Raw genomic sequence first — 57671 nt, 5'->3', positions numbered from 1 at the left:
AAAAAATCCTGAAAGTGAGAACTCTCAGGATATTGTTTTTTATCGTTTTTTTAGATGCGCACTAAAATGCGTCACAAAAAAGCCGTGCACAATCAGGGAATTTCAGGTGACTGCACCAGCGTAGTGCATGACGCTTAACGTTGCAGTCGACGCGCCAGGCAGGCCAGGATCGGCGCGAACTTTTCCGCCATCTGCTGCTCGTCGACGCAGGCATAGCCCAGCAGCAGTCCGCGCCGCGCCGTACCCAACAGGTAGTAAGCCGACAGCGGGCGCGTCAGAACGCCGTTCTGTTCCAGCTCGGCGCTGAGCGCCACGTCATCAATGTTATCCGGCAGCGCCAGGATCAAATGCAGCCCGGCGTTGGTCTGGCGGGCAATAAAACTTTCCCCCAGATTTTCCCGAATAGTCTGCACCAGCGCGGCGCGGCGGCGGCTGTACAGCTGGCGCATCCGCCTGACGTGCGCGGCGTAATGTCCTTCACGAATAAACTCGGCCAGGGTCAGCTGTTCCAGACCGTTACCGCCCCGATACAGCTCCGAATGGGCCATTTTCATGCGCGCCGCCAGCGGCTTAGGTACGACCATGTAGCTCAGACGCAGGCCGGGATAAAGGGTTTTGCTGAACGTACCGAGATAAATGACCGGAGCATCAGGCGCCAGCCCCTGCAACGCCGGGATCGGCGTTTCGGTAAAGCGAAACTCGCCGTCGTAGTCATCCTCCACCACCCAACTGCCAGCGCTTTTTGCCAGCGCCAGCAGCTGATGGCGGCGTTGCAGGCTCATCACCGAACCCAGCGGGTACTGATGCGAAGGCGTGACGCAAATCAGCCGCGGCGGCCGTGCTTCGCCACTCAAATCGGGTAACGTCAGGCCCTGTTCGTCTACCTCCGTTGGCAGCAACTCAACGCCGTTAACCGCCAGCACGTTACGAATGCCCCAGTAGCCAGGCTCCTCAACCCATGCCCGGTCGCCCGGATCGCAAAGCATTTTCGCCAGCAGATCCAGCGACTGATGGGTTCCGGCGGTGATAAGGATCTGTTCCGGCGTGCAGTTGACCGATCGGATCACGCGCAGGTAGCTCGCCAGCGCCTGCTGTAGCTGCTGGCATCCACCGTGACCGGAGTAGCTCAGCGCCTCCACCGGCATGCGGCGGCTCAGACGCAGATGAATTTTGCGCCAGATATCATGCGGCATATGGCTGACGTCCGGCACGCCCGGCATAAACGCGCCCCACTGATGCGCCCCCGCTCCGCTGCGCGTCAACAGACGCGATCCACGGCCGGAGAGCCGGACAAAGTCAAACGCCCGGCCGTCCGTCTGCGGCCGGCTGCCGATGTCAGGAACGCTCTCCGGCAGCGAGTCACTGACGAAAGTCCCGCTGCCGGTACGGGTTTGCAGATAACCCTCGGCCTGGAGCTGCTCGTAGGCGGTCAGCACCGTATTGCGTGATACCGACAGGTCCTTTGCCAGGTCACGGGACGCGGGCAGGCGGCTGCCGGTGGCGATAGAGCCATCCTGAATGGCGCACTGCAAGGCGTCATACAAACGTTTGCCCAGCGTACCGTTGAGGGTCTGAGCCAGGCGATGTGCGAGCAGGTCACCGAGTAGGGTTAGCAAAATTGGTTCCTTGAAATTTTAAAAACTGGCTCTGGATTATCAAACCCCGGAAAGGCTAAAAAGCAAGGAGAGCCGAGAATACGCGGCGTGGATATTCCTGGTTATTCAGGCGACATCGGGACGCACAATAATGCAGTCTGAAGCATCCGGAGTACAGCACGCGTCGAATTTTGATAAGGGATAAGCCATGAACAACCGTGAAACAGAAAGACGCCGTCTGGATGCCACCCCGCGTGGCGTGGGCGTAATGTGCGATTTCTATGCCGTCAAAGCGGAAAACGCCACGCTGTGGGATGAGCAGGGGCGCGAGTACACCGACTTTACCGCCGGTATTGCCGTGCTCAACACCGGTCACCGTCATCCGAAAGTGATGGCGGCGGTCCATGCCCAGCTGGAGTGCTTCACCCATACCGCCTATCAGGTGATCCCCTACGAGAATTACATTCGTCTCGCCGAACGGCTCAACCATCAAGTTCCCATCGACGGGCCCTGCAAAACTACGTTCTTCTCCAGCGGAGCCGAAGCGGTGGAAAACGCGGTGAAAATCGCCCGCGCCGCCACCGGTCGCCCTGGGGTGATCGCCTTCAGCGGGGCCTTCCACGGCCGCACGCTGCTGACGATGGGCCTGACCGGCAAGGTCACCCCTTATAAAACCGGTTTTGGCCCCTTCCCGGCATCGGTTTTCCACGCCCGCTACCCGAATGCACTGCATGGTTACAGCGTGGAGGATGCGCTGGAAAGCCTGGAAACCCTGTTTAAATGCGATATCAGCCCGCAGCAGGTGGCCGCCATTATCTATGAGCCGATTCAGGGCGAAGGCGGCTTTAATATTGCGCCTGAAGCGTTCGTCAGCGCGCTGCGCAAACTCTGTGACCAGCACGGCATCCTGTTGATTGCCGACGAGATCCAGACCGGCTTCGCGCGCAGCGGAAAGCTATTTGCCAGCGAATACTACCCGGATGCCCGACCCGACCTGATGACGATGGCGAAAAGCCTCGGCGGCGGCCTGCCGATTTCCGCCGTCAGCGGCCGCGCCGAACTGATGGATGCGCCTGAGCCCGGCGGGCTGGGGGGGACCTATGCCGGTAACCCGCTGGCGATCGCCGCCGCGCTGGCGGTACTGGAGGTGATTGAAGAGGAACAGCTGTGCACCCGTGCCTTACGCCTCGGCGCAGAGCTGGTAGAAGCCCTGAATTCCAGCGGCTGCGCGGCGCTGGCCGAAGTACGCGCTCGCGGTTCAATGGTAGCGGCAGAGTTTAACGACCCGATCGACGGCAGGCCCTCTTCCGCCATAGCGCGCCGCATTCAGCAGCGCGCGCTGGAACAGGGGTTAATTCTGCTGACCTGCGGCGTACACGGCAACGTCATCCGCTTTCTCTATCCACTGACCATCCCCGATGCGCAGTTTAAGACGGCCCTCAAGCTGATCGCTTCACTGCTGCGCGACTGATTGCGTGAGAATGGCACGGATACTGCATCGATAAATATAAAATAATCAGGAGGTTAGTATGATTAAAAAACTGGCAGCCATCACGATCGCCATGTTTGGTCTACCGATACAGGCCGAGAGCCTGACGGTCATCTCCTTTGGCGGGACCAATAAAGACGCCCAGCAGAAAGCGTTCTACCAGCCGTTTATGGCGGCGGGCAATGGCGCTATTGAAGCGGGTGAATACAACGGTGAAATGGCACGTTTACGCGCAATGGTGGAAACCGGTCAGGTCGGCTGGGATCTGGTGGAGATGGAAACCCCCGAGCTGCAACGCGGCTGCGAGGAGGGGCTGCTGGAACCGCTGGACTGGAGCAGGCTGGGTAATAAGGCCGATTTTATTCCCGCGGCGGTCAGCGAGTGCGGTGCCGGGATCTTCGTCTGGTCCACCGCCCTGACCTATGACGCCAGCAGGCTGAAAACGGGCCCGAAAAGCTGGGCCGATTTCTGGGATGTCAACACGTTTCCCGGCAAACGCGCGCTGCGCAAAAGCGCAAAATATACGCTGGAAATCGCGCTGCTGGCCGATGGCGTAAAACGCGAGGATGTTTACCGCGTGCTGGCTACCCCTGCCGGCGTCGAGCGCGCATTTAAAAAGCTCGATAGTTTGAAGCCCAATATTCAGTGGTGGGAATCGGGCGCGCAGCCGCTACAGTGGCTGGTTTCTGGCGATGTGGTGATGAGTTCGGCCTACAACGGGCGCATTGGCGCAGCACAGGATGAGGGCCATAACTTCAACATTGTCTGGGACGGTGCGCTGTATGACCTCGACAACTGGGCGATCGTCAAAGGCTCAAAACATAAGGCGCTGGCGGAACGGTTTATCGCCTTCAGCAACCGGGCGGAGAACCAGAAGGTGTACGCCGAAAATATCCCCTATGGCCCGACCAATATCAACACCAGCACACTGCTCACCCCGCAGCGCCTGAGCAAGCTGCCCACCGCGCCGGAAAACCTCGCCGTCTCATTGCAGGTCAACAGCAGCTTCTGGCTGGAACATGGCGAAGATCTGGAGCAGCGCTTCAATGCCTGGGCTGCCAGATAACAGCCATCAGGGTAGCCCCGGCCGGGTGATAGCGGCCATCAAACCGATAAGGAAGCAGCTATGAGTCAAAACCTCGTGATGGAATCCCCTATGCCCCCGGCTGACGGGGCGGCCCTGCCCGACCTTCACCAGCGGCTGCGCCAGGCGGATGGGGTGAAAACCCGACGTTCCCTGCTGCTGATTGCGCCGCTGCTGGTTTTCGTGGTGATTTGTTTTCTGTTTCCCATCGCCTCTATTTTAAGTAAAAGCGTTGCCAACCCGGAATTTCATGACAATCTGCCGCAGACCAGCGCCGCGCTGCAACAGTGGTCGGGCAAAACCCTGCCGGACGAGGCGCTGTTCGCCGTTATGGGGGAAGAGCTGGTTGCCGCCCGTAAAGACGGTCGCCTGGCCATTGTCGCCAAACGCCTGAGCTATGAAGATGCCCGCTACCGCCGTCTGATTGTCACCGCACCACGGCTGGTTCCTGCCTCCGGTAGCGGGGTGAAAACGGCATTTATCGCCGGGCAACCGTTATGGGGTGAACTGAGCACCTGGCAAACTCTGAAACGCGTGGCCAGCCCGCTGACCAGTTACTATCTGCTGTCGGTGTTTGACCGTAAGGTCGATGCGGAAACCGGCGTCGAACGGGCGCTGCCAGCGGACCAAGCGCTGTATGTCAACGTGCTGCTTCGCACATTGTGGATGGCGACGGTGGTCACGCTGCTCTGTGTCGGCATCGGCTACCCGCTGGCCTGGTGGCTGGCGAAGCAGCCCTCTAACCGCGCCAATCTGCTGATGATCCTGGTGCTGCTGCCCTTCTGGACCTCGCTGATCGTGCGTACCGCCAGTTGGATCGTTCTGTTGCAGTCCGGCGGCCTGATCAATCGCGCCCTGATGGCGACCGGCATCATCGACCATCCCCTGACGCTGGTGTTTAACCGCATCGGCGTGTTTATCTCCATGACCCATATTCTGCTGCCGTTTATCGTGCTGCCGCTTTATGCGGTGATGAAGGGTATTCCGCCAGGGTATGTGCGCGCCGCCGTCTCGCTGGGAGCACATCCTTTCGTCGCTTTCTGGCGCGTCTACGTGCCGCAAACTTATGCCGGTATCGCCGCCGGAGCGTTACTGGTGTTTATGATGGCGATAGGCTACTACGTCACCCCTGCCCTGCTGGGCGGGCCGGACGATCAGATGGTGAGCTATTTCGTCGCCTTCTTCACTAACAGTACGATGAACTGGGGAATGGCCGCCGCGCTGGGAAGCCAGCTGCTGGTTATCGTGCTGCTGCTGTATATCGTTTACGTGCGCGTGACCCGCACCTCTGCCGAAGCGGCAGCCCACTAAGGAGATAGCAATGCGACAACAAGGCACTCTGATCCTGCGCCTGTGGAAAGGCCTGTTTAACTTCTATGCGGCGGCGGTGTTACTGTTTCTGATTGTACCGGTGCTGACCATCGTGCCGCTGTCGTTTAACGCCAGCTCGTTTCTCAGCTACCCGCTCAGCGGCTTCTCGCTGCGCTGGTATCGCACCTTCTTTCATTCGCAGGAGTGGCTGGGCGCGCTGGGTAACAGCCTGCTGATTGCGCCGCTGGCAACCCTGCTGGCAACGGTGCTTGGGGTGCTGGCGGCGACGGGGCTGGTGCGCGGTGAGTTCCGGGGTAAAGGGGTGGTCATGGCGATTATCATCTCGCCGATGGTCGCCCCGGTGGTGATTATTGCCGTTGGCATGTTCTTCTTTTTCGCCAGGCTCTCACTGCTTAACAGCTACCTCGGCCTGGTGCTGGCACACGCGCTGCTCGGCGTGCCGTTTGTGGTGATCACCGTGGTAGCGGTGTTAAAAAGCTATGATACCAGCCTGTCTCGCGCCGCTGCCAGCCTCGGGGCGTCACCGCTGCGGGTCTTTTGCAAGGTCACGCTGCCGCTGATCGCTCCGGGGGTGTTTTCCGGCGCGCTCTTTGCCTTCGCGGCCTCTTTCGACGAGGTGGTTGTGACGCTGTTTCTCGCCAGCCCAAGCCAGCGCACGCTGCCAATCCAGATGTTTGCCGGTATTCGAGAAAATCTTGATCCCACCATTGCTGCCGCTGCCAGCCTGATGATTGGGGCCTCGCTTGCCCTGCTGATCGTGATGGAGATATTGCGCCGCCGGGGTGAGAAGATGCGCCCGTCCAGCCCGGCAAATTAGCGGGTCACGGGGTGATGCGGGGAAACGGCGATGGTGCACCTTGGTGGCACCATCGCCAGCGGTTACTCCTGCGCAGACCGCCCGGAGTCATTGTTACGCGTCAGCCACAGCGACAGCGCTTTCAGCGAGTCAGCGGTAAACTCGTCGCAGCGGGCGGTGATCTCTTCCGGCGTCATCCAGAAAATTTCATCGACCTCTTCTTCCTGCATGGAAAACGGGCCGTGGGAAACACAGCTGAATAACCCACCCCAGGCGCGGCAGTGTTCATCTTCGAAATAGAACTGGCCGTGCTCTGCAAACGGCACCGAGGCGATCCCCAGCTCTTCTTCCGCTTCGCGCCGCGCCGAAGCCAGCATCTCTTCGCCGCTCTGTACCACGCCACCTGCCGTAGCATCCAGCATGCCCGGCATAAAGTCTTTGTTTTCGGTTCGACGCTGTACCAGAATTTTACCCATGCCATCGTGAACCACGATGTAGGTTGCGCGATGGCGCAAACACTGCGCACGCATCTGTACACGGCTGGATTGTGCGATCACCTCGTTGTCTTCGTTAACGATATCCACCCATTCCGTGCCCTGATCTTGCTCCACCATCCGTAACCCTTTTTTTGTTCTGGCGCCTGGCGCTTAGTTGATCGCTTGTCTCCGCGCCTGATGGCGCGAGCCGCACTAAATTAATGTGTAACCGCGTCTGAAGCAATCTCCAATTTGTGCGCTATTCACGGTCAGCTCGCAACGATTCGGCCAGCCAGCGCTGTACCGAGGCGCGCTGCCACTGGAAATGCGCGTAGTCGGCAAGGCGCGGCGGCAAGGGGTCATGATGCAGTGCCAGACGATTGAGCATCACCGCAAGGTCGGTATCGGCTATTGACCATTCGCCAAACAGATTCTGCTGGTTTTCAGGCAGCAGGCGTTCGACCGCGTCAATCAACCTGGCGGCGTCGTACCTTGCCGCTTCGTCCAGAGGCGTAAAGCGCTTACCGGCAAACAGCACCTCCGTTGGGCGCTGTTGGCGAATGGGTATAAAATCGCTGCGCAGCCACGCCTGTATCTCACGCGCCCTGGCGCGTTTTTCAACATCACGGGGATAGAGACGTTCATAGTCCGGTGCCGGAAAGCGGTCCTCCAGATATTCCACGATCGCAGAGGATTCCGACAGCAGAAAGTTGTCCACCGCCAGCGTCGGCACGCGGCGCGTCAGCGACACCTGGGCGTAGGTCGGCTGCCTGTGCTCCGCGTTCGTCAGGTCCACGCTCTTGATGGTGAAAGGCAGCCCCTTTTCGCTTAGCGCAACATAGACCGACATCGCATAAGGGCTAAAAAAATGGGCATCTGACCACAAAACTATTGGGGGATAACGCATCGGTACACCCTCTGACGTTGTTGCATTAGGAGCTTCCTGTTTACCGATTTTTTCCCTCGAAGGCAATCTCCGTCGCGCCCGTGGCGTGCAATTCACAACATCAATCTGTGCGCATGGCATCACACGCAATTTCGCCATCTTCACCTATGATAAAAGCAGATGTTGTACTGACTCTTCTGAAAGGATAACCACATGCATATTCTGATTACCGGCGGATCGGGGCTGATTGGCCGCCCGTTAACTGCCCGCCTGCTACAGCTGGGCCACCGGGTCAGCGTGGTCACCCGCGACGTCGCCGCTGCCCGCAGCAAACTAGGGGAGCGGGTCGGGCTGTGGTCCGGGCTGGATCAGCAGCAGGATCTGAATGACGTTGATGCGGTGATTAATCTGGCCGGGGAACCGATTGCCGGCAAGCGCTGGAGCGACTCGCAAAAACGTCTGCTGTGTGACAGCCGCTGGCAGATAACCGAACGTCTGGTTGAATTGATTAAGGCCAGCAGTCGCCCTCCGGCGCTGATGATATCCGGCTCTGCCACCGGGTACTACGGTGATTGCGGCGATCAGGTGCTGACCGAGGACGATGCTGGCCATGACGAATTTACCCATCGGCTCTGCGCGCGCTGGGAACAGCTGGCGCAGCTGGCGCAAAGTGACCAGACCCGCGTCTGCCTGATACGTACCGGCGTGGTGCTGAGTAAAAAAGGGGGGGCGCTGGCACAAATGAAGCTGCCGTTTAAGCTGGGCATCGGCGGGCCGCTGGGTAGCGGCAGGCAGTATATGCCGTGGATCCATTTGGAAGATGCCATCAGCGGTATTCTGTGGCTGCTGGATAAGCCAGAACTGCACGGGCCCTTTAACCTGGTGGCACCCTACGCGGTGCGTAATGAACGGTTTGCCGCCGCACTCGGCCATGCCATGCATCGTCCAGCGTTTATGCGCGCCCCGGCTTCGGCCATTAAACTGATGATGGGCGAGTCGGCGGTGCTGGTTTTAGGTGGGCAGCATGTCATCCCCCAGCGGCTGGAGGCGTCAGGTTTCGCTTTCCGCTGGTACGATTTGGAAAAGGCGCTGCGGGATGTGGTTTAGGCCCTGCCAGCGGCCGATCCGCGAAATCGGCAATCATTAAATGGTAAAGGGGGGCGATACCCGCCCCCCCTTTTTTGATACCGCCCTCTGGCTGGCTTTACTTCAATGCTCCCGAAAGAAACTGTTGCAGGCGCGCACTCTTGGGCTGGCTGAACAGCGCTTCCGGCGGCCCTTCCTCTTCAATTTTGCCCTGATGCAGGAAAATCACGTGGTTGGAAACATGACGCGCAAACTCCATTTCATGCGTGACTACCACCATGGTTTTCCCCTCCTCCGCCAGCTTTTGCATAATTCGCAACACCTCGCCGACCAGCTCCGGGTCGAGCGCCGACGTCGGCTCATCAAACAGCAGCACCTCCGGCTCCATCGCCAGCGCACGGGCAATGGAAACACGCTGCTGCTGACCGCCTGACAAATGCACCGGGTATTTGCCGCGCGCGCGCTCATCAATGCCCACCTTATCCAGATAGCGGATGGCCCGCTCGCGAGCCTCGGCTTTCGTCAGGCCCAGCACCTGCACCGGCGCTTCCATCACGTTTTCCAGCACCGTCATATGGCTCCACAAATTAAAATGCTGGAAAACCATCGTCAGGCGGGTACGAAGGCTGCGCAACTGCTCTTTATCAGAGACCTTCAGCTGCCCGTCGGTGTCACGCACCAGTTTAATGTACTCATTGTTAACCGAAATGGTGCCTTCGCTCGGCTTTTCAAGAAAGTTGATACAGCGCAGGAAAGTGCTTTTCCCAGAGCCGGACGATCCGATAATACTGATAACATCCCCGGCGTTTGCCTGTAGCGAAACCCCTTTCAGCACCTCGTGCTCACCATAACGTTTATGCAGTTCGGTCACGCTTAGTTTTTTTTCAGCCATAGTGTACTCAATGGGATGATGAAGGTTTAACGTGTGCCAGCCAGCGTTTTTCCGCTTTGCGGAACAGACTAATCAGCGCGTAAGAAATAATCAGATACAGCACGGCGGCGATGCCAAAGGCGATAAACGGCTGATAGGTAGCGGAGTTGATATCACGCGCGACCTTCAGCAGGTCCGGCACCGTGGCGGTAAATGCCAGCGCCGTGGAGTGCAACATCAGGATCACTTCGTTACTGTAGGCCGGCAGAGCGGTGCGTAACGCTGAAGGCATGATAATGCAGCGATAAAGCTTAAACGTCGAAAAGCCGTAGGCGCGCGCCGCTTCAATCTCACCGTGCGGGACTGCACGAATGGCACCGGCAAACACTTCCGTGGTGTAGGCACAGGTATTCAGCGTTAGCGCCAGCAGCGTACAGTTCAGGCCGCTGCGGAAAAACGCGTTGAGCAGCTCAGTGCCCTTAACCACTTCCAGCGTATACATACCGGAATAGAACACCAGCAGCTGTACGTAAAGCGGCGTACCGCGAAATATGTAGGTAAATAACCACACCGGAAAACGCACCGTTTTGTAAGGCGATACGCGCGCTATCGATAGCAGCAGCGCCATACCGCCGCCCAGCACCACGGAAACCACCAGCAGCCACAGGGTGATCGCCACGCCAGAGAAGCGGTAGCCGTCAGTCCACAGCAGGGCCTTCCAATATTCCTGAATAATCTCAATCATAAGTCTGCCCTTTTTACGCCCACCGTGTAACGGCGTTCCAGCCACCACAGCACGCCGTTAGAGAGCGTGGTAAATATCAGGTAGATAATGCCCGCGACGATGGCGAACCAGAACGGTTGCCAGGTGGATTTTCCAGCCAGCTGGGTGGCTTTTACCACATCCTCCAGGCCCAGCAGTGACACCAGCGCCGTGGCTTTCAGGATAACCTGCCAGTTATTGCCGATCCCCGGTAGCGCAAAGCGCATCATGGCCGGAAACAGAATACGACGGAAGGTTTGAGAATGGGTGAAGCCGAAGGCGGTAGCCGCCTCAACCTGCCCTTTCGGTACGCTCATCCACGCACCACGAAAGGTTTCAGTAAAATAGGCCCCATAGATGAAACCGAGGGTGATAATCCCGGCTACCATGGGATCGATATCAAACTGGGCAAAACCTAAGAAGTCAGTGACCTGATTTAGCGCAATCTGCAAACCGTAAAAGATCAGCAGCATCAGCACCAGGTCCGGTACGCCGCGTATCAGGGTGGTGTAGCCTTCAAAAATCGCCGCCAGCGGGCGACTGTTGGAAAGCTTGGCCCCAGCGCCGATCAGTCCGAGCAGCACGGCAAACACGACCGAGCTAAGCGCCAGTTCCAGCGTCACCAGCGCGCCTTTAAAAATAACTTCAGAGTAGCCATAAAGCATGGGCAATATCCTGTCGTGATACCCGTCATCCCTCACGTTACCCGGCAATGGCTGCCCGGAGCTTGCGCCGTCAAAGCCGCGACCATGCGTTTGCATCGCATGATATTTCGCCACTCGAAAGCCGCACGGCGGCGAGATGAGTGATGATGGGTACAGAAATCGTTACTACCGGGCATCAGCCTCACCCATATACGCGGTGAGGCCCGCAGACAGGGTTAATTAACCGCCGTACACATCAAAGTCGAAGTACTTTTTCGCTAACTTCGCGTAGGTGCCGTCTTTACGCATTTCTTCAAAGGCTTTATCGATGGCCGCCTTCAGGTCAGGGTTGTCCTTGCTTAAGCCCATACCGGTGCCCACACCAAAGATTTTCTCATCTTTTACCGCCGGGCCGGCAAACGCATAATCTTTACCGGCTGGCTGTTTGAGGAAACCTTCGCTGGCAGCGACCTCATCCTGGAATGCCGCATCGATGCGCCCTGCGGTCAGATCCTGATACACCAAATCCTGGTTAGCATAGGGCGTAACGGTGATACCTTTTGGCCGCCAGTTTTCGTTAGCGTAGGTTTCCTGAGTGGTGCCCTGCAACAGACCAATCGTTTTCCCTTTCAGCGAATCCAGCGTTGGCTCAATTTTAGAGCCCTTAGGCGCGATCAGGCGGGAGTTTGCGGCATATAGTTTTTCAGAGAAGGCGATCTCCTGCTGGCGTTTAGCGGTAATCGACAGGGAGGAGATGATGGCATCAACTTTCTTTGCTTTCAGTGAAGGGATCAACGCGTCAAAGTCGCTTTCAACGAAAGTACATTTCGTTTCCATGCGTCGACAAATTTCGTTGGCAAGATCGATATCAAAGCCCGTTAGCTGCCCCTGAGCATTTTTCATTTCAAACGGGGCATAGGTCGGATCGGTGCCGATGCGCAACGTTTTTGGGCCAGCGGCAAAAGCGCTACCTGCCGCCGTCATTGCCATTAACAGGGAAAGAGCCAGAACCTGCTTTTTCATAGATACCCCTCAGATTGGATTTTATTATGTTGTGCGTGATGTCTTTGCGCTGTGGCTAACACTGTTTTGATTTGCAGGTTCCGTGCCACTTTATGCAGCGTCCATCTGTTTTTAAAATGCGTTTCACCAGGCCCTGCAAACGCCCGGTTTGCAGGGAAATTTATAGCAGTTTTGTGTCAGCAGAAAAGCGGCGATGATTCGTCGTGGTGCACATTCTGTTCAGAAAGCGATTCAGCACGAATTTTCGCACCAGATCAGTGCGGTTCACCGAGGCACTGCACCCTGCCAGCGCATAAACAGGTCCTCGCCCAGTTCGATTTCGAACTGGTCGATCACGCGGTTTACCGTCTGGTCGACAATATCCATTACGCTTTGCGGGCGGTGGTAAAATGCCGGCACTGGCGGCATCACGATCGCACCCAGCTCCGCCGCCGTGGTCATCATGCGCAGGTGCCCAAGATGAAGCGGAGTTTCCCGCACGCACAGCACCAGCCGACGGCGCTCTTTCAGGATAACGTCCGCTGCGCGCGTTAAAAGCCCATCGCTGTAGCTGTGAACAATGCCGGACAGCGTTTTCATTGAACAAGGCAAAATGACCATGCCGTCCGTTTTAAACGAGCCGGACGAAATGCTGGCGGCGATGTCGCGCGCATCGTGTACCACATCCGCCATTGCCTGAACATCACGCACCGAGTAGTCGCTCTCCAGTGCCAGCGTCTGACGCGCCGCCTGGCTCATTATCAGATGCGTTTCAACGTCTGCCACCTGTTGCAGGATTTGCAGCATGCGTATGCCGTAAATCACCCCGCTGGCGCCAGAGATACCAATAATGAGTCGTTTCATACCCTGTCCTTAAAAAAAAATGAGCCGGAATCGCTTCCGGCTCATGTTACCTGCTTACAACACAACGCGCTTAGCCTTCGTTATGCATTTCCAGGTTTTCCACTTCATTCTGACGCTGCATCGCTTTAGCATCATCGTTGCGCAAGGATTGCAGGTACTCAAGATACTGCTGATCGACATCTTTAGTGACGTAGATCCCGTCGAATACCGAACACTCAAACTGCGTAATATCTGGGTTTTCTTCGCGCACCGCATCAATCAGGTCACTCAGATCCTGGAAGATCAGCGCATCAGCACCGATCAGCTGGCGGATCTCCTCAACTTCGCGCCCGTGAGCAATCAGCTCCGTTGCGCTAGGCATATCAATGCCGTAAACGTTCGGGAAGCGGATTTCCGGTGCCGCTGAAGCCAGGTAAACCTTCTTTGCTCCCGCTTCGCGCGCCATCTCAATAATCTGTTCAGAGGTGGTGCCGCGCACGATAGAGTCATCCACCAGCAGCACGTTTTTACCACGGAACTCGGCGCGGTTAGCGTTCAGCTTGCGGCGAACCGCGCTGCGGCGCAGGTGCTGACCGGGCATAATAAAGGTGCGGCCCACGTAGCGATTTTTCACGAAGCCCTGACGGTATGGCTTGTCCAGAATACGCGCCATCTCCAGCGCAATATCACAGGAGGTTTCAGGGATTGGGATCACTACATCGATATCAAGATCTTCCCATTGCCGGGCGATCTTGGCACCGAGCTTGGTGCCCATCCGCACGCGGGCGCTGTAGACGGAAATCTTGTCAAGGAACGAGTCCGGACGAGCGAAGTAGACATATTCGAACAGACACGGATTGCATTTAGGATTTTCAGCACACTGACGGGTAAACAGCTGGCCTTTTTCCGTCACGTATACCGCTTCACCCGGCGCCACATCACGCAGGAACTCAAAGCCCAACGTATCCAGCGCCACGCTTTCCGAGGCCACCATATATTCGATCCGGCCGTCGGCCATCGGGCGCTTGCCGATCACCAGCGGACGAATGCCGTTAGGATCGCGGAACGCAACCAGCCCGTGGCCAATAATCATCGCCACGCAGGCGTAAGCTCCGCGCACCTTCTGATGCACCGCCGCAATAGCGGCGAAGATGTTGTCAGCCTCCAGCGGGTAGTGCTGGAAGCGATCCACTTCCTGCGCAAAAATATTGAGCAGAATTTCAGAATCTGACGTGGTATTCACATGACGGCGGCCGCTTTCGAACAGCGCTTTGCGCAGCTCGTGGGCGTTAGTCAGGTTGCCATTGTGCGCAAGGGTAATACCGTACGGGGAGTTCACATAAAAGGGCTGAGCTTCAGAAGCGCTGGAGCTGCCAGCCGTCGGGTAGCGCACATGGCCAATGCCCATATTGCCCTGCATACGCTGCATGTGGCGGGCTTCAAATACATCGCTGACCAGGCCATTTGCTTTACGCAGACGGAAGCAATTTAATGCATCAATGGTCACGATGCCTGCGGCATCCTGCCCGCGATGCTGAAGCACCGTTAACGCGTCATAAATAGACTGGTTGACCGGCATGAAACCGGCGATCCCGACAATACCGCACATATTGATATTTCCTCATAAGCCGCGACCCCGGTGCAATTACCGGGGCAAAAAACTCGACGTGCTTTTCAGGTAATCAAAAAACCACCTGATGATATAACTGAACTGGGGGATCAGCTGGGACTGTTGCCAGTCCGCACTTTTGGAAAAACCGGTGAACGTATCAAGGAAAAACAGCATGGCGGACACGATCAGCACGCCACGTAATGCCCCGAAACAGACGCCCAGAACCCTGTCGGTGCCCGACAGACCGGTTTTTTCAACCAGAGAGCCAATCACGTAGTTGACGATCGCCCCGACAATTAACGTGGCGACAAACAGCAGCGCAATGGCTATCCCATTCCGAACCAGTTCATCTTCAAATCCAGTGAACCAGACGGCAAGGAAGGCGTAATAATGACTGGCGACAAAAAATGCGCATCCCCAGGTCACCAGGGAAAGTGCTTCCCGAACAAACCCACGGATCAGGCTGACAAGAGCCGAAAAACCGATAACCGCAATAATGACGTAATCTATCCAGACCATAAACACTTCCAGTGACCCTGCCCCGGACTGCCTCTTGAGAGACTCAGCCGCAGTTCGGGGCGAATTCTAACAGAAAAAGAAAACGTTTGCGTAGGGGTTTTACCGTGCGAATTTAAATTAAACCCTGGGTTTAAAAAAACCGCTGGCGGCAGTCTTTCTGACTTACCCGCATCCCCTGACGCAATACCTTGATTTGCCTCTGTCATCATGCACAACGCCCGAAGTTGCCGTGTAGCAACTTCGGGCGCATATGACGTTCGCTATCGCAATAATAGCCCTGGCCTGTGGAGCGGAACGAGCAAAACCATTAATGCGTTCCGTAAGGTTTCACCACGCCACCCAGCCCGGAAATACCCTGTAGCGCGCCAATGGCGGCCTGCATTTTTGCTTTGGACGCGTCAGGCCCAACGTAAATACGGGTAATCTGCCCCTGCACCGGCGTTGCCGGGACGGTAAAGGCGCGATAGCCGGACAGACGCAGTTGAGCCACGATTTCATTGACTTTGGCAGCATTTTTTAATGCGCCAAGCTGTACGACATATGCCTGGCCCACGGGTGCCGTTTCAGCAGGTGGGGGAGAATTATCCACCGTGGCTTCTGGCTTCGCTTCCGGTTTGTTCACCGGTTTCGGTTTTTCAACCGGCTCGGCTTTTTCCACCGGTTTCTCAAGCGGTTTTTCGACCGGCCTGGACTGAGGCTTAGGCTGCGGTTTTGGCTGCGGTTTTGGCTTCTCCACCACTCCAGGTGGCTGAACCTGCTGTTGCACCGGAGGCGGCGTCACCACCGTTGGCTGATTGTTCGAAGCCGGTACGGTCGAGCCGCTTTCCGCCTGCGAGGGATTATCATTTCCCGCTGCGGTAACTTGCCCGTCATGCGGTGCCTGGGCTGGCAGCGGCTGGGTCACCGACGGCACCATCTCGGTTTCAGGCTGTTCATCCGCTTTCGGCACCAGGGGAATGGCGGCGAACTCTTCTTTATAATGTTTCTTTTGACCATCAAGCACGCCGGGCAGCACGATCACCCCCAGCGCAACGATAATAACGGTGCCGACTAAACGGTTTTGAAACTTACTTGCCACTGCCATTCTCCGCTGCCATCGTTTCCATTACCTGCGCAACGGTGTGGAAAGAGCCGCACACCAGCACAATATCCTGTTGATCCGCCTGCGTTAACGCACCGTGCCAAGCGGCGGTGACCGAGGTAAATGAGCGCGCGGCGGTGAGATGCGCCGTAAGCTGCTCTGCGCTGGCGCCACGCGGGCCTTCCAGCGGTGCGCAGTACCAGTAATCAACCTGCGGGGCAAGGCACGCCAGCGTACCGGCGATGTCTTTATCGTGCAGCATACCCACTACCGCATGCACTTTGCCCGCTTTTTTGATCTCGGCCAGACGCCCGGCCAGATAGCTCGCAGCATGAGGATTGTGTGCCACATCCAGGATGACCCTGGGTGATTCGCTCACTGTCTGAAAACGTCCTGGCAGGATCGCCTGGTGCAGACTGTTGCGGATGATGGCCTCATCAACCTTCAGGGTTGAAGCGCGCAGCGCCGCGAGCGCGGTAGCCGCGTTAGGCACGGGAACCTGCGGCAGCGGCAAATGCTCAATGCTTCCATTAGCATCGTGGAAAGACCAGCCGTCACCGTTAACCTGATATGACCAGTCGCGATCGCGCTGATACAGCCGTGCGCCCTTCTCTGTCGCTACGTCGGCAATGGTGTGTGGCATATCCGGTTCGCCAATCACCGCCGGCTTACCTTTGCGGAAAATACCCGCCTTTTCACGGCCAATGCTTGCCCTGTCCGGGCCCAGCCAGTCGGTATGATCAAGCGCAATGCTGGTCACCACCGCCACGTCCGCATCCACAATGTTGGTCGCATCCAGCCGCCCGCCCAGGCCGACTTCGAGGATCACCACATCCAGCTGCGCCTGCTTGAACAACCACAGCGCCGACAGCGTGCCGAATTCGAAGTAGGTAAGCGAGGTGGCGGCACGTCCGGCTTCAATCGCCGCGAAAGAGGCGGTATGCGCGGTTTCTGCCAGCTCCTCTCCCTGAACGCGCACCCGTTCAGTGTAGCGTACCAGGTGAGGAGAACTGTAAACCCCAACACGATAGCCTGCAGCAAGCAGAAGCGTTTCAAGGGTGCGGCAGGTGGTGCCTTTGCCGTTAGTACCGGCAACGGTGATCACGACAGGGGCTGGGATAAGCAGGTCGAGCGCAGCAGCAACGCGATGAATACGTTCCAGCCCAAGTTCAATAGCCTGGGAATGCAGATGCTCAAGATAATGAAGCCACGCGGCAAGAGACGACGTGGCTTGAGGAAGATTATCCATGTGTCCCGTTCACAAAGTTACGGTTCATTGATGAAAGGGGCGCGAGCCCCCTTCTCATCATCGGTCAGGCCTCAGGGTTCTGAGGCTCAACGGCCGCTTCGGTGACAATATCTTCCTGGGGAGCAGGTAGATTCATCATTTTAGCCAGCACGCTGGCCAGCTTGAAGCGCATTACCGGACGGCGCACGATCATATCAATCGCCCCTTTTTCAATCAGGAATTCGCTGCGCTGGAAGCCTGGCGGCAGCTTTTCCCGAACGGTCTGCTCGATCACACGAGGACCCGCGAAGCCTATGAGTGCTTTAGGTTCCGCAATATTTAAATCGCCAAGCATGGCGAAGCTGGCAGATACCCCGCCCATCGTGGGATCGGTCAGCACAGAGATGTAAGGCAGACCACGCTCCTGCATTTTTGCCAGCGCGGCGCTGGTTTTTGCCATTTGCATCAGCGACATCAGCGCTTCCTGCATGCGCGCCCCGCCTGATGCGGAAAAGCACATCATCGGGCAGTTATCTGCCAGCGCCTGCTCTACCGCACGCACAAAGCGTGCACCGACCACAGAACCCATTGAGCCGCCCATAAAGGAAAACTCAAACGCTGCCGCAACGACAGGCATACCGTGCAGAGTGCCTTTCATTACGATCAGCGCGTCCGTTTCGCTGGTGTCTTTTTGAGCAGCCGACAGACGATCTTTGTATTTTTTAGAATCCCGGAACTTGAGCACATCTTTTGGTTCCAGTTCGCTACCCAGCTCAATCAGTGAACCTTCGTCCAGCACGCTGTGCAGACGAGCACGGCCATGCATACGCATGTGATGGTCACATTTGGGGCAGACTTCCAGATTGCGTTCCAGCTCGGCGCGGTAGAGAACCTGGCCGCAGCTATCACATTTTGTCCAGACCCCTTCAGGAATACTTGCCTTACGCGATGGGGTTGTTGTGCTCTTATTTAGAATTCGTTCAATCCAGCTCATTGATGACCTGTTATGTTGTTTTTTGTGCTAAATCAGATACTTAACACAGATTATCGCCTGAGAATTAGGCGTTATTACACCACAAAACACGGCACTTCGCTACACATTCGTCAATGAGGAAAACGGCCGCGTATAAGGGGAAATTTAACGATGATGCCCCGGCTCTGCTGCATACGCAGTCTTTGAGCATAAATGAAATACCTATTCATCAATACATCCCGGTTAGGGCCGTGTACTGCGGGAATATGCTGGGGTAAGGAAGGGTAAGCGTTGTGTAGAGAAAAGAGCGCCAGCACTGGCGCCGTTAGGCATCTTTTACCAATCTGTTCTGATAGATATCTCGCGTCAGGAGCGCGATACCGTCTGCGGTATTCAGTAACAGGTGCCCTAAGTAGCCCGGATCGTGTGACGCAAGGTAGGCGAGATTTTCAGGCTTCATGAAATGATCCATGTGCCCACGGTACAAAGAAATCCGGCTGAGATACTGCTTATTCAATTCTTTAAAATCGCTCTTTTCTACAACTTTACCCGTCCGGATCTTTTCAATCATATCATCTTTAGCATCGAGCACCGGGATAAAATCCCCATCTTCAAGGGGAAAATAGACGATATCACTGGTCATCATGCCAACGTGCGAAGCCTCATGTAACAGGGTGCTGCTCAGGCTTAGAACGGGAACTTGCCTCATGGTTTGATCAGGATGAGTGGGATCAACAAAATAGAGCTTATCGGCATTGATAAAGATCTTGCCACTTCGGTCAAGAAGGGCAAAAGCCAGCGTCCCGAAATTTCTTTCTTCTTCAGTAAGAATCGGGCGATGATGAACAATTTCGTCACCCGGTAACATATGATCGGTTAGCGGCTCTTTAACCAAACTCGCTAAGTGGATTTTGTTTAGCTTCAGCGCAGACTGCGTCCTGATAAGATAATTTTTAAGGGTAAGGGCAAAACTTCGCAGAAACTCAACGTTATCGGTATTCATCACTATACGGAGATAATTTTCGCAATTCTGACTGAAGCTGCTCAACTCTTTAATAACGCTAGGAATGACCTCTCTGTTGAGATGATTAACAGCATTTTCAACGTTGAGTTTCGCACCACGTAAATAGAGAGGATGAGAATCGGTCAACTTTGTAAGTTCTGACAACTCTACGGTATTTTTACTATACATAATCCTGGATGAGTAAAAATGTCTACCAATCAGATCTTTGACGTCTTCACTATCTATAAAAGGACTATACTTCTCCCTCGGGTTAGCAATAATAAATCGTTTCGACATTAATACCTGATCGACAATATTCCTTATGGTATCCAGCCCCGTAATGCTGTTATATATCCTGTTACTCAAATAATTGCTAATTGCTCCTTTTCTCATACCTAGTCTTTCAGCCAAAAAATCGATCTGATTTTTTAATTCTATCCTGCCATTTTTTTCATCAAAAATAATAGTAGTAATATCATTCTTCTTCCTGAAGACATCCCCTTTTGTGAATATACGCAGCATGGCCCTATTGACAGCATTACTCTTGCTGTCAGACGAGATGATTTCAGCCCTGAAGAAATGTCCATTATAAAGATAGTAATACTTGTTTTTTTCAGGATTAACAAATAAGCCAGGGAATTCTGGCATTTTGTATTGAACCAACCTGGTATTTAAAATCGTTTTTTTACTGACATGGCCCAATTCAATGTTGTGCTTTAGCAATGCGTCCAGACTATCGGTAATAACAAGTGGCGTACAGCTTGTGGATATTTCTGGTGAACGTTTTAAATCGCAGTGTTCTAACTCAATATAGTTGAGTGGATTCTCTTTAACCGCCCCACGTTCTCTCAGGTAGATATCCCTGCTTAAAAAAAGACCTATGTTATTTTCACTGGACGGATCGATGGCATTACGAATGAAAATATTACCTCTTGAATAACTGGACACGGAAAAATACTTATTGTTTACGGTGAAAAGCATTTTACCTTTTTTATCAACGTAGACGCCTGGACCAATTTTTCGCACGGGGGGAGCATTGGCCCTTTCACCGTGAGTACAGAGAAAATCATAAGCTTCCTCTTCAATGCTCAATGGCCTTTCTGAAACGGGATCGAGAGTGGGAAAACCGACGCTCAGGTTCCTATAGCCAAAGATAACATCCGGTGAATTCCTTAGCTTAAAAATACCGTTCTCTTTGACGAATAAACTCTCGGGTCTGTTAACAAGATTGTAAATATCACTAAAGGGCTGATGGACTTCGTAATATTTTTGTTTGTATTTAAGATAAAAATTCCCCTCATGATCATAACTAAAGCCATCAGTCATGATATTGCTAAACAGACGATCGTGAGTGATGGTTTTTCCATTGCCATTGCTGCCAAGCAAAACATCCAGATTCTCATCGACCTGGGTAGACTCCTCTTCGAACACCCAACCATATTCCGTTGATAGCAGAATACTCCTCTCTTTTTTCTTAGGTGAAATAGCAACGCTTATGGTGCTATCGAAAATATCATACTGCTCTACCGGCACCAAATACCCTCTGATGAGGACATATTCTGACAGCTTACCCGCCCTCCTGTTAAAGCTGATGATATCCGTATTCTCGTTATCCGCCTGCAGCAAGACATCTCTGTTTTTTATGAATTTATTTATCGGAATACCAAAATCCTTACTGTAATTAGTATTGTAGGATGAATAAATTAGCTCTTTTTCCTTACTGATAAATTCCCATTGAAAACTTGACTTATTATAGGCAATAACCCGCGTAGTATCTCCATCATTTATATAAGACTCCCCCGTTTTCCGCCTGTGATAAGAGTAGGCTTTACCCTTTATCTCAACGGCTAATTTTTTATCCTTTAGTATAAACCTTCTTACGGGTTCTCCGATCGCTATGCCATTCTTTCCTTTCTGCTTTCCGGAATTTTCGTAGAGAGACACCATCTCTGATCCAGAGAGCGTCGGGATGGTTTGTCTTATCATAAACATCAATTGCTGATTGACGCCTGCGATATTTTGTAGATTTATAGGCTTCCCCGATAAATCGTCTGCAAGTACCTGCAATGCAGGAGCAACGATAAGTTGGGCAACGGCAATGACCTGCGATCCTGGTAATAATGTCAGTATTTGTGTGGTCAGAGAATCGATTTTCCCGTTGATTTTGTCGACTCGCTCAGTTGTCTGGTTTGTTGGACAGCCCTTTCCTAGAGCATTGTGATAGTAAATAATAAGAGACTCATCTCCCAACGTTCTCACTGGAGAGGCCAGAGTTTTTCCTACCTGTCTGACAATGTCAGCCCATGATATATTTTCACGCTCATCAATACATGAAAAATCGAATAGCTTTTCTATTTTCACCTCGTCATAAAAGGTACTCATTGTCGTGCTATAAATTTCAGAAGCTGAATGAGCACTTCTTTTGTTTTGAACTGCGACGGTGGTATTTAAATAAAACAGTGATGTATTCTTCTCATCTGGTGATTTTGTTTTAACCTTGACATTGCTTATTATTTCATTGAGCGTGAGAGGTCGAATTAATTCAATTTTCTCACCTGCAGGGGGGGGGGCATAAGCATCTTGTTTTTCCCACGTTCAGTACGACATTCTTAAATATTTTATTTTTTTTCTTTTGCGCGTGATGAAACTTATGACACTTTTCTTCAAATTTCATCGACCTGCATATATCAGGTTGGTTTTTTGTATAATAATACTTTCTCGGTGGCTTGGTCCTGGGTTTGTGTTGCCAAAAAACAGGAGAAACTTTCTTACATGGCACTATTATTCTGTGTGCCATGCGTCCTGCGCCCACGGTTTCATAACAAATCAGATCGGAGATAGCGATTTTTTTGACATCATCATGGTCAGGCGGCCTACTGGTCGTTAGCCTCCGTGGCGAGGCTCGGGCTGCGGGTTGTGGTAAAGGTTCGTACTGACTGACATGCCGATCGGCATTATAGTCCGCCGGGCGGTTGGCCATTTGTGCATCATGTTGATGAAAGAAAGGTAGCCCCCCCGCGTGGTAAATTCCCGTGCTGTTATTGCTGTTGTCTGCGGCCCGAACGCGCCGGAAGGACAAACTACCGACGGCATCTGCCAGCAGGCCAGCTCCTATCAGCAGCCCAGCCTTTCCTGTCAGCCTGAGCGCTGGCGCAGTGGATGTGTTCTGGCGAATTTCTCTCTGAAAAGCACAATTTTCAGCCAGCTGGTACAGCTCTTTTCCTGTCCTCCGTATTTCTGCCATCTCATCCTCGCCCTCATTTCGGGGGTTAATCTGCTTACCCGCTGATGAGAGCCATCCGCTCAAATGGCTCAATAATCCTGCCTTCGGTCGTGAGATGGGCGGCACGTAACGTAAAAGCTGAGTATTAGTACTTTCTGATACCGAAATCATATGTTCAGCCATCAATGCTTTTTCTGTAATCCACTTCTTTTCTTTTTCATTGAGAGAGGCATTAATAGCGGGGTGGTGATGTGCGGGCAGGGCTGACGTTTCAGGCATGATAAGGGCTCCTCTGATATTATTTCAGTCAGAATCAAGGCGGTTTACGTTCGGCGTAGCTCTACAATTAAGACCATCCTTAGAATAAATAATATCTAAAAACACTTTTAGCCGGAGATACGGCATGAAATGCCGCCTGTCTCACGACAGGCGATAAGAGAGAACAGCAGAGTTGGCTCAGTGAAGACGGCTCTGTTAAGAGATGATATATCGCGCGGAGAATTCGTATGAGGAGAGTCATTTGGCCTGACGCGGCCGAATTATCTTATCCAGACAGGCCGCCCTGGCGGAACGGCCTGCCTGTGCTTCAGGACTGTTTATCGGCAATACAAACGGTCGTGCCGATTAGCGTACCCTGTTCTGACGGGTCGCACGGCGATGACGCCATACTTCAATCACCCCCGGTAGAATTGACAGCAGGATAATGGCGACGATCAGTAGCTTAAGGTTTTCCTGCACCGCCGGGATATTGCCAAAGAAATAGCCAGCATAGGTAAACAGCAGCACCCACAATAGCCCGCCCGATACGTTATACATGGAAAAATGACGATAGGACATTTTCCCCATACCCGCGACGAAAGGCGCGAAGGTACGCACGATCGGCACAAAGCGCGCAAGGATAATGGTTTTACCGCCGTGTTTGTCATAGAACGCATGGGTTTTATCCAGATAGCTGCGGCGGAAGATTTTCGAGTTGGGATTACTGAACAGCCTGGCCCCGAACTGTTTGCCAATCATATAATTCACCGCATCGCCGAGGATCGCGGCCACCACCATCAGCGCCACCATCGTATGTACGTTGAGGTCGTTGCCCGGCAGCGCTGCCAGCGCTCCGGCAACAAACAGCAGGGAATCTCCCGGCAGAAACGGGGTCACCACCAGACCGGTTTCGCAAAACAAGATCAAAAACAAAATGGCATAGATCCAGATACCATACTGTGACACCAGCTCCGCGAGGTGAACATCAATATGCAGAATAAAGTCGACAACAAAACGAACTAAATCCATACGGGATTCCTTGAATACTTCAAACTAATATTAGTCACCGAGGAACAGCGGCCCCATCGGTGGGCTGGGTAATTCATAGCAGGCAGGGTAATCCACCGCGACCAGGTACAGCCCCTCTGCTCGCGCCGTTGCCGCTGCCAGCTTGCGATCCCTGGCTATCATCAGCTCACGCATCCAGCCCTCGGGCTGATTACCGCAGCCAATTTCCATCAGACTACCGACGATATTACGCACCATATGATGTACAAACGCGTTGGCCTTGATATCAACGACCACATACGCCCCATGGCGGCTGACGTTAAGGTGGATCACATTGCGCATCGGCGTACGCGACTGGCACTGCACGGCGCGAAATGAGGTAAAATCATTTTCCCCCAGCAGGCACTGTCCGGCGCGCTGCATTTTTTCCACGTCTAGCGGATGGTAAAAATGCGTGACGCCGCCGGCGAGAATGGCCGGGCGCAGGCGCTGATTATAGATAATATAGCGATAGCGCCGGGCGGTCGCGCTGAAGCGGGCATGAAATTCATCCGGCACCGCTTTGACCCAGCGCACGGCAATGTCCGCTGGCAGATTCGCATTCACGCCCAGCGTCCAGGCCGCGTCTTTACGCTGCGCGGTTGTCTCAAAATGGACCACCTGGCCCGTTCCATGAACCCCGGCATCCGTGCGCCCGGCACAGAAAACGTTAACCGGGCAATCGGCGACTTTCGCCAACGCTTTTTCCAGTTTTTCCTGCACGCTGCGCACTTCATTTTGCCGCTGCCAGCCGTAGTAACGGCTGCCATCATATTCAATGCCCAGCGCCAGTTTTACCGTCGGCCGTGGCACTTCGCTGTCGGACATCAGTAAAAATACTCCTGCACCAGCTTCTCGGCGGTTTTCACCGCCATCAACGCCCCGCCGAAGCGCACGTTATCCGCCACTGACCAGAACTGCAGCAGTTCAGGGATGCCGTAGTCATTACGTACGCAGCCGATGCTTAAATGGTCGCTGCCAGAGGCATCACCCACCTGGGTCGGGAAGTCATCTTCTTCCGTCAGATTGATATCTTCCGCCTGGGCAAGTGCGTCACGCGCTTCTTCCGCTGAAAGCGGGCGCAGGTTTTCAATATGTACAATCTGCCCGTTGCCGTAAAACACCGGAGCCTGCACGCTGCTGACCGCAATCGGCAAACCTTCATCCTGCAACACCTTACGCACCTGCTCAACCAGCTGGCGCTCTTGCGCTACGCTGCCCTCGCCGTCCGCCAGCAGCGGCAGCAGGTTAAACGCCAGCTGCCGGCCGAAATAGCCCTCGTCCACCGGCAGGCCGTTTAATAAGCGCGCACTTTCTCCGGCCAGTGAATCTACCGCCGCTTTACCGTGCGATGAGGCGGCCAGCAGATTGGTCACCTGGAGACGCCCCAGCCCGGCCTGCTCGACCAGCGGTTTAATGGCGCACAGCAGCTGACTGGTGAGCGCCGCGGCCACGCTGACGATATTGCGATTGCGATAGTCCGCCAGCACCTGCGGATTAACGTCTGGCACCACCAGCGGCACGTCCGGCTCCAGAGCGAAAAGATCGCTGCTGTCGATAACCAGACAACCGGCATTGGCCGCTTCCTCGGCGTAGCGCGCGGAGGCATCACGCCCGGCGACGAAGAACGCCAGCTGGACCTGTGACCAGTCAAATTCCGCCACATTGCTCACGCGCAGTGATTTACCCTGATAGCGCAGAACTTCACCCGCGCTGCGTTCGCTTGCCAGCGCATACAGCTCGCCAACCGGGAACTGGCGTTCCGCCAGCAGTTCCAGTAAAGCGCCCCCTACTGCGCCTGTCGCTCCCAGGATAGCGATATTCCAGCCGTCAGACATGTTGGTTTACTCCAGACAATGACATAAAAATGAAGGGCGGTGAGTTCACCGCCCGAAGATTCAGATTTTTCCCGTGGTATACGGGGTGATGCAAAGGCAACCCGGTCAATCAGCGCACCATATGAACGGCGTGAAAACCCAGCCGGTTCAGCAGCGCGGCCGTTGCCGCATTGTCGCATTCAACCCGCAAAGAGGACCACTCCCGGCGCTCCTGATAATTCTTGCGCAAACGGTCAAATTCACCGGCGATGGCCGCGCCGCGCCGCAGCGGCGCATCGTCGCTGCGCACATCATACACCAGATGCACCAGACGTTTCAGCGTTGCCTGATCAAGTTCGCCACTCAGGGTAATACGGCCAAACTCCGGCGCGGGGAGTAGCGTTTCCAGCGCGACCTGCTGAGGCCGTCCGATAAATTGCGTCCAGGCTTCAAAAACCTGGGTAGTCCCGCGCGCTTTGCCTTCGAGGGTATAGCCGGCAATATGCGCGGTGGCGATATCCACCTTCGCCAATAGCGGCAGCGAGAGTTCCGGTTCTGGCTCCCAGACGTCCAGCACCACGCTGAGATCGTCACGCTGCTCCAGCACCTTCAGCAGCGCGGTATTATCCACTACCGGGCCGCGGCAGGCGTTAATCAGAATGCTTCCCGGCTTGAGGTTTTGCAGCAGCGCTTCATCAACAATATGCCGGGTCTGATATGGCCCATCCTTGAATAGCGGAGTATGAAAGGTGAGTACGTCCGCTTCTGCCACCAGCTGCGACAACGGTAAAAATGTCCCCTCATCCCCGCGTTCAGCACGCGGAGGATCGCATAGCAAGGTGCGGATGCCTAAAGCCTCCAGCCGGGCCTGTAGACGACCGCCGACGTTACCCACGCCGACAATACCCACGGTACGATCGGCTAGCTGAAATCCGTCACGCTCGGCCAGCAGCAGCAGGGCTGAAAAAACATATTCCACCACCGCGATGGCATTGCAGCCCGGCGCCGCAGAGAAAGCAATCCCCTGCTGTTGCAGGAATGACTCGTCAATATGGTCGGTTCCTGCGGTCGCCGTACCGACAAACTTCACCGGTTTACCGTGCAACAGCCCGGCGTCTACCTGAGTCACCGAACGCACCATCAGGCCATCGGCATCATCCAGCTGTTCATGCGGGATGGGGCGACCGGGCACGGCCACCACGTCGCCAGTGCGGCCGAACAGCTCACGGGCATAAGGCATATTTTCATCAACGAGGATTTTCACAATAGGATTCCAGCTCATTCAGGAGGAGGTATTCTGCCATAAAGCAACACGGATGGGGCATCTTCCTCTTTTCCCACCGCCGGCTCGCAACTGAGGCAATCAGCGCATGTTATTTAGCGCCATGACGTATAAACTACCCCATTGTTTCTGCCTATCCGAGCACACCCTGATGAACTTCCTTTTTCCGCTACTGGCGGTGCTAATCTGGTCAGTCAACGCCATCGTCAGCAAGCTGTCCGCGGCGGCCATCGATCCCGCGGCCATCTCCTTTTATCGCTGGCTGGTGGCGCTGCTGGTATTAGCCCCTTTTGCCCTACCCGGCGTCTGGCGTCATCGCCAGCAGATCAAGCAATCATGGTGGAAACTGTTGGTGCTGGGACTGTTAGGCATGGTGATGTATCAGAGCCTGGCTTACTACGCTGCGCATAGCGTCAGCGCGCTGTTTATGGGGATTGTCGCCGCGCTGATCCCGCTGCTCACCGTACTGCTGAGCGTGGTGGTAATGCGCCTGGCGCCTACGCTGGGGATACTGCTCGGCAGCCTGCTGTCATTTTTCGGGCTGGTATGGCTGGTGAGCCAGGGAGAACCGGCAAAAATACTGACGCAGGGGCTGGGTAAAGGAGAAATCATGATGTTCGTGGCTTCCCTCTCCTATGCTCTGTATGGGGTGCTGACCCGGCGCTGGGCCATTCCGCTGCCCAACTGGCAGAGTCTGTGGATGCAGATCTTATTTGGCGTGCTGTTATTAACCCCGAATTTCCTGCTGGCAACGGATGTCTCGCTCAATGCTCATAACCTTCCGCTGGTGCTCTTTGCCGCTATTCCGGCGTCGATCGTTGCGCCCTTCCTGTGGATCCAGGGCGTGATGCGCCTCGGAGCAAGCAGCACCAGCATTTATATGAATCTGGTGCCCATTTTTACCGCCGTGATTGCGGTAAGCTTTCTGCATGAGACGCTGCACAGCTATCATTTTATCGGTGGGGGTATCGCCCTGGCGGGGGTCATTCTGGCGCAGCGACTGCGCACGCCATTGACTGGACGCAAGTCATCTTGTACGCCCGGCAATAAATCATCCGAATGAAGAAATAAATCGCGTCAAATGGGGTGAATACGCCCCCTTCCTCTACCTATCGCCGGGCGGGATTGTTATCATAGCCGATGACCTTTTACTCCGGCGCCCCCCGGACGTTGACTCTGACTGAAGGACTTCGCCATGCAACCTATAAGTGGCCCTGGTGCGCCCCTACCCGGCGATCGCCCGGCGATCGATGCTCATTCCGGCGCTGTGCAGCCGTTAACGCCTGCACAGCGCACCACGCTGGAAAGGTTGATAGTAAAAATCATGTCGCTCAGCTCGCTGAAATCTGCCGAACTGTGGGCTGGTCTGCGCCATGAGGTCGGAGTAAAAAATGATGCCGGACTTCAGGCTCGTCACTTTCCTCAGGCAGAGCAGTTTCTTAACCTGCGCCTGACGCAGGTGCAGGACAGTCACGCCACGCGCCAGCTGCAGCAGCAGCTCAGCGACCTGCTGCCTACCGGTAATAATCGCCAGGCCGTCAGTGATTTCATCCGTCAACAATTCGGTCATACGGTGCTGAGTTCGCTTAACCCGGATCAGCTACGTCAGGTGCTGACCATGTTGCAAAATGGCCAGATGGCCATTCCACAGCCGCAGCAGGGACACGCAACCGATCGCACCCTGCTGCCGGCGGAGCATCACGCCCTTAACCAGCAAATATCACGTCTGGCGGCGGCCACCGGAGAACAGCCGGTCAAACTGTGGGCCTCACTGCTGAAGGTGGTGAATCTGCACAGCGGCGATCCGATCCCGGCGCGCTTATTCCCGCTGCTGAACCAGTATCTGCAGGCCAGCCAGACGATGACGCAGCACGCTTCGACAACGCTGTCACAGCTGACCGCCACGCTGAAGCAGCCGCTGGATAGCGCCGAACAGCGGCTGTTAGAGGATCACAGCCAGCAGCGTTTTAACGCCGCACCGCAGACGCCGCTAAGCGCGGCGCAGGTACAGGATCTGTTAAACCTGTTGTTCAGCAAGCGCGCCGAGCGCCTGCTGGAGCAGCCCGTTGCCGACAGCGGACTCAACCCGAAACCCATTGTTATGCCGGCCTGGGGTGCGCTGCCTGCCGCAGTGCAGCCGCTGGCTAAACGCCCGGTGTTAGCCGCCTTTGTTACGCTGGTCCTGCTTGGCCTGGTGCTGTGGATGCTGCTGTAATTTAGCAGCCGCAGTCGGGCCCTGTGGTCGTCTCTGGCCAGCTGCCCGGCTCATCCCCTGTCGTTACCGGATGCCGATCGCGCCGCCAGAAATCCAGCCCGCCGATCAGTTCCTTCACCTTAAATCCTGCCGCCGCCAGCTTCCACGCTCCCCGGGTTGAGCCGTTGCAGCCGATACCGTCACAGTAGGTGACATACACTTTGTCACGATCCAGCGCCGCCAGGCTGTCGGCATTCATGGTGCGGTGAGGGAAACTGATAGCAGCGCAGATATGCCCGGCGTGATAATGCTGCGGTGAGCGCGTATCAATCACCACAATCTCCGCCACGCCGTTTGCCAGGTCCTGCGCCACATCCCAGGCGTCGGCATAGTAAGCCAGCTTTTCCGCCAGCCATGCCTCACTCTGCCGTGGAGAAGGAGGGGGAAATTGTAAAACCGCCGAAAAGTGACTCATAGGGAACTCCTGATTAACATCATGTCTTGCTATCATAAGCTGAACAGGTCTTAATCTTAAGACCCATTTAAGCTACCCAACAAGACCCATATGGCGCTCACTACCGTTCCCTTTCTGGCCTTATTCAACAGCCAACCCGCCGCCACGCTGCGTGACCGGGTCTGCGCTATGCTGCGTCAGGCCATTGCCAACGGTATCCTGCCGGCGGAAACGCGCCTGCCCTCATCGCGCCTGCTGGCCTGCGATCTCTCCCTGTCACGCGTTACCATTGAGGCGGCCTATAGTCAGCTTGAAAGCGAAGGATATTTGTCGCGCTATAGCGGTAAGGGAACATTTGTCGCCCTTTTTCCCGAGCGTGCGGTACGCCGCAGCCTGCCCACACCAGTACCGGTGTTATCAGCGCGCGGACAGAATATTATCGCGGCAGGTGGCTGTGACGACCCGCCGTTTCCCCGGGCGTTCGCCGCCGGTTCCCCCGACCTGCGCGCTTTCCCACAACGGCTGTGGCGGCGTCTGACGCAACAGCGTTTAAGCGCGGGCGGTGAGTCTCTGATGGGCTACGGCGATCCGTTGGGACTGCCGTCGCTGCGCCAGGCGGTGGCGCACTATCTCGGCCAGTCACGCGGGGTACGCTGTACCGCAGACCAGGTGGTGATCGTCACCAGTTCGCAGCAGGCGTTGCAGATGATTGCCCTGCTGCTCTGCGATCGGGGTGACAGGGTTTGGCTGGAAGATCCGGGCTATCGGGGGGCTTATCACGCCTTTCACAGCAATGGTGCTGACGTCTGCACCCTTGCCACCGACGAACAGGGGGCAATCATTGGCGACGATGCCCCGCCGCGCCTGGTTTATCTTACTCCTTCTCATCAGTACCCCACCGGCAGCACGCTCAGTGGCCAACGGCGGCTGGCATGGCTGGACTTCGCCCGTCGCTCAGAATGCTGGCTTATCGAGGATGATTACGATAGCGAATTCCACTATGACGGGCGGCCTCTGCCCGCTTTGCAGGGGCTGGAGGAGCGGGCCCGCGTACTGTACGTCGGAACGTTTTCCAAAGTCCTGTTCCCGTCTCTGCGGCTGGCTTATCTGGTAGTGCCTGATGCGCTGATCGAACCGTTACGCCGCCTGCGCAGCCTGATGGATGGCCACAGCGCCCAGCTGATGCAGGCCGTGACCGCCGACTTTATCCAGCATGGTCACTTTGCTGCCCATCTTCGTCTGATGCGCCAGCTGTATGCCAGCCGCCGCAACCTTTTGATTGACGAACTCAATAACAAACTGGCGCATCGTCTGAGTCTGTTTCCGCATCAGGGGGGATTACAGCTGACGGTAGCTCTGCGCGCGGGCGGCGAACGGAGACTGACTCAGCAGGCGTTGCAGCATGAACTGCTGCTGCCCCGCCTGTCGCCACTCTACCGGCAGCAGCCCGCGCAAGAAGGCTGGATGCTCGGTTTCTCGGCGCTGCAACCCGCGGAGCTGATCGCTGCGGTCAATAAGCTCGCCCGGTTAAGCTATTAGCGCTGCCGCAGACGAAACCCACGCCCGTTAATCCTCAATCGGCCCCGTGCGCAATGCCTGCCACTTATCCAACCGTTGCAGCGCGTCATCCAGCACCTCGTCGGATTGCACCAGGGCGATACGCACCCGTCCACTTCCACCGGGGCCGAAACCGCTGCCCGGCGTGACCAGCACGCCGGTCGCATCCAGCAGCTGCTCAACGAAATCCACATCGTCCCCGGCGAAACCGGGCGGTAACGGAGCCCAAAGAAAGAAAGTGCCGTCTGAAGGGGGGATATGCCAACCTGATAAAGCCGCTTTAGCGATAAAACGCTGCATGCGCGCGGCATAGACGTCTCTGTGCCGTTCGGCGATCTCTTCAAGTTCATCAAGCACCTCAGCCGCGACGCACTGCAACGGCAAAAATGTGCCGAAGTCGGCGTTAAACTTGGCGGCCCGGATCCTGGCTATCAGCTCCGGTGCACCGGCCGCAAAACCAATGCGCCAGCCGGCAAGGCCGCAGGACTTACTCAGGCTGTGTAGCTCCAGCACGCGTGACAGCGCGCCCGGCTCCACCAGCGCGGCACCGTCGAGTCGACCATTACGCGCTGGCGTAAACGCAATCTCTGCATAAGCCCGGTCGATCACCAGCCAGAGATCGTTTTCCAGCGCAAAATCAAGCACCTGTTTCAACCTGTCTGCGGAGAGCTGCACTCCGGTGGGATTACCCGGCGAGCAGATAACCAGCACGCGCGCACCCTGCAACTGTTCAGGACGGACAGAGCTCACGTCCGGCTGGCCAAATTCGTCGCAGGTAAATCGCTCCACGCGCGCGCCGATTAATCGCGCGCAGCTCTGGTAAACCGTATAGCAGGGGTCGGGCATCAGCACCGCCTCATCCGGCTTCAGACAGCTTAGCAGGCTGTAAAATATGCCTTCTTTAGAGCCGAGCAGATCGACGATATGGCGATCCGGATCGAGCAAAAACGGCGCATCAGGCGGCAGAAAACGGCGCTGATAGTAGGCGGCAAAGCGCTCACGTAAAAGCCGGTTGATATCGGGGTGGAACTCGCCGTAGCCATGCAGATCGTCACGGTTAATGAAGTGCTGCAGGCGCTGACGCCAGCGTGATGCCGGGGCAATGTCAGGATTGCCGATCGACAGGTCCAGCAGCGGTGCACCGGTGAAATCTGGCGCGTTTTGACGTGAACGGAAGCGATCGACCAGCATTTTTACCAGAGTAAATGCATCGCGTGCCGGGCAAAGATGTGTTTGAGTCATAGTAATTACTCTCGGCTCAGCGGATGGGCTTTTCAAACTCAACGGCGACTGACTCACCGGGCTGCGCATGCAGGCGGGCCTGGAAGCCGTCAAATTGAGCGGCGATCAGCGCCACCGTATCATCCCACTCGCTCTCCTCGCGCTGGCGCATGGGATAGAGAAGAAAAGCCGTGGTGATCGATTTAGGATCATTATCAATCTGATAGCCAGGTATGATACTGAACAGCGGAAGATCGTAGCCCGCATTAACCCGGTCCCAACACGCCTGCATAAAGCCCGCCGCGAGATCATGGTGAGTTCCTGCGCGATCGATGAGCGCAGGATCAAACGGCGCTTCAAAGACCACTTCCCAACCCAGACTGGCCGGGTTAAGCACGCGGAACAGGCCGTGGCGCTCCAGCGCATCAACCAGAGAATTACGCGCCTGATGCAGACTAACGAGATAATCGGCGTAGCCCGCGCGGCCCAGGCGGCGCAGGTTGATCCAGGCGGCGAGGGTCCCCTGGCCCGATCGTGAGTTTTCAAAGGTATAACGGTAGGCACGAAATTTGCCCGGCTGAAAATCGGTTTCGTCATAGTGATAATGGCCGTCACCGAGCAGATCCATAAAATGTCGGTCACGACCGACAAAAAAGCTGCTGGCATAGGGGCACAGGCCATCTTTATGAAAGTCGACGCCGAGTGAATCAAATCCATCTAAACCCTGCAGGCGTCGCCCCACTTCGGCAATACGCTTTCTGCTGCGCGGGTCGTTCACAGCCTGAAGCAGCTGCTCTTGACCCACCTGGTTCAGGCTCAGATACAGCCAGCCGATGACGCTGTCCAAATGTAGCCAGGGGCGTTGCTTTACATTGTTCTCACGCATAAACACATCGACAATGTCACCTATCTGCCGGGTGTCCTCACAGTTGAAATTAATGGTGGTTCCGCCGCAGCAGACGATAGCGGCAACCCGCCGTCCCCGCTCGTGCTGTTGCTTGAGGATGCGCAGCAGTGCCTTGCCGCACATGCGTCCACTACCGTTACCGGGCACACGCAAACAGTTGTCTGAACCCAGCCCCAGCAGGCTGGCGGCATGCTCTACGCAGTAATGTGAGCCTTCACTGCACAAAATCACCGTGTCGCCCGGCAGGCCCGTGCGTAACGATCCGGGTTCGAGGCGGCTCAGCGCTGATTTAATGGCATACATTATAGTGAGTTTGCCGCCGCTACAGGATATGCCCATCGCCTGCGGCCAGCCGGCCCAGCGCCCAATGCAGCGGGCCACCTTTTGTTCAATAAGCAGCGACTCGCCGCCGAATACGTCCATCAGGCTATTGATGTTGTAGGCGGTGGCCAGCCATGCGGCCGCCGTCGCTTCCCTGCCTGGGGCCGGCACCATGTTAAACAGGGAATGGCGCGATTGAGGGCGGATAGCGCCCTCAAAATAGCGAGCGACCTCGTCGAACAGCTCGGCGTCTTCGGCCGGGATATCGTCCGACTCGCCTGCAAGCTCCTCCAGCCAGGAGAAGGTTCGTGCCGGGTACTTGGGGCCAAGTCTGGCGAGCCCTGCGGGGGCAAAATCCAGTTCAGGTAGCCCGGACTGGGCGGCGCGTGCGCGATCCTGTATATGACGGTCTAAATCCTGCGCGTAGTCGATGACTGCCTGCAGGCTTTCTGATGCAGCTGATAAAGGCTGTTTTACAAAGTGCTGTAGCATGCTGGGGGTATAATTCCGTTTATAGGGTAAAAAAGGTCGCTGGTGCCTCGCTGCGAAGAGCAAGATGACACTACTCTTTTATCGAGTCCTTTGAGGGGGCTGATACTTTGCTGGCGGTGAGATGTAACCGGCTTGCGTGGCCTGCTGCATGGCGCAAAAACGGTATGCGGCAGCGGGGAAATAGTGAACGAAAAAAGTCAAAATGTATTACCTCGGCTAAACAATAACGCCAGAGTACCATAAACCCTTCAATGTATAAGGTTAAAGGTTGCTTATGTTTAGCTTTCGGTTAGCTTTCATGTCGTTGAGGCCGTCGGATGACGATCGCAAAGGGATGGCGTAGAGAGGGGAAGATTATCAGATTAACGTGCAGGGATCGGGCCGTGGGGCGAAAATAAAACAGGGGGCGATGGGCTCACCCCCTGAAGCGGTTATGCCAGCTTGCGCATCACCAGTGTGGCATTGGTGCCACCGAAGCCGAAGCTGTTAGACATAACGGTCGTCAGCTGGCGCTCGGTAGGCTGAGTCACGATATCCAGACCTTCCGCAGCCGGGTCAAGTTCATCAATGTTAATGCTCGGTGCCACGAAGCCGTGTTCCAACATCAGCAGTGAGTAGATCGCTTCCTGTACGCCAGCCGCGCCCAGCGAGTGCCCGGTCATTGCTTTGGTGGCTGACATCGCCGGCGTTTTTTCCGGGAAGACGGCACGAATGGCGCCCAGCTCTTTGACATCACCCACCGGCGTTGAGGTGCCGTGAGTGTTCAGGTAGTCGATTGGCGTGTCCACGCCTTCCATCGCCATACGCATACAGCGCATTGCGCCTTCACCCGATGGCGCCACCATATCTGCACCGTCAGAGGTCGCGCCATAGCCAACGATCTCTGCGTAAATATGTGCACCACGCGCCAGCGCGTGCTCCAGCTCTTCAACCACCACCATGCCGCCGCCGCCGGCAATAACGAAACCGTCGCGCGCCGTGTCGTAGGTGCGGGACGCTTTTTCCGGGGTTTCATTGTATTTGGTCGACAGTGCGCCCATCGCATCGAACTCACAGGACATTTCCCAGCACAGCTCTTCGCCGCCACCGGCAAAAACGATGTCCTGCTTGCCCAGCTGGATCTGTTCAACGGCATTGCCGATACAGTGTGCGGATGTCGCGCAGGCAGAGCTGATGGAGTAGTTCACGCCGTGGATTTTGAACGGCGTTGCCAGGCAGGCTGAAACGCCGGACGCCATCGCTTTAGTCACCATATACGGGCCAACGCCACGCAGACCTTTGGCGCGCATACCATCAACGCTTGCCGCCTGGTAGAACGGCGAACCGCCGCCGGAACCGGCTACCAGCCCCACGCGCGGGTTGTTCTGATACTGCTCGTCAGTCAGACCGGAGTCTAGCACCGCCTGCTGCATGGAAAGGAAAGCATAAACGGACGCATCGCTCATAAAACGCAGCATTTTGCGGTCAATACGCGCTGAGATGTCTTCTTTAGATAACTTAACGTTACCCCAGACGTGACTACGCATGCCGGAATCTTTCAGTTCCTGCGAGAAGGTAATACCGGAGCGCCCTGCACGCAAGGATGCCAGAACCTCTTCCTGGTTATTACCAATACTGGAAACGATCCCTAAGCCAGTAATCACAGCACGTTTCATTCAATACCTCTTCCACTTCATCTATTAGGATTCGAGGAGCACTTTAGCTTACAGTTGTAAGCCGAACAAGTCCGATCAGCTTATTACTGTGTAAATTTGCGTAGGACCAATCTCACCGTTAAAATCTTGCCACTGCCTGATCTGTGAGCCTTTGCCGTGAAAACCGCCCCAATAGAGTACGCTGAGCTAAGCTGGAATGAACGTGGTACACCTGTATCCCGAGCATTTGATGACGTCTATTTTTCTAACCAAAATGGTCTTAAAGAGACGCAGTACGTGTTTCTCGGCGGCAATGATTTGCCCGATCGCTTTTCCACCCACCCGCGTAGCCTGTTTGTTGCTGCCGAAACCGGATTTGGCACCGGGCTGAATTTTCTCGCACTCTGGCAGGCATTTAACGATTTTCATCAACAGCAGCCGGATGCCCCGCTTCAACGTTTGCACTTTATTAGCTGTGAGAAGTTTCCGCTTAGTGCCAGCGATCTGGCAGCCGCCCACGCCAGCTGGCCCGAGTTGGCATCCCTGGCTGGCCAGCTGCACCAACAGTGGCCTGTCGCGCTGCCGGGCTGTCATCGTCTGCTGCTGGATGGCGGGCGCGTGACGCTCGATCTGTGGTTTGGTGATGTTAACCAACTTATCCACACTTTTGATGACACGATGGATCGGCAGGTCGATGCCTGGCTGCTGGATGGTTTCGCGCCCGCGAAAAATCCGGAGATGTGGACGGCGGAACTGTTTGACTGCATGGCACGGCTGGCGCGCCCCGGCGCCACGCTCGCGACCTTTACCGCCGCCGGATTTGTGCGGCGCGGTCTGCAACAGGCCGGGTTTGAGATGAGTAAACGTAAAGGTTTTGGTGAGAAGCGCGAGATGCTGACCGGGCGTTTGTCACAGCCAGTCAACATGCAGCCCCGCGCGCCGTGGTATGCCCGCCCCGCTGCCACAGGCGATGATATCGCCATCGCCGGGGGCGGTATCGCCAGTGCGCTGCTGGCGCTGGCGCTGCTGCGACGTGGAAAAAAAGTGACGCTCTACTGCGCCGATGCCGGTCCGGCACAGGGGGCGTCGGGTAATCGCCAGGGCGCATTATATCCCCTGCTCAACCAACATGACCCGGCGCTGGCACAGTTTTTCCCCGGCGCGTATACCTTTGCCCGCCGCTTGTACGATGGGGTAAATCTGCCCTTCGAACACCAGTGGTGCGGCGTCACCCAGCTGGCGTGGGATGAAAAAAGCGCAGAAAAAATCAGTAAAATGCTGCAAATGGGACTGCCGACGACTCTGGCAACGGGCGTTACCACGGAGGAAGCCGAAGCGCTATGCGGCGTGGAAACCGGATGCGGCGGTATAACCTATCCTCAGGGCGGCTGGCTCTCCCCCGCTGAACTCACCACCGCCCTGTGGCAACGGGCTGAACAGCAGGGAGCAACATTGAACTGGCAGCATGAAATCGTGCAGCTTGTCCCCCTGGCGGACGGTTGGCAGCTGAACTTTGCTGCGCAGCCTGGCATCATTCAGCGCAATCTGGTGCTGGCCACCGGTCATCTTCTGACGGCATTTGCACAGAGTGAGAAACTGCCTGTTAGTGCGGTAGGCGGGCAGGTGAGCCACGTGCCGACCAATGATTCGCTGGCCCCCCTGAAACAGGTGCTGTGCTATGACGGCTATCTCACCCCGGTCAGCGCGCAGTTTCAGCAGCACTGCCTGGGTGCCAGCTATCACCGCGGCGACGCCAGCACCGATTATCGTGCCGGCGACCAGCAGGAGAACCGCGAGCGGCTGATGCGCTGCCTGCCAACGGCAGAGTGGCCGGGGCAGATCGACGTCAGCGGCGCTGAGGCGCGCTGCGCCGTGCGTGCCGCCACCCGCGACCATCTGCCCATGATCGGCGCACTGCCGGACTACGCCGCCACGCTTGAACAGTATGCTGACCTGGCACAGCAGCCACGGCAGGCGCAGCCTGCACCCGTGCATAAGGGGCTGTTCGTGCTGGGCGCGCTGGGTTCACGCGGCCTGTGCAGCGCCCCGCTGGCGGCAGAGGTGCTGGCCGCACAGCTGTGCGCGGAACCCATCCCGCTGGATCGCGCCACGCTGGCGGCCACCAGCCCTAACCGCTTTTGGATACGCAAGCTGCTAAAAGGCAGGGCTCTGAACTGACGCCGTTTGTGCTTATACGCGACATACCGCACATTCGCCTGGCTGAGCGCCAGAAGGGACTCAGACCCTGGTTTATGTCGGGGCATGGGGAGTCAAACCCAGGAAGACATTGCGCTGGCGATAAGGGCCGATATTGTGCGGATGCAAAATGGAACCTGGGGCGGCAATAAAACCGCCCCGAATAAGGTGAGGATTAAGACGCCTGACGCGCCTGCAGGAACAGGTTGTCCCACATGCCGATCACCAGCGCCTGGTCACGCGGTGACAGTTCTCCGGCCTGGATGGCGTTTTGCAGGCTTCTTTGTACCTGGATCTGCAACGCCTCCGGGGTATGTTCGCCGGTCAGCTCCAGCTCGGCGACCGCAAGCGTCAGATGACCGCGCAGATAGCCGCCCGCAAAAAGCTCGTCATCACTGGCGTGATCCACCATGTCATCAATCAGGCCCAGAATACGCGCCTCGAATTCATCGATCATAAATTTCCTCTGTAAACGATTCGCTCCGCGCTTAACACAGATCGTCCGGCCAGGAAAACTGGGCCGCCGTCAGCGGTGGAGTTGAGTAAAACGTGCGAAGTTCAGCAATCAGCCGCGCCGGGCGAGCAGGAATACCCTGTTGCAGATACGCCATTACCTGGGCATAAACCTTGCGCTGAAACGCGATGCGATCCGGCTCGCAGTCACCTTCAAGGTTGTCACAACTGACGTTGAAGGCAAAGCCGGCGGCAACGCTAAACAGCCATTCCAGCGCCTGCGGTTTAATCTCGACTGATTCAAACTGCCCCTGGGTCGCCGCATCGCGTCCGTCCGGGCAGTACCAGTAGCCAAAGTCAACCAGCTTACGGCGCGACTCACCGGCAATGCACCAGTGGGAGATTTCATGCAGACCGCTGGCGTAATAGCCGTGGGCAAACACCACCCGATGCCACGGAGAAACGTCATCCGCCGGAAGATAGATCGGCTCGTCGTCGCCTTTAATCAGGCGGGTCTGGAATTCATCCATAAAGCAGCGATCGAAGATGTCGATCAGATCCTGATAGTGATGTTGCGTACTCATAGCCATCTGTCGTAAAAGTAAAAAAACGCGCAATTGTCGCATTTTGCCCGCCGCGTTTCGAGCACTATTCTTTGGCGCAGCCCGGCGGTCACAGGGCATGCAGCCATGCGGCCAGCTCCGCGCCGTGGCTGTCATACAGCAGCTTGGCGCTCATTACCGCGGAAACGATAACGATCATCGGACGGATCAGCTTTTGGCCTTGACTCAATACCATCCTGGCACCAAGACGCGCGCCGCACACCTGGCCTGCCAGCATCACCAGCCCCACCAGCCACACCACCTTGCCGCCCAGCATAAACAGCAGCAGGCCACCAAGGTTAGAGGTAAAGTTCAGCACTTTGGCATGCGCCGTCGATTTCGCCAGGTTATAGCCGCACAGCGTCACAAAGGCCAGCGCATAGAATGACCCCGCGCCGGGGCCAAAAAACCCGTCATAAAAGCCCACGCAGCCGCCGGCCACCAGGGCAAACGGCAGGCCGTGCAGACGGCGCTGGCGATCGTCTTCTCCAATGCGCGGCATCAGCAGGAAGTACAGGCCGATAGCGATCACCAGCAGCGGCAGCAGCTGGCGCAAAATATCGCCCTGCACGTGCTGAACCAGCAATGCCCCCGCCAGAGAACCCAAAAAGGTCAGGACAATATTCAGCCACTGCTCGCGTAAATTTACCGCCTTACGACGGATAAAGTAGAGGCTGGCGGAAAACGATCCGCCAACCGATTGCAGCTTATTGGTTGCCAACGCCTGGGCAGGTGACAGCCCCGCGGCCAGCAGGGCGGGCACCGTCAATAATCCTCCGCCTCCGGCAATCGAATCAATAAAACCTGCGAGCAAAGCCACCAAAAACAGTACGCACAGTAAACCGGGCGCAACGCTAAGCCATTCCATGTAAACGCCTTTATAGTTGATGATTATCCAGCAATGCCTGGCAGGCAGACGGAAGCGGCGGCGGCTCACGTTTCACCGGCGGCGTGCTGCCCGGTGCTGGCGGCGCAAACCAGCTTTGCAGTTCGGCTCCACAGCCATCGCCCGGCGGCGGTGCAGGCTGATCTGCACACTGCAAACTGCCCGCCGGACAGCGCAGGCGCACGTGCATATGCGCACGATGCTGGAACCACGGCCGCACCTTGCGCAGCCACGCGCGATCGCTTCCGGCATCGGTACACAGCTGCTGCTTGATCGCCGGATTAACGAAAATACGCGTGACGTCGTTATCCTGTGCCGCCAGTTTAATCAGGCTGCCGATTTCCGGCTGCCAGTGCCGCGCCACCACCTTTTTTCCGTCGGCGGCCACCAGATCCAGCGGCTGGGGTTTAAGCAGCATCTGCTGGCTCCAGCGCTGTTTTGGCAACTGCAACCAGATATCCACATCAAGGCCGGACTGATGGCTGGCATGGCCGCTGCTAAAGCGCCCTCCTGCCGCCATGCCCATATCCCCAACCAGCACTTCTCCCAGCCCCTGCTGACGGGTATGGCCGCTGAGCCGCTGGATAAAGGCGATCAGATCGGGGTGACCGAAAAATCGACGCTGGTCGGTACGCATCACCTGATAACCGGACGCGTCCAGCGGCAGCGGCCGCGCGCCGATAATACAGCCATTGGCAAATTCCCCTATCGACTGCGGCGTCCCCGCAATCGGCTGGGGGATGGTCTGCCACGGCGTGGCGGCCTGTGCCACCGAGGCAGTTATCAACAGTGCGCATAGCGCCGTCAGCGTCTTTTTCATGCGTTACCCGTGCGGCATGTCGACGTGAACGTCGGCATTTTGCGCACGATGGCGCAGAAGATGATCCATCAACACGATGGCCATCATCGCTTCAGCAATGGGCACCGCGCGAATGCCAACGCAGGGATCGTGACGCCCTTTGGTAATCATCTCGACTTCTTCACCGCTGCGGGTAATGGTTTTACCCGGTACGGTAATGCTGGAGGTCGGCTTCATTGCCAGGTTAGCGGTTATCGTCTGGCCGCTGCTGATCCCGCCGAGAATGCCGCCCGCATGATTGCTCTGGAAGCCGTTAGCGCGGATCTCATCGCGGTGCTCGCTGCCACGCTGGTTAACCACGGCGAAGCCATCACCGATTTCAACGCCCTTAACGGCGTTAATGCTCATCAGCGCATGGGCCAGATCGGCATCAAGCCGGTCAAATACCGGTTCACCGAGGCCAACCGGCACGTTTTCCGCCATCACCGCCACTTTGGCACCTATGGAGTCGCCCTCTTTCTTTAAGGCGCGCATCAGCTCGTCCAGCGCATCCAGCTTGTCGACATCCGGGCTGAAAAAGGGGTTCTGCTCGACCTGCTGCCAGTCTTTCAACTCGCAGACCACGTCGCCCATCTGTGCCAGATAGCCACGGACTTTGATACCGTGTTTCATATCCAGGTATTTCTTAGCAATCGCTCCGGCCGCTACGCGCATCGCGGTTTCGCGTGCTGAAGAGCGGCCACCGCCACGATAATCACGGAAGCCGTACTTGCCATCGTAGGTAAAATCAGCATGACCGGGACGGTAAAGTTCTTTAATGGCACCGTAATCCTGTGAACGCTGATCGGTATTTTCAATCAGCAGTCCGATACTGGTTCCGGTGGTCCGTCCTTCGAACACCCCGGAGAGAATTTTGACCCGGTCCGGCTCCCGACGCGGCGTGGTGTAGCGTGAAGTGCCGGGGCGGCGGCGATCGAGATCGTGCTGTAAGTCTTCCTCGGTCAGCGGAATGCCTGGGGGAACGCCATCAACGATGCAGCCGAGAGCGATGCCGTGGGATTCACCAAACGTCGTGACCCGAAATAATTGTCCAATGGTATTACCCGCCATGCTGGCTCCTCGCGAAATTAGTCTCAGTCTTTATAGATGTTAAAATGATGCCGGGCGTCGATAATCTGCTGTCGGGTCAGCATAAATACGCCGTCGCCGCCATTTTCAAATTCCAGCCAGGTGAACGGGACATCCGGGTACTGGTCGATAAGATGCACCATGCTGTTGCCCACTTCGCAGACAAGCACACCCTGCTCGCTCAGATAATCCGCCGCACAGCCCAGAATGCGACGCGCCAGGGTCAGCCCGTCATTACCCGCCGCCAGACCGAGTTCCGGCTCATGGCGGTACTCGTTCGGCAGGTCATCCATATCTTCGGCATCAACATACGGCGGATTGGTGACAATCAGGTCATACTGCGTTTTCGGCAGTTCGCGGAACAGGTCGGAGCGGATAGGCGTGACGTGCTGCTCCAGACCGTGTGCGCTGATATTCTGCTCGGTCACCGCCAGCGCATCGTCGGAGATATCCACCGCGTCGACCTCTGCCTGCGGGAAAGCCCAGGCACAGGCAATCGCGATACAGCCGCTTCCGGTACACATATCCAGAATATGCTGCGGCTGATGATTAATGATGCCGGCGAAGTGCCGGTCGATCAGTTCGCCTATGGGTGAACGCGGCACCAGCACGCGCTCGTCGACGTAGAACTCATGGCCGCAGAACCAGGCCTTATTGGTGAGATAAGCCACGGGAGTACGGTCGCTAACCCGGCGGATCACGCGTTCAACGATGCGCTGCCGCTCGCTCAGGGTAAGGCGTGCGGTGCGCATATCCTCCGGGATATCCAGCGGCAAATAGAGCGTGGGGAGCACCAGCTGGACGGCTTCGTCCCAGGGATTATCGGTGCCGTGGCCGTACCAGATATCAGCGGCAGCAAAGCGACTGACCGACCAGCGCAACATATCCTGAATAGTGTGCAGTTCATTGACCGCTTCATCGACGAGAATTTTGTCCAAGGTGCCCTCCGCAGGCCGTTCTGTTAAACCCGGGCGCTAGTTTGCCACGAAGCCGACAATAATTCAGCGCGGGGGGGTGAAAAAGCTGAGATTTGTTTTAGCCTGAAAGGAGGAAAAGGTAGACTAACCGTATCAAATTAAGGGAATGGCCATTTATGCCGTCCGATAATCCGCCCCCAGAGAGTAGCGAACGCCAGAAATGAGTAAAAATGAGAAGCTTAGCGCGGAAGAGAAGGCGCTGTTTCGCGGGCTGATGAGCGGTACGCGCCAGCTGTCACAGGACACGATTGTCCACAAGCCGCCGCGCAAAAAATTCAATCAGGTGCCGGTAAAACGCCTGCTGTCCGAGCAGATGGATGCCAGCCACTATTTTTCCGACGAGTTCCAGCCGCTGCTGGCCAGTGAAGGCGCCGTGCGTTATGTACGCAGCGACGTCAGCCACTATGAGCTGAAAAAACTGCGCCGTGGGGATTTTACGCCGGAGATTTTTCTCGACCTGCATGGTCTGACGCAGAAGCAGGCGAAACAGGAGCTGGGGGCGCTGATTGCCGCCTGCCGCCGCGAACATATTTTTTGCGCCAGCGTGATGCACGGCCACGGAAAGCACATTCTCAAGCAGCAGACGCCGCTTTGGCTGGCGCAGCATCCGTGGGTTATGGCCTTTCATCAGGCACCGAAACTGTTCGGCGGCGATGCCGCGCTGCTGGTGCTGATTGAAGTCGAGGAGTGGTTACCGCCGGAGCTGCCGTAACGGGCGGTTTTTAACGGAAAAGGTACAGCGAGCGCGGGTCGACCACAGGCGGGGTCGATCCTCACGCTGGCACTACATGGCTTTTGCTAATTTTGCCGGGGATACCTGCCATTCCAACTCGCCCACCGCGTTAGCGGCATCAAAATCGATGCAGGCAATAGCCGAAGTGGCGAACATCGGCGGCGTTTCCTGCGGGCAAAGTTCCGTCACCAGATAGCCCACCAGCGGCAGGTGAGAGATCACCAGCGCCGATTTCACGCCTTCGTTCGCCAGCACCTGTAAATAGCTGGCCACCAGCTTCGGATCGCCACCGGGCGTCAGTTCCGGCAGGACGTCTTCTCCGTCAGGAAGGAGCAGCGCTTCACGAGCCGTACTTAGCGTCTGCTGCGCGCGCAGATAGGGGCTGACTAACACCCGCTCGATGTCAACCGCCCGATCGTTGAGCCATATCGCCATCTGACGAGTTTCATCACAGCCGCAGTGAGTCAAAGGTCTGACCGAATCGCTTGCCGCTTCTAAAGCTGCATCGCCGTGACGCATTATGAAAACTTGCATATAGCACCGCTGTTGTTAAACAAAAACGCCGGAGAAAACGCCATCCGACTCTTCATTCCGGGAATGAACGCTGTGTTGTACCCCAATGCCTCGACAGGAGTCAACCGATTGTTTACTTAATGAACGCCAGAGGTCGTTGCCCGGGTGACCCGGTCTACAGACTCTCCTGGTAAACCCGCGCCATCCACGGGTTTGTTTCATTTCACTTCACGTGTATAAAAAGTCTGGTGCTCTGCTGCCATTTTCAGCAGCAGGGAACAGGGAGTAAAACGAGGCCCGTGCTGTTGCATAAGTAAAGTTAATCTATTGACCACTTCATCTATACCTAACCGATCCATATAGTGGAACGGGCCACCGAGAAACGGCGGAAAGCCGATGCCAAATACCGCGCCAATATCACCATCGCGCACGCTGGCGATCCCCCTTTCATCCAGCGTGCGTGCCGCCTCATTGAGGAGCATCATCACACAGCGCTGGGAGACATTCTGTGAGCTAAGATGATGTTTTACGTTAACCGGCAGCAGGCGGTACACAGTGCTGTCGACGCGTTTTTTTCCCCCTTTTTGCCGATACAGATAGAATCCGCGCCCGTTTTTGCGCCCTTTTCGGCCATCCTGCCACAGCGCGTCAGCCCCGGCCGGGAGCGCAAAGCGGTCGCCCCAGGCCTGCCGAAGGATTGGCATAATATGCGTCCCCACATCCAGGCCGATCTCATCCAGTAGTTGTAGCGGCCCAAGCGGAAACCCAAACTGCACCAGCGCCCGGTCGATATATTCAATCGGCTCACCCTCGCAGAGGCAGTGCAGCGCCTCAATTAGATAGGGTGCCAGAATGCGGTTAACGTAGAAGCCGGCCCGGTCGGCGACGACGATCGGCGTTTTGCCCTGTTTTCGCGCCAGCATCACCGCGCTGGCGATGGTCCGCGCAGAGGTGCCCGCATGTGGGATCACCTCCACCAGCGGCATTTTGTCCGGTGGGCTGAAGTAATGCAGGCCGATCACGTTCTCCGGCCGCTGTGCGGCGGCGGCAATGTCAGCTATCGGCAGAGAAGAAGTGTTGGAGGCAAATATCGTGTGCGCACTACAGTTCGCTTCGATCTCCGCCACCATTTGCTGCTTCAGCGCAAGGTCTTCAAATACCGCCTCGATCACCATATCGCACTGACGAAAGCCCTGATAGCGGGTGCTGCCGGTGATCAGCGCCATCTGCTGCTGACGCTGTGCCGCACTCAGGCGACGGCGCTTCACCGCCTGACTCAGAACCTGCCAGCTGGTTTTCAGCGCATGGTTAACGCCGCAGGCATTAACGTCTTTAATGCGTACCGGCAATCCGGCGCGGGTGGCCGTCACGCACGCAATACCGCCGCCCATCAGACCCCCGCCCAGTACGCCAATGCGTTTCAGTGGATAAGGTTCAGCGCCGAAGCCCTCCTTTTTCAACGCGGTGGTGGCAAAAAACAGGCCGCGCAGCGCGGCAGATTGCGGGGTCATCGCCAGTTCACCAAACGCGCGCGCTTCGGCCAAATAGCCGTTCTCCCCTGGCGTCAGCCCACTGCGCACCACGCTAAGAATTTTTGTCGTCGCCGGGTAATTACCCTGGGTTTTTGCCTGGATCTGGCGCTGCGTCAGCATAAACAGCAGTGCGCGCCCGGGTCCGCGGGTTAACAGCCGTTCACCGAGGGGGGCGCGCTGCGCTGCCGCACGCGGTTTTAGCGCCAGCTGCACGGCAACGTCCAGCAAGATAGCCGACGGCACCGCGTCATCCACCAGCCCGCAGCGTAAGGCGGCGCGGGCGTTTAGCGTTTTACCCGTCAATATCATATCCAAAGCTACCCGGATGCCCGTCAGTGGCGGCAGGCGCTGCGTTCCGCCAGAGCCTGGCAGCAGCCCGAGCTTCACTTCCGGCAGGCCAAGTCGGGTTTTATCATCCAGCGTACAGACGCGGCGATGACAGGCCAGCGCCAGTTCAAGCCCGCCGCCCAGGCAGGCACCATGAATGGCGGCAACGACCGGGAACGGCAGTGCGGCTATCTCCGCCATCGCCTTTTGCCCGGTGAGGGCCAGCTCTGTCGCCTGCTGAACGCTCTGGCAGGCGGCGATCATGCTGATATCCGCCCCGGCGATAAAACTGTCGGGCTTACCCGAGATCAGTACCAGCCCGGCCAGATGCGGATTGACACGCGCCTGCTGAATAAGCGCCAGAATATCGGCGGCAAATTCAGCTTTCAGGGTGTTGACCTTCTCATGCGGCACATCAATGACGATCACGCCAACCCCATCGGGACGCAGGGTAAGAGTCAATGCGGATGGCAAGTTCATGAGTCCACCTCCAGAACCATAGCGGCACCTAACCCGCCCGCCGCGCAGGCCGTCACCAGCCCTAGTCCGCCGCCGCGCCGACGGAGTTCGTTCAGCGTCTGGGTGATCATCCGCGCCCCGGTGGCGGCAAACGGATGGCCGTAGGCAATGGAACCGCCCAGCACATTAAACCGCTCCATATCGACCTCTCCCAGCGCACGGGGACGATCCAACACCTCGCGGGCGAAGCGTTCATCGGCAAACATTTTCAGATTCGCCAGGGTCTGCGCCGCAAAGGCTTCGTGCATATCAATCAGGCTTAAATCGGCAAGCGTGATCCCGGCGCGGTCCAGCGCCAGCGGTGAGGCATAGGACGGCCCCAGCAGCATGTCCTGACGCACATCAATGGCGCTAAACGCATAGCTGCGCAGAAAGCCAAGTGGCGCAATGCCCAGCTCCCTGGCGCGCGACGCCGTCATCAGGATCACCGCCGCCGCGCCGTCGGTAAGCGGCGTGCTGTTAGCGGCGGTCACCGTGCCATGACGGCGGTCAAACGCCGGGCGCAGACGCGCGTAATCCTGCATTTTTGACTCGGCACGCACGTTGTTATCCTGCTCGAACGGCTGTTCCCACGGCGGTACGCAGGCTGTCATCACCTCGTCATTCAGCAGGCCCTGCTGCCAGGCGTGTGCGGCACGCTGGTGGGAACGCAGAGCCAGCGCATCCTGCTGTTCACGGGTGATCCCGTGGTTTTTCGCCATCTGTTCGGCGCTGTCGCCCATGCGCAATCCGGTGGAGTATTCGGCCACCGCTGGTGCTACCGGCAGCAGATCGCGCGGGCGCAGGCCGCTGAACAGCTTTAGCTTTTGTGCAAGGCTACGCGTTTTACTGGCATCGACCAGCAGCCGCGCCAGCTTTTTGCTGACGCCTATCGGCAGCACCGAGGATGAATCGGCTCCTCCGGCAATCCCCGCCTGAATGTGTCCGATCATCAGGCTTTCGGCTACGTTTGCCACCGCCTGAAAACTGGTGGCGCAGGCGCGACTGACGCTCCAGGCATCGGTGTGAACGCTCAGAGCGCTGGCAAGCACGATTTCACGGGCAATATTGGGCGCTTCCGGCATCTGCACTACCTGACCGAACACCAGTTGTTCAATAACATCGGGGGAGATTTCGCTTCGCGCCAGCAGCTCGCTGACCACCATGCGTCCCAGTTCCAGTGCGGGAATACCGTGGAAGGCCGTTGCCTGACGGGCAAAGGGGGTGCGTAACCCGTGAGTGATCGCGATGCGCTCACCCTGACGCGTCAGCAAAGGTAACGCTTTGCTCATTTTTCTCACCTGTATCCTGTCGATAAGCGGCATCACTGCCAAAGAGGTCTGACCTGATCAGTGTTAACCAGAATAACGGCGGATGCCACGATGGCAGGAGAAAAGTGCGGGAGAGGACACGATTAAGGCGGAGGAAACATTTCCTCCGCCATGCATTCAACGCAGACCAAGCTGGAAAATCATCGTCTCGGCCTGGCAGCTAAACGTGAAGCGGCACGCCAGCTGGATACCCGCCGGCGTCTGGTGAAACTGACTTTCAATCAGACAGGGGTCGGATTCTACCGCGCGCGCTTTATCCGTCAGGTGACTCAGCATCGCCTCGGCGTGGTCCTGATGTGGGAAGACCTGGCTATAACTCGCCGTGCGGTCGCCGTTATCTAAAATGGTGCCGACATCAACGCAGCAACAGGCAGCGGTCTCACGGGTACTACAGCGTTTAATGGCATCAGTCATCACTCCTCCTGCATGCCGTCATTGATCAAACGGCAGATGAATTTAACAGGATCTCAGTTTACTCCCGGTACTATTGCGCCTCCAGCGATAAGCGGCTTGTGGGCGCTAGAGTGATGAAAATCACACTATTGTTTGATGCAAAACAAGTCAGCAGGGATCGAGGTGAGACTAAATGTAATTTTTTTGTTAAGCAGATCTCTTTTCCAGAAACAATTTGCCCGAATTAAAAAAACGTTATTGCAACATGCTCACGGGTCATATTAATACTGGCGGAACTGGTCTGATTTGTTCACAGTCTGTCAGCCCCTACAATTCCCGCTTTTTGTTACTCACGGTAACAGATATTAATAATAATCAGATAATGAGGTTATGGTTATGAACCATAAAAACCCGTTTGCTCAATCGGCCCTTGCAGCGGCACTGACGTTAATGTCTTCCCAAGCTATCGCGGCTGGCTTCCAACTAAACGAATTTTCAACCATTGGCTTAGGCCGCGCCTATTCCGGCGAAGGGGCAATGGGAGACACTGCCGCTTCCGCCAGCCGCAACCCGGCGACGATGGCATTAATGGACCGCCCGATGTTTTCCATCGGCGCAGTATTTATCGACCCGGACGTGAATATTGACGGGCAGTCAGGCTCGGGTAACAGTCTGAACGCCAACAACATCGCCCCCACGCAGTGGGTCCCCAATATTCACTATGTACAGCCTCTTAGCGACCGCTGGTGGATCGGTGCTTCTGCTACCAGCAATTATGGTCTGGCAACCGAGTTTAACGATGGCTATGCCGGCGGCCCGTTCGCCGGCAAAACCGATCTGATGACCATGAACCTTAACCTGAGCACCGCCTATCGCCTTAACCAACATTTTAGCGTTGGCATTGGCTTTGACGCCGTGTACGCTCGGGCAAAAATCGAACGCACTATTGGTGAACTGGGTGCGTTGTTACCCGCTTACGGCCTGCCCGCTGCGCCAGCAGATACTCAGATCGCCCATCTTAAAGGTGATGAATGGGGATACGGCTGGAATGCCGGGGTTCTGTACGAACTGGACGACAATAACCGTTTTGGCCTGAGCTACCGCTCTGAAGTTAAAGTCGATTTTGACGGAGATTACCGCAGCACGATTCCGGTGGCGTATAACGCGATTGGCTCGCAGTTTGGCTTACCGACGGGGACCGGCGGCAATACCATTCCCGGATCGCTGTCGCTGCATCTGCCGGAAATGTGGGAAGTCTCCGGCTACCACAAGGTCGCACCTAAATGGGCCGTACACTACAGTATGGCCTATACCAGCTGGAGCCAGTTCCAGGAGTTAAAAGCGACCGGCAGCAATGGACAGGAGCTGTTCTACAAAGATGAAAGCTACCACGATGCCTGGCGCATCGCGTTAGGAACCAGCTACTTCTACGATAAAAACTGGACTTTCCGCACCGGTATTGCCTTTGACGACAGCCCGGTTCCGGCGGATAAACGCTCCATTTCCATTCCCGACCAGGATCGTCTGTGGTTGAGCGCCGGCACCTCCTACGCATTTAATGAAAACGCCTCGGTCGACGTGGGCGTTTCTTATATGCACGGCCAGAAGGTGACGATTAAAGAGGGTAATGACCCGGTTGCCAGCCGCAAGAATGGCCAGCCAACACCCTATGTCTTTAACTCCACCGGCAAAGCCTGGCTGTATGGCGCAAGCTTTAACTATAAATTCTGATCCAACCCCACATCGCATAAAAAAACCCGCATTTCGCGGGTTTTTTTATGATGCATTATTTACTGTGAATCAATATCGCCGATATCGTTTTGGATCGCCGCCGCGTTGGGGTTTTCCTGCGGAATTAACTTGCCGTCGCTGGCGAGGAAATCATGATGCTGGAAGTAGGCTGCGCGCATAAATGCATAGGGATCGTTTGAGTTTCTGACCACGGCATCTGAGTCCAGCAGCTGGGCACGGGTTTCAATTCCCTCCACCACCCACTTACCGGCAGACATCCACCATGTCAGCCAGCTGAACGGCGGATAAACATAATCCACCAGTCCCCCCAGGTCTTCACGCGGCGTAAAGCCACCGTAACCCGGAACTTCTACATAGGTGCCGTAACCCACGCCGTAATGGCCGAGGGTACTGCCGAACGCGCGGTTTTCTTCTTTTGCCAATTTCGGATTAGCCATGCTCGCGACGTCAATCAGTCCGCCCATCCCTAACAGGGTATTAAGGAAGAAGCGGTTGAAGTGGACCATCGCCTTATACGGATTCCCTTCAATGAAATAGTTGACCATTGAGGCAGGTTCGCCGAGGTTGCTGGTGAAATTGCTCAGTCCGTTACGGGCAGGAAGCGGCAAATAATCACGCCATACCACCGCAACCGGACGCACAACATACGGGTCCAGCACGTTGTAGTTAAAATTGAACATGGTTCGGTTGAAGCCTTCCAGCGGATCGGAGCGCCCTGCTGGTTCATCAGCCGTTGGCGAACTGGCACAGCCCACCATCAGTACGCTTGCCAGCGCTAAGCCCGTCAGGCGATAGTTCATAGTTGTCTCCCAGTCCTGCTTTTTGTGAATTCTCGCCCGCTATTGTCGGTTTATGTCAACGGCAAGCTGCTGCTGACCCGCGAAAGGTGTTATCGCACTCAGACCGTACCAGTCACCCGGTTGCGGCGTCGCGCTACCGTCACGTGAAATGCGGACGCGTACCTGCAGCTGGCGCTGCGCGGATAACAGGCGGTCCGGCATCATGGCGTTACCATCGTCCAGCGTGAGCGATAAAGGAAAATGGCTCAGCGGCACTTTCTTCACCGCCACGGGGATCGGCGAGTGGCCGTCAGTAATAGAAATATACAACACTCCGCCCGGCTGTAACATTTTTTCTGCCGCATTGGATAATCCGATCGTTAACGCCAGCTGGCTCTTCTCCACGCCTGAAACGCTTTTAGCCTCGGCGATACTGCGCCGTATCATGACAACCCGCCCATCTTCCGGCGGCAATAGCTGCAACATTTTTTGCCAGCGCGTTATCGCACCGCCATAATTTTGCAGACTGAAGTCATTGAATGCCAGTAGTCCCAGCAGCCTAAGATTGCTTTCATCGTGGCTGACCATCTCGTTCAGCATGGCGCTCGCCTGGCGGTTATCCTGCGGGTCGCTTGAGCGGGTCAGCACTTCCGCATAGCTCAGCCGCGCCTCCGCATCGGTGGGAGAGAGTTGCAGCGCGCGTCGGAAAGCCTGCGAGGCGGTGGTGGCATTGTTGAGTACCATGCCGAGGCGGCCAAGCAGCATCCAGTCGTTAACATTATCAGGAGACTGCTGAAGCTGGCTGCGAACGCCCAGTGCCAGTCTTGCCAGCTGCTCCTTCGTCAGCGGGCGAGCATTGGGGTCCATCACCTGCGCACGCAGGGCCGGCAGTTCATTTTTCACCTGCTGCCAAACCATCAGCTGCGGCAGGCCACCGGCCTTAAAGTAGACGCCAAGACTCACCAGCAGCAGGACAATAATCCCCGGCAACAATACCCAGCGGCCGATCGGGTGCCGTTGCGCGGCGGACTGTTCGGGTATGTCGAGCAGCAGAGTTTGTTGCAGCTCGCGCACCATTTCCGGCCGCCCGTCGACCACGCCCTGCGCTTCGTCGTCTTCCAGCTCGCGCAGGCGCTGATGATAAAAGCGCTGGTTTAACGCATCGCGATCGGTGGCGGTGGCGGTGGCGCGACGGTTAGCCGCCAGTACAATCAGCATGCTGCTAGCCAGCAGCAGCAGCGCAATGGTTAGCCAAAATCCGCTCATGGTTGCTTCCTGTCTTTGTGCAACAGAGCATTAAGCCGCTGCTGTTGCTCTGGGTCCAGTACCGGCGCCGTTCGCCGCCGGCGGCTACGCAAAATAATCACCATCGCGCCGATAATGACAAACAGCAGCGGGCCAACCCAGAGGATCAGGGTTGATGCGGTGAGCGGCGGCTGGTAGGAAACAAAATTGCCGTAGCGCGCCACCATATACCCTGTAATCTGCTCTGGCGTCTGCCCGGCGCGCAGCAGCTGATACACCTTGAGCCGCATATCCCCGGCAATCATCGCGCTCGAGTCGGCAATGCTGTTGTTCTGGCATTTAGGACAGCGCAGCGATTCGGTAAGATGGCGGTACTGCTGCTCCTGGGCAACGGAGTCAAACGGGTAAATATCAATGTTGTCGGCACGCGCCAGAGTGCTAAACAACAGCGCAAACAGCAGGATCAGGTAACGGCTCATGCCCCGCCCTCCTGACCGTACTTCCGCCACAGCGGTTTCACTTCCTGGTTCCACACCCGCTCATTCAGGTCACCGGCGTGGCGATAGCGAATGATGCCACGCCCGTCAATAAGGAAAGTTTCCGGCGCGCCGTACACGCCGAGATCCAGCCCGAGCATGCCATCCCCATCATACAGGCTTAAAGCATAAGGATTTCCCAGCGTGTTGAGCCAGTGAATGGCTTTCTGACGATCGTCTTTATAGTTCAGTCCGACGACGCGCACCCCCTGGGCGGCCAGCGAGTTAAGATACTGATGTTCCGCACGGCAGGTTGGGCACCAGGTAGCCCAGACGTTCAGCAACAGCGGCTTGCCGTCCTTCAGCACCGACTGATCAAAGGTTTTACCCGGCTCATCCAGCGATTCCAGCTTAAATATCGGCACCGGCTTTCCCAACAGCGCCGACTCAAGGCGCGTGGGATCGTCGCCGTTAGCATTACGATTCAGCTGCCACAGCAGCGCGGCGGCCAGCAGCAGAAACAGCACCAGCGGAATATAAAGGATCTTTTTGCTCATCGCGGCTCCTTCGCTCCCTGTTTACGCGTGCGGTAGCGCGGGTCCAACAGACATAAAATGCCGCCCAGCGCCATAAATACGCCACCAAACCAAATCCAGCGCACGAAAGGTTTGTAATAGAGGCGTACCGCCCATGAGTGACCGTCCAGCTCTTCGCCCAGCGCCGCATAGAGATCGCGGGTAAAACCGCCGTCAATCGCCGCCTCCGTCATCATGGTGCGCGCCGCGCTGTAGTAACGTTTTTCGGCACGCAGCGTGGCCTCGTAATGGCCGTTGCGCGTGACGTCAATCAGACCAACGCCGCCGGTATAGTTTGGCCCCTGCAAGCGGTCAACATCGCGAAATGTAAAGTGATAACGGTTGATATCCACGCTGTCCCCGGCCTTCATGCGCACATCGCGCTCCACGCTGTAGTTCTGGCTAAAGGCAATACCAATTACCGTCACCGCCACGCCGAGATGGCCCAACACCATACCCCAGTGGCTGCGCGACAGATGGCGTAATCCGCGGAAGAAGCGGTGCCGGTGGGTAGCGCGTTCGTGCAGCTCCATCAGCGTCAGGATAATCACCCACAGCGCCATCAGCAGCCCCACGACCGTCATCGCCTCAATGCGGTCCTGCATCAGCCACGGCAGCAGGATCGACAGTAGCAGAGTCACCACCAGCGCCAGCCCCAGCCGTCTCCACAGTTTTTGCGGCTCATCACGACGCCAGCGCACCAGCGGCCCGATGCCGAGCAGCAGGGCCAGCGGCGCCATCAGCCATGTGAACAGCATATTAAAGAACGGCTCGCCGATGGAGATGGTGCCAAGACCGAGCTGTTTATGCACCAGCGGCAGCAGCGTACCGAGCAGCACCACCAGCATGGCAGCAATCAGCAGCACATTATTCCCCAGCAGGAAGGATTCACGCGACCAGACTTCATTCTGCACCCGGCTACGCACCTTGCTGCCCTTGATGGCGTACAGCAGGAGCGAACCGCCGATGACGATGATCAAAAAGGCGAGGATAAACATGCCGCGCGCCGGATCGGAGGCAAAGGCGTGCACGGACACCAGCACCCCGGAGCGTACGAGGAACGTGCCTAACAGGCTGAGAGAAAAGGCGGTAATCGCCAGCAGTACGGTCCAGGCTTTGAAGGTGCCACGTTTTTCTGTGACGGCCAGCGAGTGGATCAGCGCCGTACCGGCCAGCCACGGCATAAATGAAGCGTTTTCTACCGGGTCCCAGAACCACCATCCGCCCCAGCCGAGTTCGTAGTAAGCCCATGCAGAACCCAGCACAATGCCGATAGTCAGAAAGACCCAAGCGGCCGTGGTCCACGGACGCGACCAGCGCGCCCAGGCCGTATCCAGCCGCCCGGCCATCAGCGAAGCGATCGCAAAAGCAAACGCCACCGAGAAACCTACGTAGCCCATATACAGCAGCGGCGGATGAAAGATCAGCCCGATATCCTGGAGCATCGGATTAAGATCGCTGCCCTCAATGGGAAAATCGGGCAGCGTGCGGCTAAACGGGTTCGAGGTTAACGTGATAAACAGCAGGAAACCGAGGTTGATCATGCCCATTACCGCCAATACGCGGGCAATCGCCTCCAGCGGCATATTGCGGCTAAGCAGCGCCACCGCCAGCGTCCAGCCGCTGAGCAATAAGACCCACAGCAGCAACGAGCCTTCATGCGCCCCCCAGGTAGCAGCAACCCGATAATAAACCGGCAGCAGCGTGTTGGAATTCGAGGCCACGTAGGTCACGCTAAAATCATTCACCACAAAAGCATGCACGAGAATTAAAAATGCAGCGGCGATACAGGCAAACAGCGCGTATGACAGTGGCCGTGCCAGCCCCATCAAACGCAGGTCCTGACGCGCCGCCCCCCATAGTGGATAAACGCTAAGCAGCAGCGCCAGCGCCAGCGCCAGGCACAGCAGAAAGCTGCCAATTTCCGGTATCATGACGGCCTCACGCTATTATCGCCAACGGCCTGAGCGGGGTGATCCTTCTTCATGGCATCTTCTATTTCTGGCGGAGTGTATTTTTCATCGTGCTTCGCCAACACCTCTTTGGCAATAACGTGAGTGGCATCCTGTAACACGCCCTGTGCCACCACGCCCTGCCCTTCCCGGAACAGATCCGGCAGGATGCCATCATAGCTGACGCTTATCACACCGCTGGCATCATAAAGTTTAAAGGCCACCCGCAAAGTATTCGGATCGCGCTTAACGCTGCCCGGCATCACCATGCCGCCCACGCGCAGTCGCTGGCCGGGTTCCGGCTTTAGCTGCTGCTCTCCTTTGCCATTGACCATCTCACTCGGAGTATAAAACAGGTCGATGTTGGAACGCAGCGCGTACATCACCAGCGCCGTTGCCAGCCCCAGCCCAACCAGCACCAGCATCACCAGTATCAGGCGATTTTTACGACGGGGATTCACGCGCGATCTCCTTTAGCGACCTGCGCCGCCCTTTTTATCTTTACCTCACGTATGCGCTGCTCACGCGCCTGACGCTGACGGATGTCGGCCAACAGACGGTGGCGCTGCCAGCGGGTATGCACCACCAGCGCGGCAAGAGGGATCAGGGTAAAGGCAACGGCCAGCCAGACGTAGAAGCCATAGCCCCCCATCGCGAAGAAAGCCTGCCAGGAAGAGAACGCGGGCGTCATGCTTTACGCCCTCCCTTCGCGGCCAGCTCGACCACCCATGGGCGATGGCGTTCAGCCTGCAACAGCAGGTTACGCAGGCGCATCAGCGTCAGGGTAATAAACACCAGCAAATAGCCGAGAATAGACCAGCGCAGAGGCGTACGCATGCTGGGGTCGATAGCCTGCTGTAACACGCCGGAAGAACCTTGATGCAGGGTATTCCACCACTGTACCGAGTAGTGGATCACCGGCAGATTGACCACGCCAACCAGGATCAGAATACCGGCAGCACGCGCGGCCATACGGCGATCGTCGACCGCGTGATACAGCGCTATCGTGCCCATATATAAGAACAGCAGCACCAGTTCGGAAGTCAGACGCGCATCCCATATCCACCAGGTTCCCCACATCGGCTTCCCCCAGGCTGAGCCGGTGACCAGCGCGATAAAGGTGAATACCGCCCCCACAGGAGCCATCGCCATTGCGGCAATGTCGGCGATTTTCCACTGCCAGACCAGCCCGACCAGCGCGGCTATCGCCATTGAGGCATAAATACCCATCGACCACATCGCGGCGGGGACATGAATGTAGATGATACGATAGCTGTCACCCTGCTGATAATCGGGCGGAGCAAACCCGAACCCCCACGCCCAGCCGAGCAGCAAAGATGCTACGCCCGGAATGGCAAACCACGGCACAAAGCGCCCGCATAACGAGTACAGCCGCTCAGGCTTGCCCAGTTGATGTATCCATTTCCACATTGTTATCTTGCTCACAATAAAAGTTGATACGTGCTGTTAACCCATGGCGGAGCATACGCGCAGCTTCAGTATTTTTCATTACCAGTCAATTAGTTAACGCTTATTCGTAATGCTGCGGCGGTGGCAAAGGGCGCGAGGACGGCGCTGCCTGCGAGAATAGCGCCAAGAATAGCCAGGTAGCCGCTAATCGCCATCCCCTGCTCTGCGGCATCAATGGCCGCACTGGCGAAAATTAGCACCGGCACGGCCAGCGGCAATACCAGTAAGCTAAGTAAAACCCCGCCGCGACGCAGCCCCACCGTCAGACCAACGCCAATCGCGCCCAGCAGGCTGAGCGTTGGCGTTCCGAGTAATAATGTCAGCGCCACCGCTCGCCAGCTGGCAAAATCCAGCGCCAGCAATAGCGCGATGAGCGGCGACAGGAGAAGTAACGGCAGCCCGGTAACCAGCCAGTGTGCGACCACTTTACTCAATACGATTAACGGCAGCGGAACGGGCAGCAGCAGCAGCTGTTCCAGTGAACCATCGAGAAAATCATCGCGGAACAGCCGTTCCAACGCCAGCAGTGAGGAGAGCAGCGCCGCCACCCAAACAATACCGGGCGCAATACGCGCCAGCAGCTGGGGATCGGCACCAATACCTAACGGAAACAGCGTTACCACAATCAGAAAGAACCAGAGCGGGTTGAGGATTTCCGCAGTACCGCGAAACGCAATGCGTAATTCTCGTTTTAGGACGGATAAAAACATCAGCCCCTCCCCGCCGTGAGGCAAATGCGCCGCAGATTGCGCATCGACGTGGGCAGCTCCTGATGTGTGGTGAGAACGACGGCCCCGCCCTGCTGCGTATGGCGTACAAACTGCGCCATCAGCTTTTCCACCCCGGATTTATCGATCGCCGTGAGCGGCTCATCAAGTATCCATAACGGCGCCGGGCTTAGCCAGAGACGCGCCGCCGCTACGCGGCGCTGCTGGCCAGCCGAAAGTTGTGCAACCGGCAGGTCCTCATAACCAATCAGGTCAACCTGCTCCAGCGCATGCCACAACTCATCCGGGGGACGATGCGCATACCAGAAGCGGAGATTTTCGTAAGGGGTCAGCGACGCCTTAACTCCGGGCTGATGGCCGAGGTAAAGCAGACTGGCGTGATAGTTTTCACGCTGATGTTGAATACGCTGCTGCTGCCAGAGCACTTCGCCCTGCTCCGCATGGCTGAGCCCGGTGAGAATGCGCAGCAGGGAGGTTTTGCCGACACCGTTTGGCCCCTCTACCTGCACAATATCGCCCGGCGACACGGTGAAACTGAGATCGCTAAACAGCGCACGATCGTCGCGCAGACATGTCAGGTTTCGGGCTGCCAGCATAGAAGGAGAGTCATATATTGTTAAATTTATGGGTGGATAG

General features: G+C 56.5%; 54 protein-coding genes. 11 read left to right on the top strand and 43 right to left on the bottom strand.

From position 1 onward, the window contains the following. Positions 1-134: 134 nt before the first annotated feature. Complete coding sequence (gene pdxR, locus ETA_RS07030) at positions 135-1616, bottom strand: MocR-like pyridoxine biosynthesis transcription factor PdxR (RefSeq protein WP_012440934.1); 1482 nt, start codon at positions 1614-1616, stop codon at positions 135-137. Positions 1617-1803: 187 nt separating this feature from the next. Here pdxR (ETA_RS07030) and ETA_RS07025 point away from each other — a divergent pair, with 187 nt between their 5' ends. From ETA_RS07025 to ETA_RS07010, 4 genes are read left to right on the top strand one after another with little or no spacing between them, the layout of a single operon-like run. Beyond that, complete coding sequence (locus tag ETA_RS07025; RefSeq protein WP_012440933.1) at positions 1804-3066, top strand: 4-aminobutyrate--2-oxoglutarate transaminase; 1263 nt, start codon at positions 1804-1806, stop codon at positions 3064-3066. A 58-nt stretch (positions 3067-3124) separates the two neighbouring features. Further along, positions 3125-4150, top strand: coding sequence for an ABC transporter substrate-binding protein (locus tag ETA_RS07020; RefSeq protein ID WP_012440932.1), 1026 nt, complete (start codon positions 3125-3127; stop codon positions 4148-4150). A gap of 60 nt (positions 4151-4210) precedes the next feature. Further along, positions 4211-5479, top strand: a complete 1269-nt coding sequence (locus ETA_RS07015) for an ABC transporter permease (RefSeq protein WP_012440931.1) — start codon at positions 4211-4213, stop codon at positions 5477-5479. A gap of 10 nt (positions 5480-5489) precedes the next feature. Further along, positions 5490-6317, top strand: a complete 828-nt coding sequence (locus tag ETA_RS07010) for an ABC transporter permease (protein ID WP_012440930.1) — start codon at positions 5490-5492, stop codon at positions 6315-6317. A 62-nt stretch (positions 6318-6379) separates the two neighbouring features. Here the strand turns inward: ETA_RS07010 and yfcD are convergent, their stop codons facing one another. After that, positions 6380-6910, bottom strand: coding sequence for an NUDIX hydrolase YfcD (yfcD, locus tag ETA_RS07005; protein ID WP_012440929.1), 531 nt, complete (start codon positions 6908-6910; stop codon positions 6380-6382). Positions 6911-7031: 121 nt separating this feature from the next. Further along, positions 7032-7679, bottom strand: a complete 648-nt coding sequence (gene yfcF / locus ETA_RS07000) for a glutathione transferase (protein WP_012440928.1) — start codon at positions 7677-7679, stop codon at positions 7032-7034. A gap of 192 nt (positions 7680-7871) precedes the next feature. Between yfcF and ETA_RS06995 the strand changes: the two genes are divergently transcribed. Continuing rightward, entirely contained in the window at positions 7872-8765 is an 894-nt protein-coding gene (locus tag ETA_RS06995) for a TIGR01777 family oxidoreductase (protein ID WP_012440927.1), read from the top strand. Positions 8766-8862: 97 nt separating this feature from the next. On the opposite strand, the gene hisP is transcribed toward ETA_RS06995, so the two are convergent. From hisP to pdxB, 16 genes are all read right to left on the bottom strand, one after another. Next, positions 8863-9636, bottom strand: a complete 774-nt coding sequence (hisP, locus tag ETA_RS06990) for a histidine ABC transporter ATP-binding protein HisP (protein WP_012440926.1) — start codon at positions 9634-9636, stop codon at positions 8863-8865. A 7-nt stretch (positions 9637-9643) separates the two neighbouring features. Further along, positions 9644-10360 (bottom strand): ABC transporter permease, encoded by a 717-nt coding sequence (locus ETA_RS06985; RefSeq protein WP_012440925.1) that lies wholly within the window; start codon positions 10358-10360, stop codon positions 9644-9646. Beyond that, positions 10357-11043 carry a histidine ABC transporter permease HisQ gene (locus ETA_RS06980; RefSeq protein WP_012440924.1) on the bottom strand — a complete coding sequence of 229 codons (687 nt, stop codon included), beginning with the start codon at positions 11041-11043 and terminating at the stop codon, positions 10357-10359. The genes ETA_RS06985 and ETA_RS06980 overlap by 4 nt, the downstream gene beginning before the upstream one ends. A gap of 219 nt (positions 11044-11262) precedes the next feature. Next, complete coding sequence (gene argT / locus ETA_RS06975; protein ID WP_012440923.1) at positions 11263-12045, bottom strand: lysine/arginine/ornithine ABC transporter substrate-binding protein ArgT; 783 nt, start codon at positions 12043-12045, stop codon at positions 11263-11265. A gap of 264 nt (positions 12046-12309) precedes the next feature. Next, a complete protein-coding gene (locus tag ETA_RS06970) occupies positions 12310-12888 on the bottom strand; it encodes a UbiX family flavin prenyltransferase (RefSeq protein ID WP_012440922.1) in 579 nt (192 codons plus the stop codon). A 70-nt stretch (positions 12889-12958) separates the two neighbouring features. Beyond that, positions 12959-14476, bottom strand: a complete 1518-nt coding sequence (gene purF / locus ETA_RS06965) for an amidophosphoribosyltransferase (RefSeq protein WP_012440921.1) — start codon at positions 14474-14476, stop codon at positions 12959-12961. 36 nt (positions 14477-14512) lie between these two features. Continuing rightward, positions 14513-14998, bottom strand: a complete 486-nt coding sequence (gene cvpA, locus ETA_RS06960) for a colicin V production protein (RefSeq protein ID WP_012440920.1) — start codon at positions 14996-14998, stop codon at positions 14513-14515. Positions 14999-15305: 307 nt separating this feature from the next. Further along, on the bottom strand, positions 15306-16076 hold the full coding sequence (gene dedD, locus ETA_RS06955; protein ID WP_012440918.1) for a cell division protein DedD: 771 nt from the start codon (positions 16074-16076) through the stop codon (positions 15306-15308). Next, positions 16066-17328, bottom strand: a complete 1263-nt coding sequence (gene folC / locus ETA_RS06950; RefSeq protein WP_012440917.1) for a bifunctional tetrahydrofolate synthase/dihydrofolate synthase — start codon at positions 17326-17328, stop codon at positions 16066-16068. The genes dedD and folC overlap by 11 nt, the downstream gene beginning before the upstream one ends. A 64-nt stretch (positions 17329-17392) precedes the next feature. Then, entirely contained in the window at positions 17393-18301 is a 909-nt protein-coding gene (gene accD, locus ETA_RS06945; protein ID WP_012440916.1) for an acetyl-CoA carboxylase, carboxyltransferase subunit beta, read from the bottom strand. Between the two features lie 304 nt (positions 18302-18605). After that, a complete protein-coding gene (locus ETA_RS06940; RefSeq protein WP_012440915.1) occupies positions 18606-21665 on the bottom strand; it encodes a hypothetical protein in 3060 nt (1019 codons plus the stop codon). 169 nt (positions 21666-21834) lie between these two features. Next, the gene (locus ETA_RS20365) at positions 21835-22785 is read right to left on the bottom strand and encodes a hypothetical protein (RefSeq protein WP_012440914.1); all 951 of its coding nucleotides are present in this window, start codon (positions 22783-22785) and stop codon (positions 21835-21837) included. 345 nt (positions 22786-23130) lie between these two features. Continuing rightward, on the bottom strand, positions 23131-23793 hold the full coding sequence (locus ETA_RS06935) for a DedA family protein (protein WP_012440913.1): 663 nt from the start codon (positions 23791-23793) through the stop codon (positions 23131-23133). A 30-nt stretch (positions 23794-23823) separates the two neighbouring features. Then, positions 23824-24639: a tRNA pseudouridine(38-40) synthase TruA gene (gene truA, locus ETA_RS06930; protein WP_012440912.1), complete on the bottom strand. Its 816-nt coding sequence runs from the start codon at positions 24637-24639 to the stop codon at positions 23824-23826. Next, positions 24639-25649: an aspartate-semialdehyde dehydrogenase gene (locus ETA_RS06925; RefSeq protein ID WP_012440911.1), complete on the bottom strand. Its 1011-nt coding sequence runs from the start codon at positions 25647-25649 to the stop codon at positions 24639-24641. The genes truA and ETA_RS06925 overlap by 1 nt, the downstream gene beginning before the upstream one ends. A gap of 109 nt (positions 25650-25758) precedes the next feature. Beyond that, positions 25759-26910, bottom strand: coding sequence for a 4-phosphoerythronate dehydrogenase PdxB (gene pdxB / locus ETA_RS06920; RefSeq protein WP_012440910.1), 1152 nt, complete (start codon positions 26908-26910; stop codon positions 25759-25761). Positions 26911-27061: 151 nt separating this feature from the next. Here pdxB and ETA_RS06915 point away from each other — a divergent pair, with 151 nt between their 5' ends. Both ETA_RS06915 and flk read left to right on the top strand, forming a co-directional pair. Next, positions 27062-27973 carry a DMT family transporter gene (locus tag ETA_RS06915; protein ID WP_012440909.1) on the top strand — a complete coding sequence of 304 codons (912 nt, stop codon included), beginning with the start codon at positions 27062-27064 and terminating at the stop codon, positions 27971-27973. A 132-nt stretch (positions 27974-28105) separates the two neighbouring features. After that, a complete protein-coding gene (flk, locus tag ETA_RS06910; RefSeq protein WP_012440908.1) occupies positions 28106-29125 on the top strand; it encodes a flagella biosynthesis regulator Flk in 1020 nt (339 codons plus the stop codon). A 1-nt stretch (position 29126) separates the two neighbouring features. Here the strand turns inward: flk and ETA_RS06905 are convergent, their stop codons facing one another. Then, complete coding sequence (locus tag ETA_RS06905; RefSeq protein WP_042958757.1) at positions 29127-29579, bottom strand: rhodanese-like domain-containing protein; 453 nt, start codon at positions 29577-29579, stop codon at positions 29127-29129. 90 nt (positions 29580-29669) lie between these two features. On the opposite strand from ETA_RS06905, the gene pdxR (ETA_RS06900) reads away from it, so the two are divergent. Further along, positions 29670-31097, top strand: coding sequence for a MocR-like pyridoxine biosynthesis transcription factor PdxR (gene pdxR / locus ETA_RS06900; RefSeq protein ID WP_012440906.1), 1428 nt, complete (start codon positions 29670-29672; stop codon positions 31095-31097). Between the two features lie 27 nt (positions 31098-31124). Here the strand turns inward: pdxR (ETA_RS06900) and ETA_RS06895 are convergent, their stop codons facing one another. The 3 genes from ETA_RS06895 to fabB form a co-directional block, all read right to left on the bottom strand. Next, positions 31125-32357, bottom strand: a complete 1233-nt coding sequence (locus ETA_RS06895) for a pyridoxal phosphate-dependent aminotransferase (protein ID WP_012440905.1) — start codon at positions 32355-32357, stop codon at positions 31125-31127. A 16-nt stretch (positions 32358-32373) separates the two neighbouring features. Further along, positions 32374-34056, bottom strand: coding sequence for a pyridoxal phosphate-dependent decarboxylase family protein (locus ETA_RS06890; protein WP_049778748.1), 1683 nt, complete (start codon positions 34054-34056; stop codon positions 32374-32376). 431 nt (positions 34057-34487) lie between these two features. Then, on the bottom strand, positions 34488-35711 hold the full coding sequence (fabB, locus tag ETA_RS06885; protein WP_012440903.1) for a beta-ketoacyl-ACP synthase I: 1224 nt from the start codon (positions 35709-35711) through the stop codon (positions 34488-34490). 156 nt (positions 35712-35867) lie between these two features. Between fabB and mnmC the strand changes: the two genes are divergently transcribed. Continuing rightward, positions 35868-37868: a bifunctional tRNA (5-methylaminomethyl-2-thiouridine)(34)-methyltransferase MnmD/FAD-dependent 5-carboxymethylaminomethyl-2-thiouridine(34) oxidoreductase MnmC gene (mnmC, locus tag ETA_RS06880; RefSeq protein WP_012440902.1), complete on the top strand. Its 2001-nt coding sequence runs from the start codon at positions 35868-35870 to the stop codon at positions 37866-37868. Between the two features lie 193 nt (positions 37869-38061). Here the strand turns inward: mnmC and ETA_RS06875 are convergent, their stop codons facing one another. The 6 genes from ETA_RS06875 to prmB form a co-directional block, all read right to left on the bottom strand. After that, positions 38062-38343, bottom strand: a complete 282-nt coding sequence (locus ETA_RS06875; protein ID WP_012440901.1) for a YfcL family protein — start codon at positions 38341-38343, stop codon at positions 38062-38064. 31 nt (positions 38344-38374) lie between these two features. Then, positions 38375-38923 carry an elongation factor P hydroxylase gene (locus ETA_RS06870; RefSeq protein ID WP_012440900.1) on the bottom strand — a complete coding sequence of 183 codons (549 nt, stop codon included), beginning with the start codon at positions 38921-38923 and terminating at the stop codon, positions 38375-38377. 88 nt (positions 38924-39011) lie between these two features. After that, positions 39012-39809 (bottom strand): sulfite exporter TauE/SafE family protein, encoded by a 798-nt coding sequence (locus ETA_RS06865; protein ID WP_012440899.1) that lies wholly within the window; start codon positions 39807-39809, stop codon positions 39012-39014. Between the two features lie 10 nt (positions 39810-39819). Continuing rightward, the gene (mepA, locus tag ETA_RS06860) at positions 39820-40647 is read right to left on the bottom strand and encodes a penicillin-insensitive murein endopeptidase (protein ID WP_012440898.1); all 828 of its coding nucleotides are present in this window, start codon (positions 40645-40647) and stop codon (positions 39820-39822) included. A 3-nt stretch (positions 40648-40650) separates the two neighbouring features. Beyond that, complete coding sequence (gene aroC, locus ETA_RS06855; protein WP_012440897.1) at positions 40651-41736, bottom strand: chorismate synthase; 1086 nt, start codon at positions 41734-41736, stop codon at positions 40651-40653. Positions 41737-41759: 23 nt separating this feature from the next. Continuing rightward, on the bottom strand, positions 41760-42692 hold the full coding sequence (gene prmB, locus ETA_RS06850) for a 50S ribosomal protein L3 N(5)-glutamine methyltransferase (RefSeq protein ID WP_042958755.1): 933 nt from the start codon (positions 42690-42692) through the stop codon (positions 41760-41762). 199 nt (positions 42693-42891) lie between these two features. Between prmB and smrB the strand changes: the two genes are divergently transcribed. Further along, complete coding sequence (gene smrB / locus ETA_RS06845) at positions 42892-43443, top strand: endonuclease SmrB (protein ID WP_012440895.1); 552 nt, start codon at positions 42892-42894, stop codon at positions 43441-43443. Between the two features lie 72 nt (positions 43444-43515). Here smrB and sixA read toward each other — a convergent pair whose 3' ends face one another. The 4 genes from sixA to ETA_RS06825 all read right to left on the bottom strand — a co-directional run bounded on the left by sixA (position 43516) and on the right by ETA_RS06825 (position 48079). Then, the gene (sixA, locus tag ETA_RS06840) at positions 43516-43998 is read right to left on the bottom strand and encodes a phosphohistidine phosphatase SixA (RefSeq protein WP_012440894.1); all 483 of its coding nucleotides are present in this window, start codon (positions 43996-43998) and stop codon (positions 43516-43518) included. A gap of 197 nt (positions 43999-44195) precedes the next feature. After that, positions 44196-46316, bottom strand: a complete 2121-nt coding sequence (gene fadJ, locus ETA_RS06835) for a fatty acid oxidation complex subunit alpha FadJ (protein ID WP_012440893.1) — start codon at positions 46314-46316, stop codon at positions 44196-44198. Then, the gene (gene fadI, locus ETA_RS06830; RefSeq protein ID WP_012440892.1) at positions 46313-47626 is read right to left on the bottom strand and encodes an acetyl-CoA C-acyltransferase FadI; all 1314 of its coding nucleotides are present in this window, start codon (positions 47624-47626) and stop codon (positions 46313-46315) included. Before fadI ends, fadJ begins: the two co-directional genes overlap by 4 nt. A gap of 156 nt (positions 47627-47782) precedes the next feature. Then, positions 47783-48079 (bottom strand): YfcZ/YiiS family protein, encoded by a 297-nt coding sequence (locus ETA_RS06825; RefSeq protein WP_012440891.1) that lies wholly within the window; start codon positions 48077-48079, stop codon positions 47783-47785. 375 nt (positions 48080-48454) lie between these two features. On the opposite strand from ETA_RS06825, the gene fadL reads away from it, so the two are divergent. After that, positions 48455-49789, top strand: coding sequence for a long-chain fatty acid transporter FadL (gene fadL, locus ETA_RS06820; RefSeq protein WP_042959281.1), 1335 nt, complete (start codon positions 48455-48457; stop codon positions 49787-49789). Positions 49790-49848: 59 nt separating this feature from the next. On the opposite strand, the gene mlaA is transcribed toward fadL, so the two are convergent. The 10 genes from mlaA to ccmA form a co-directional block, all read right to left on the bottom strand. Beyond that, the gene (mlaA, locus tag ETA_RS06815; RefSeq protein WP_012440889.1) at positions 49849-50610 is read right to left on the bottom strand and encodes a phospholipid-binding lipoprotein MlaA; all 762 of its coding nucleotides are present in this window, start codon (positions 50608-50610) and stop codon (positions 49849-49851) included. A 39-nt stretch (positions 50611-50649) separates the two neighbouring features. After that, positions 50650-51855 (bottom strand): c-type cytochrome biogenesis protein CcmI, encoded by a 1206-nt coding sequence (gene ccmI / locus ETA_RS06810; RefSeq protein ID WP_012440888.1) that lies wholly within the window; start codon positions 51853-51855, stop codon positions 50650-50652. After that, entirely contained in the window at positions 51852-52313 is a 462-nt protein-coding gene (locus ETA_RS06805) for a cytochrome c-type biogenesis protein (RefSeq protein ID WP_012440887.1), read from the bottom strand. Before ETA_RS06805 ends, ccmI begins: the two co-directional genes overlap by 4 nt. Continuing rightward, a complete protein-coding gene (locus ETA_RS06800) occupies positions 52310-52867 on the bottom strand; it encodes a DsbE family thiol:disulfide interchange protein (protein WP_012440886.1) in 558 nt (185 codons plus the stop codon). Before ETA_RS06800 ends, ETA_RS06805 begins: the two co-directional genes overlap by 4 nt. After that, positions 52864-54819 (bottom strand): heme lyase CcmF/NrfE family subunit, encoded by a 1956-nt coding sequence (locus tag ETA_RS06795; protein WP_012440885.1) that lies wholly within the window; start codon positions 54817-54819, stop codon positions 52864-52866. Before ETA_RS06795 ends, ETA_RS06800 begins: the two co-directional genes overlap by 4 nt. Then, positions 54816-55298, bottom strand: coding sequence for a cytochrome c maturation protein CcmE (ccmE, locus tag ETA_RS06790; RefSeq protein WP_012440884.1), 483 nt, complete (start codon positions 55296-55298; stop codon positions 54816-54818). The genes ETA_RS06795 and ccmE overlap by 4 nt, the downstream gene beginning before the upstream one ends. Further along, positions 55295-55528 carry a heme exporter protein CcmD gene (ccmD, locus tag ETA_RS06785; RefSeq protein ID WP_012440883.1) on the bottom strand — a complete coding sequence of 78 codons (234 nt, stop codon included), beginning with the start codon at positions 55526-55528 and terminating at the stop codon, positions 55295-55297. The genes ccmE and ccmD overlap by 4 nt, the downstream gene beginning before the upstream one ends. Then, complete coding sequence (locus ETA_RS06780; RefSeq protein WP_012440882.1) at positions 55525-56268, bottom strand: heme ABC transporter permease; 744 nt, start codon at positions 56266-56268, stop codon at positions 55525-55527. The genes ccmD and ETA_RS06780 overlap by 4 nt, the downstream gene beginning before the upstream one ends. Positions 56269-56357: 89 nt before the next feature. Continuing rightward, complete coding sequence (ccmB, locus tag ETA_RS06775; RefSeq protein ID WP_012440881.1) at positions 56358-57017, bottom strand: heme exporter protein CcmB; 660 nt, start codon at positions 57015-57017, stop codon at positions 56358-56360. Continuing rightward, the gene (ccmA, locus tag ETA_RS06770) at positions 57017-57631 is read right to left on the bottom strand and encodes a cytochrome c biogenesis heme-transporting ATPase CcmA (protein WP_012440880.1); all 615 of its coding nucleotides are present in this window, start codon (positions 57629-57631) and stop codon (positions 57017-57019) included. Before ccmA ends, ccmB begins: the two co-directional genes overlap by 1 nt. Between the last annotated feature and the right edge of the window lie 40 nt (positions 57632-57671).

Source organism: Erwinia tasmaniensis Et1/99, assembly GCF_000026185.1.
Lineage (GTDB): Bacteria > Pseudomonadota > Gammaproteobacteria > Enterobacterales > Enterobacteriaceae > Erwinia > Erwinia tasmaniensis.
Note: the sequence above shows the minus strand (reverse complement) of the source record. Positions and strands in the feature narration are given on the sequence as shown.

Excerpts from the sequence above, each read along its gene's own strand:
- ETA_RS07025 (WP_012440933.1), top strand. The coding sequence starts at position 1,804 with ATGAACAACCGTGAAACAGAAAGACGCCGTCTGGATGCCACCCCGCGT.
- ETA_RS07020 (WP_012440932.1), top strand. The coding sequence starts at position 3,125 with ATGATTAAAAAACTGGCAGCCATCACGATCGCCATGTTTGGTCTACCG.
- ETA_RS07015 (WP_012440931.1), top strand. The coding sequence starts at position 4,211 with ATGAGTCAAAACCTCGTGATGGAATCCCCTATGCCCCCGGCTGACGGG.
- ETA_RS07010 (WP_012440930.1), top strand. The coding sequence starts at position 5,490 with ATGCGACAACAAGGCACTCTGATCCTGCGCCTGTGGAAAGGCCTGTTT.
- yfcD (WP_012440929.1), bottom strand. The coding sequence starts at position 6,910 with ATGGTGGAGCAAGATCAGGGCACGGAATGGGTGGATATCGTTAACGAA.
- yfcF (WP_012440928.1), bottom strand. The coding sequence starts at position 7,679 with ATGCGTTATCCCCCAATAGTTTTGTGGTCAGATGCCCATTTTTTTAGC.
- ETA_RS06995 (WP_012440927.1), top strand. The coding sequence starts at position 7,872 with ATGCATATTCTGATTACCGGCGGATCGGGGCTGATTGGCCGCCCGTTA.
- hisP (WP_012440926.1), bottom strand. The coding sequence starts at position 9,636 with ATGGCTGAAAAAAAACTAAGCGTGACCGAACTGCATAAACGTTATGGT.
- ETA_RS06985 (WP_012440925.1), bottom strand. The coding sequence starts at position 10,360 with ATGATTGAGATTATTCAGGAATATTGGAAGGCCCTGCTGTGGACTGAC.
- ETA_RS06980 (WP_012440924.1), bottom strand. The coding sequence starts at position 11,043 with ATGCTTTATGGCTACTCTGAAGTTATTTTTAAAGGCGCGCTGGTGACG.
- argT (WP_012440923.1), bottom strand. The coding sequence starts at position 12,045 with ATGAAAAAGCAGGTTCTGGCTCTTTCCCTGTTAATGGCAATGACGGCG.
- ETA_RS06970 (WP_012440922.1), bottom strand. The coding sequence starts at position 12,888 with ATGAAACGACTCATTATTGGTATCTCTGGCGCCAGCGGGGTGATTTAC.
- purF (WP_012440921.1), bottom strand. The coding sequence starts at position 14,476 with ATGTGCGGTATTGTCGGGATCGCCGGTTTCATGCCGGTCAACCAGTCT.
- cvpA (WP_012440920.1), bottom strand. The coding sequence starts at position 14,998 with ATGGTCTGGATAGATTACGTCATTATTGCGGTTATCGGTTTTTCGGCT.
- folC (WP_012440917.1), bottom strand. The coding sequence starts at position 17,328 with ATGGATAATCTTCCTCAAGCCACGTCGTCTCTTGCCGCGTGGCTTCAT.
- accD (WP_012440916.1), bottom strand. The coding sequence starts at position 18,301 with ATGAGCTGGATTGAACGAATTCTAAATAAGAGCACAACAACCCCATCG.
- ETA_RS06940 (WP_012440915.1), bottom strand. The coding sequence starts at position 21,665 with ATGAGTACCTTTTATGACGAGGTGAAAATAGAAAAGCTATTCGATTTT.
- ETA_RS20365 (WP_012440914.1), bottom strand. The coding sequence starts at position 22,785 with ATGCCTGAAACGTCAGCCCTGCCCGCACATCACCACCCCGCTATTAAT.
- ETA_RS06935 (WP_012440913.1), bottom strand. The coding sequence starts at position 23,793 with ATGGATTTAGTTCGTTTTGTTGTCGACTTTATTCTGCATATTGATGTT.
- truA (WP_012440912.1), bottom strand. The coding sequence starts at position 24,639 with ATGTCCGACAGCGAAGTGCCACGGCCGACGGTAAAACTGGCGCTGGGC.
- ETA_RS06925 (WP_012440911.1), bottom strand. The coding sequence starts at position 25,649 with ATGTCTGACGGCTGGAATATCGCTATCCTGGGAGCGACAGGCGCAGTA.
- pdxB (WP_012440910.1), bottom strand. The coding sequence starts at position 26,910 with ATGAGCTGGAATCCTATTGTGAAAATCCTCGTTGATGAAAATATGCCT.
- ETA_RS06915 (WP_012440909.1), top strand. The coding sequence starts at position 27,062 with ATGAACTTCCTTTTTCCGCTACTGGCGGTGCTAATCTGGTCAGTCAAC.
- flk (WP_012440908.1), top strand. The coding sequence starts at position 28,106 with ATGCAACCTATAAGTGGCCCTGGTGCGCCCCTACCCGGCGATCGCCCG.
- ETA_RS06905 (WP_042958757.1), bottom strand. The coding sequence starts at position 29,579 with ATGAGTCACTTTTCGGCGGTTTTACAATTTCCCCCTCCTTCTCCACGG.
- pdxR (WP_012440906.1), top strand. The coding sequence starts at position 29,670 with ATGGCGCTCACTACCGTTCCCTTTCTGGCCTTATTCAACAGCCAACCC.
- ETA_RS06895 (WP_012440905.1), bottom strand. The coding sequence starts at position 32,357 with ATGACTCAAACACATCTTTGCCCGGCACGCGATGCATTTACTCTGGTA.
- ETA_RS06890 (WP_049778748.1), bottom strand. The coding sequence starts at position 34,056 with ATGCTACAGCACTTTGTAAAACAGCCTTTATCAGCTGCATCAGAAAGC.
- fabB (WP_012440903.1), bottom strand. The coding sequence starts at position 35,711 with ATGAAACGTGCTGTGATTACTGGCTTAGGGATCGTTTCCAGTATTGGT.
- ETA_RS06875 (WP_012440901.1), bottom strand. The coding sequence starts at position 38,343 with ATGATCGATGAATTCGAGGCGCGTATTCTGGGCCTGATTGATGACATG.
- ETA_RS06870 (WP_012440900.1), bottom strand. The coding sequence starts at position 38,923 with ATGAGTACGCAACATCACTATCAGGATCTGATCGACATCTTCGATCGC.
- ETA_RS06865 (WP_012440899.1), bottom strand. The coding sequence starts at position 39,809 with ATGGAATGGCTTAGCGTTGCGCCCGGTTTACTGTGCGTACTGTTTTTG.
- mepA (WP_012440898.1), bottom strand. The coding sequence starts at position 40,647 with ATGAAAAAGACGCTGACGGCGCTATGCGCACTGTTGATAACTGCCTCG.
- aroC (WP_012440897.1), bottom strand. The coding sequence starts at position 41,736 with ATGGCGGGTAATACCATTGGACAATTATTTCGGGTCACGACGTTTGGT.
- smrB (WP_012440895.1), top strand. The coding sequence starts at position 42,892 with ATGAGTAAAAATGAGAAGCTTAGCGCGGAAGAGAAGGCGCTGTTTCGC.
- sixA (WP_012440894.1), bottom strand. The coding sequence starts at position 43,998 with ATGCAAGTTTTCATAATGCGTCACGGCGATGCAGCTTTAGAAGCGGCA.
- fadJ (WP_012440893.1), bottom strand. The coding sequence starts at position 46,316 with ATGAACTTGCCATCCGCATTGACTCTTACCCTGCGTCCCGATGGGGTT.
- fadI (WP_012440892.1), bottom strand. The coding sequence starts at position 47,626 with ATGAGCAAAGCGTTACCTTTGCTGACGCGTCAGGGTGAGCGCATCGCG.
- ETA_RS06825 (WP_012440891.1), bottom strand. The coding sequence starts at position 48,079 with ATGACTGATGCCATTAAACGCTGTAGTACCCGTGAGACCGCTGCCTGT.
- fadL (WP_042959281.1), top strand. The coding sequence starts at position 48,455 with ATGAACCATAAAAACCCGTTTGCTCAATCGGCCCTTGCAGCGGCACTG.
- mlaA (WP_012440889.1), bottom strand. The coding sequence starts at position 50,610 with ATGAACTATCGCCTGACGGGCTTAGCGCTGGCAAGCGTACTGATGGTG.
- ccmI (WP_012440888.1), bottom strand. The coding sequence starts at position 51,855 with ATGAGCGGATTTTGGCTAACCATTGCGCTGCTGCTGCTGGCTAGCAGC.
- ETA_RS06805 (WP_012440887.1), bottom strand. The coding sequence starts at position 52,313 with ATGAGCCGTTACCTGATCCTGCTGTTTGCGCTGTTGTTTAGCACTCTG.
- ETA_RS06800 (WP_012440886.1), bottom strand. The coding sequence starts at position 52,867 with ATGAGCAAAAAGATCCTTTATATTCCGCTGGTGCTGTTTCTGCTGCTG.
- ETA_RS06795 (WP_012440885.1), bottom strand. The coding sequence starts at position 54,819 with ATGATACCGGAAATTGGCAGCTTTCTGCTGTGCCTGGCGCTGGCGCTG.
- ccmD (WP_012440883.1), bottom strand. The coding sequence starts at position 55,528 with ATGACGCCCGCGTTCTCTTCCTGGCAGGCTTTCTTCGCGATGGGGGGC.
- ETA_RS06780 (WP_012440882.1), bottom strand. The coding sequence starts at position 56,268 with ATGTGGAAATGGATACATCAACTGGGCAAGCCTGAGCGGCTGTACTCG.
- ccmB (WP_012440881.1), bottom strand. The coding sequence starts at position 57,017 with ATGTTTTTATCCGTCCTAAAACGAGAATTACGCATTGCGTTTCGCGGT.
- ccmA (WP_012440880.1), bottom strand. The coding sequence starts at position 57,631 with ATGCTGGCAGCCCGAAACCTGACATGTCTGCGCGACGATCGTGCGCTG.